We start from the raw sequence: 54,950 nt of genomic DNA on the forward strand, positions 1-54,950 counted from the left end.
GCGGCAGTCCGACGACAGAACTTGTCGCGCCCGTGACCCCTTCCCAGTTGGAATAGACAGTGTTGACGATGGCCAGGAAGGCGAAGGTCGCGATCGAGGCGGCAATGCCCGACAGCCGCAGGATCGCGGCGCCTGACAGAAGTGCGATGAATGCCGCCAAAAGCCCGCCCGCGATGGCCGCCGGCAAGACGTGCCATTGTGCCTGCATCAGCCATTCGGGCAGATCGGGAAGAAACAGCGCCTTGGATTGCGGCTTCAGTGTCAGCCAGGCCGAACAATAGGCACCGATTGCCATATACCCGGCATGGCCAAAGCTGATCACGCCGGAGTTGCCGACGAAGATCCACAGCGAAACAACCAGCGTCACCCGAACCAGCGTTTCGGCAGCGGTTCGCGCCAGCGATCGGTCTCCGAAGACCGCGACCAGAACGACAAGCCCCACAAGCAGCACGGCAAGGATGAGCGGCGTGGAATAGGACGCCAGGCGGTTGGTTGCGTGTTGCGATCGCATGTCAGACCCTCGGTTTTGCAGATGCGGGAACGAACAGTCCCTGCGGGCGTACCAGCAGGCAGACGATCACCAGCGTGTAGAGAAAGGCGTCGCGGAAGGGCCGCGCTTCAAGCGGCAGCCAGGCCTGCAGCACCACCGAAACGATGCCCACCAGGAACCCCGCCGCCACCGCCCCCGGAAGCGAGCCAAGCCCGCCAAGGACCGTGGCGATGAAGGCCACCAGCATGATCTGGCCGCCCATCCGCACATCGGCCACGCCGGTCTGCGTCACCATGATCAGGGCCACGGCTGCGGCCAGTGCGCCGGACAGGGCAAAGGCACCGGTGATCACCCGGTTGGCCCGCACGCCCAGAAGCCGCGCCATGGTGAAATTCTCTGCCGCGGCGCGCATTTCCAGCCCGATCCGGGACTTCTTGAGCAACAGCGCCAAGCCGGTCACCACCAGCAGCGTCGACAGGATGACGATCAGTTGCAGCAGCGGTACGCTGGCCCCGGCGATATCGACCGGAGTATTCAGTCCCGGCCAGAGGCTGACCGCCTTGGGGCGTCCGCCGTAGGTGGCAAGCAGCGCGTTGCGGATCACGAACCCCAGCGCAAACGAGGCGATCATCATCGCCACCGGATCGGCCTTCCGCAAATGCCGGAAGACGACATATTCGCTGGCCACCGCAATGGCCGCGCCCAGGCCAAGGATCACCGGGATCAGGATCAGGGCCGGGGCCTTGCCCAGGAACATCACCGCCACCGCATCGGTCGATGGCACGATCAGCGCGAAAACGCAGAAGGCGATGTATTCGCCGTGGGCGAAGTTCACCAGTTTCATCACGCCGAAGATCAGCGCGATCCCCAGTGCGGCCATGGCGTACAAGCCGCCAAGCGAGGCGGCATCGAAGAAAAGCTGAGCCAGGTTGCTCATGTCGCGGTCTCCGTCTTTTCCGGGGATTGGCCGAAATAGGCTGCGGCCAGCGCGTCGCGATCGACCATGTCGGCGGCATTGCCTTCGCCCACGATCCGCCCGCCGCGCATCAGCACCATGCGTCCGCCCACCCGCGCGGCGCGCAGCGAGCTTTGCTCGACAATCAACAGCGTCAGACCGCGGTCCTCTTGCAGGGTGCAGAGCGTGTCATAGACCTGGTCCACGATCTTCGGCGCCAGCCCAAGGGACGGTTCGTCCACCATGATCAGCTTGGGGTTGGTCATCAGGGCGCGCCCGATGGCCAGCATCTGTTGCTGCCCGCCCGAAAGCGCCCCTGCCGCTGCGGCGCGCCGTTCGCCCAGGATCGGGAAGTTCGCATAGATTTCGGCGATGTCCTCTTCCACCGCCTCTGCATCGCGGCGCAGACCGGTCCCGACCCGCAGGTTTTCCTCGACGGTCAGGCTGCCGAAGATGTCGCGCCCCTCGGGCACCATGGATATTCCCAGCCGGGCGATGGCCTCGGGGGGGCGTCCGGTTAGCAGATCGCCGTCCAGTTCAATCCGGCCATGGCTTGTTGCCGCCGCGCCGCTGATGGCCTTGAGGAGAGACGACTTGCCAGCCCCGTTGGGGCCCGAGACAAAGACGCGCTCGCCTTCGTCCACATGCAGTGTCAGATCGTTGACCGCCGGCACCTTGCCATAGCGGACGGCGATATCGAAAACACCCAGCTTCGACATCACGCGGCCTCCTGATCGGCGCCGAAATACGCATCGCGCACTTTTTGGCTGGCGGTGATCACGTCGCGGTCACCCGTCTCGATCACCTGCCCGGCGTCGAGCACGTAGATATGTGAACTCACCGACAGGACCAGCCCGACATTGTGTTCGATCAGCAAGACCCCGGTGCCCAACTCGCCGGCCACCCGTGCGATCAGCGCGGCCAGATCCTCGGCTTCGGCCTCGGACATGCCCGCGGCAGGCTCGTCAAGCAGCAGAAAGGCCGGGCCGAACATCAGCGAGCGTGCGATGCCCACCCTGCGTTCATCGGTATAGGGCAGCCCGGCGGCGGGCTTCTCGGCCAGATCGGCCACGCCCATCCAGTTCAGCACCCGCATCGCCTCGACCTCCGAGGCGTGCCGGCTGTGCCCCAGCCCCACCCCGGTCACCGCAAGGTTGTCGAGCACGTCGAGGCCGGTGAACAGACGCCCGGCCTGGAAGGTCCGCGCCACTCCTTCGCGGCGCAGCTCATGTGCGGGATGCGCGGTAACATCCCGGTCCTCCAGCAGGATGCGCCCCTCGGTTGGCGGCTGGAACCCGGTCAGCACATTGACCAGCGTTGTCTTGCCGGCGCCGTTCGGGCCGATCAGCCCATGAACCGCGCCCGGGGTTACGGAAAGCGTCACATCGGTGAGGGCTTTGAACCCGCCGAATGCCACCGTCACCCCGGTCGCCGCCAGGGAGGAACCGTTGTTGCCGCCCGTCCGCACCGCTTACGCCTCGGCCATTTCTTCGGCGGAAGCCGCACGGGTTGCCGGCGCATCTGCCGTCAGGACATAGGTGCCGGTCTCGTGCAGGTTCACCGTCCAGCCCGGCTCAACGACAATCGTGGTGGTCACTTCCTCGATCACCGCAGGGCCTTGCAGCACATCCCCGGCGCCCAGTGCCGAGCCGTCGTAGACCGGCGTCTTGCGGGCCACGCCATCGGCGCTGAACACCATTTCGCGATGGGATTTTACGGCCGAGTCCGATCCGTTTCCTGCGCCGATGTGCATCCGCTCGGGCTTGTCGACCTTGCCGGTGATGGCGCTTTCGACGTTCACCACCTCGACCGCGTTGTGCGGCTCGTCATAGGTGTAAAGCTCCCGGTGACGCGCATGGAACGCGGTCTTGATGTCTTCCAGGGTGGCTTCGGTCACCGCGAAGGGGCCGATTTCCACCGTGCATTCATGCACCTGACCGACGTAACGCATGTCGAGCGTGCGGTGGATCGTGATGTCGCTTTCGCCGAACCCGTCACCGGCAAGATCCTCCCGTCCGCGCGTCTCAAGCCCGTTGAAGAGCCCGTCCAGCGTCTTCGCCGCCTCTGCACCCTGAAGCCGCAGGGGCGCAGGGGCCATGTAGTTGTACTTCACGTCCGAAATGATCTGCCCGTAGGCGCAAAGCCCCGAGGCGAGTTTGGAGATCAGCACCTTGGAAATGCCCATCTCGCGCGCCAGCGCCGTGATATGTGCGCCGGTTGCGCCGCCCGCCCCCATGAGCACGAAATCGCGCGGGTCATAGCCGCGTTCGACCGATACCCGCCGGATCGCGTTCACCATGTTGTTGTTGACGATGGTGAACATGCCGTAAGCGGCCGTTTCCACGCTGATCCCCAGCGGATCGGCCAGATGCGCCTTGATGGCCCCGCGCGCCTTTTCAAGATCAAGCGGCAACCGCCCGCCGACTAGGCCGTCGGCGTTCAGATAGCCCAACACAAGGTTGGCATCGGTCGTCGTCGGCCGGTCGCCCCCCTGGCCATAGCAGGCCGGGCCGGGTTCGGAACCGGCGGATTGCGGCCCCATCTGCATCAGACCCATCTCGTCGATCCACCCGATCGAGCCACCACCCGCGCCCAGGGTTTCCACCTGGATCATCGGAATGCCGATGCGGTAGCGCAGGAAGTCGATGTTCTTGTTGACGTTGGCCTTGCCGTCCTTGGTCAGCGTGATGTCAAACGACGTGCCGCCCATGTCGCAGGTGATGATGTTCTCATCGCCCCAGGGTTTCGCAACATCCAGCGCCGCCTGCGGTGCCGAAGCCGGGCCGGAGTTGATTGCGTATACCGACTGATCGGTCACCACCCTGCCAAGCGCCAGGCCGCCGTTAGACTGGAAATAGCGGACCGGGTGCTTCGATCCGAGTTCCTGGAAATAGGCGTCGATCGCTTCGACATAGCGTTGCAGGATCGGTGCCAGGTAGGCGTTCACGATGGCGGTCGAGGTGCGGGTGTATTCCCGCACCTGCGGATAAAGCTGGCTGCCCACGGTCAGACGCACATCCGGCATCATCTCGCGCACGATTTCGGCGGCACGCATTTCGTGCTCGGGGTGCAGCACCGACCAGACGAAACTGATCGCCACCGATTCCACGCCTTCGGCCAGGAAATAGCGGCAGGCATCACGCACATCGTCTTCGTTCATCGGTGTGCGCACCGATCCGTCCGAGATCACCCGCTCGCGGATTCCCTTCCGCAGGTGGCGCGGCACCAGCATTGTGGCGGGCGGATACTCGGGGTCGTAACGATACCCGTCTTCCTTGTGCCCCAGCCGGATTTCAATCGAATCCGCGTGACCCTGGGTGGCGATCAGGCCGGTCTTGGCCCCGGTATGGGTGATCAGCGCATTGAGACCCACGGTGGTCCCGTTGATGCAGAGATCCGAGTTCGACACGATCTCTTCGGCGCTCAGACCGGTTTCTTCCGCGATCAGGGCCAGCCCGTTGCGGATGGCCTTGGTGGGTTCGGTAGGGGTCGAGAGCACCTTGAAGATCTGCACCGCGCCACCCGACTCCGCGAGGATGAAATCGGTGAAAGTGCCGCCGGCGTCGATGCCCAGACGATATTTGCTACGCATGAGGATAATCCTTTTGTGTCAGAAGCTTCAGGCCGCCGAGCGGGCCTTGGCCGTGGCGGCTTCGTCCACGGTCAGCGTTTCGGGGTCGGCGATGACCACGCCGTAGTCGAGCCTTGCGCCCTCGATCGAGACGAGCCCGTTGCGGATATCGGACACCACCTTCTGCACCTCGCGTTCGAACGGGTTGCCATAGCCCCCGCCGCCGGGGTTGAGGTTGGCGGCCCGTTCGCCGGGGCGGATGGTTTCGATGACGTTGTCGGTGATGATCCGGGTCTCGCCCTCGCGGGTCAGTTCCAGACGGCCGACCTTCTTTTCGACCATCGCGGATTTCGCCCCGGCAGCGCCCATCGCCGGAATGCGGCGGCCTTCGCCGAATGTGATCAGCGTCATGTCGCGGTCGAGCGGTTCCACTTCCCAACGGGTGCCGGATCCTCCGCGGAACTTTCCCGCGCCGCCGCTGTCGGTCATCAGGCCGTATTCATGGATGATGATAGGGTAGGAATGCTCCAGCATCTCGATATCGCCCGAGGTCAGGGCCCCGAAGCAGCACTCCGGTCCGCAGGCGTGCCAGCCGTCCTGGCTTGCCGTGGCGCCGGCGCCCGAGATGATCGAGGCCAGAACCATGGTCACGTATTCCTCGTCGTGGCGGGTGTCCCAACCGGCGATGTTGCAACCGTTCGCATGGCCCCAGGATGCCGACACCTTGTCCGGCGCGGCCTGTTCGAAGGCCAGCCGCACCGCGTCGGTCAGTGTTTCCATCGGTGTGGTGGTACAGTTCATGTGCGGCGCGGGGGGCTTGGCGTTGCACAGCGTGCCCCTTGGCCCCATGTCCACCGTCACGTTGCGGTAAAGCCCTTCGTTGTAGGGCGGCGGCAACTGCGCGAACATCATCAGCCCGAGGTAGACGCCAGAGTAGGAATTGCCCTCGTAGGAGTTGATGAAATAGGGGATCTGCGGCGGGCTTTCGATCTCGATATGGCAGGTCTCGCCCTTGATCGTGACCGTTGCGGTGATGTCGAAGTCGCCAAAGCCGTGGCCCGCGTCTTCCAGCACGGCCGTGCCCGAATAGGTCCCGTCCGGCACCTTGGCGATCAGGCCCGACATGTGACGGTTGGCCATCGACAGAAGCTCTTCGATGCAGTCCTGAACGACCTCCTTGCCGTATTTGTCCAGAAGGGCAATCAGGTTGCGCGCGCCGACCTGGCAGGCGCCGATCAGGGCGTTGAAATCGCCCTCCTGGTCGCGGCGCGCCCGCATGTTGGTAAGCAACAGGTTCAGAACGTCGTTGCGCGGCGCGCCCTTGTCCCAGATCTTCACCGGGGGAATGCGCAGGCCTTCGGCGAAAATTTCCTTGGCCTCGGGGTTGTAGCCCGCGGGAACCGGTCCCCCGATGTCGGTCAGGTGGCCCTTGCAGACGGTCCAGAACACCAGTTCGCCGTGATAGAACACCGGGTAGTACATGCAGGTGTCGATGATGTGCGACCCGGCATAGTCGGGGTCGTTGTGCAGGATCAGGTCGCCTTCGTTGATGTCGCCTTCAAAGAACTTGTCGACCGCCTTCATCGCCGGAATGAGCGATCCCAGGTGGATCGGAATGTCCTGACCCTGCAGGATCATTTCGGGCGTGTGGTTGAACAGCGCCGTGGAATAATCGTGCGCCAGGTTGAAGACCGAGCTGCGCGCGGTCTTTTCAAGCGCCATCGTCATCTCGCGCTGGGTGGTTTCAAGAACGCCTCTCACCACTGAAAGCGTGATCGGGTCGACTTGTCGTTCTGCCATGATTTCCGGTCCTCTGCTTGGGTGCAGATCGGCGCCATACGGGGGGGCAAACAGACCCTTCCGATCCGGCGCGCTCCTCCTGCACGTCGATCTGCCAAACAGGTTTGCCGGGATCGCGATTCCGGTCTTGACGATCCGCGCACAACGACTTGGCGCACGGCGCAGGAAAATTTGTCAGCCCGTGCAGGATGAGTTGACGCAGAGCGCACAACGCCTGTTTTTCTTTTGGTGAACCGGGTTCCGTGACGTAAGAAGTCGAAGGGGGGAGATTTTCATGACAGCTGCGTTCCGCTTTTCAACCGGTGCGACAGAGCCGCAGCATCGTTCCAGCAAATGGAACCAGGTGGTGTCGGAAGCCTATTTTCCGCTGGAACTGCAGTTCCGCGATCCGGTGCGATTCAACGGCGAACTGGCCCGGGCCAGACTTGGCCATGTGGGCCTGTCCCGGCTGACCTCGGACCCGGCGAATTACGAGCGTCGCCGTTCGCACATTCGTGACGCACAGGATGAGGAATACCTCATCACCATGCCACGCGCCACGTCGGTCGAATTTCGGCAGTTGGGCCGTGACGTGCGCTGCGATCCCGGCGGCTTCATCATCGAACGCGGCGACGAACCCTATCGCTTTCTCTATGAACGGCCCAACGATCTTTATGTCCTGAAGGTCAGCCGCAAGGCGCTGGCCGAACGGGTGCGGCAGCCGGATCGATTCTGTGCCCGCGTGATCGACGCCACCACCGGAACGGCGGGTCTGTTTGCGACCATGGTCAGCCAGGCACAGAGCCAGATCGACGATCTGACACCGGATGCGCGCGAAACCATCGGCCGCCAGTTGCTGGAACTGCTGGGTCTTGCGCTCAACGACGCGTCGAACGCCTGTGAAAGCGGCTATTCCTCGGTGCGCGCCGCGCATATCGCGCGGGTCGAGAAATTCATCCGGGCCAACCTGAAAGACCCCAATCTTTCCCCGGATCGCATCGCCGATGCCTGCGGCATCTCAAAGCGCTACCTGCATGACCTGTTCAAGGATGTGAACGGCACGGTCAGCCAGCAGATCCGCGATCAGCGGCTGGTGGTGGCGCGTGACCGGCTTCAGGCGTCACGCGATCTGTCGATTTCCGAAGTTGCCTACCGGTTCGGTTTCGCCGACCAGGCGCAGTTCTCGCGGCTGTTCAAGGCCAAGTTCAAGACCACGCCGTCGGAGTTCCAGCGCAACGCCTTCCAGCATCCCGGTTGATCTCGCAGCCACGCGACCCATCCTTGCGCTGCAACGGCTTGTGACAAGCGGTTGCCGGGCCATGCGTTCGGAACGGATGTCGCGCTGCGAAGGCCGTCAGACCCCTTTGACGATCACCCGGCTGTTCGGGCGCAGGCGGGGCAACAGCCAGCGCAGATCATCGCGGGCAAAGGCCACGCAGCCCTCGGTCGGATGCCGGGGCTTGCGCCACTGGTGCAGGAAGATCGCCGAACCGTGCCCCGGCGTCGCCTCGGGCCAGTTCCAGTCGGTCAGCAGCACCGCATCATACAAGGGATCGGTGCGGCGCAGGCATTCATGGCTGGCGGCGTAGGGTGCGCGCACCAGCGTGTTGTAGGCCGCGTCGTGCAGGTCGTCCGACCACAGGTCGCCGGGCCGGATCGGGACGGCCCAGGCGGCGGGCCGGATCATCCGGTCCGGCCGGTAGAGCAGCCCGACAATGCGGTGTGTCCCGCGCGGCGTGGCGCCGTCGCCTTCGCGCTTGGCCGCGCTCAGCCCGCCCTTGCCGATGGCACAGGGCAGGCGGCGCCCGGCAAGTCGCGCGCCCCAGCGGGTAACGACCAGATCGTCAGGGTTCACAGAAGATGTCCGGATTTCGCGGCCTTGGTGTCCAGATAGGCGGCGTTATGGGCACCGCGTCCAACCTGCAACGGCACCCGCTCCACCACCGCGATGCCGCAGTTTTCCAGCATGGCAACCTTGCGCGGGTTGTTGGTCAGCAGCCGGGCCTGTTTGAACCCCAGACGTTTCAGCAGGGCGGCACCGATGCGGAAATCACGCTCGTCATCCTCGAACCCCAGCCGGTGATTGGCCTGCACCGTGTCGAACCCCTGGTCCTGAAGCGAATAGGCGCGCATCTTGTTGGCCAGCCCGATGCCGCGACCCTCCTGGTTCAGGTAGAGCAGCACGCCCGCGCCCTCGACCCCCATCTGCGCCAGCGCGCCGCGCAACTGCGGCCCGCAATCGCATTTCAGCGAGCCCAGAACATCGCCGGTGAAGCAGGCCGAATGCAGCCGCGCCAGCACCGGCTTGTCGCGGTCGGGCTTGCCGATCTCGATGGCGTAATGCTCCTCGCCGCCATCCTCGGGGCGGAAGATGTGCAACCGGCCAGCCTCGGCTGCCGCCATCGGCAGGCGGGCATGAACCACCGGATGCTGCGGGCTGCTTTCCAGCGCGGCTTGCGAAACCGCCGCCACCGGCAGGGCGGTCAGCCCGGCATTGGCGGCCAGCACGGCGGCGTGCTCCAGTTCCACCACCACGGCGGCGGGCAGAAGCTGAGCCTCCTTGCACAGGCGCAAGGCAGCGCGGGCGAAGGCGGCGTCCCCTTCGCGGCGGCTTTTCAGCGGGCCTTTCATCGGCATCGCCAGATCGTCGGCGGGATCGGCCAGCGCCTGGATCCAGTCCAGCCCCAGCGTTTCGGGCAACTCCACCCGCGCCAGATCGCCGTCATAGGCGCGGGCTTTCAGGGTCTCGGCCCGCCGCGCGGTCAGCGCCACGACCGGTGTTCCCAGCTTGCGCGCCGCTGAAAGCCGCGCGCCATTCAGGGTTTCGGCTGAAAGAACCAGCGCGCCAAGCCCATCGGGCTGTAACAATACGACCCCGACGCCCATGCGCAGATCAGCCCGCGCACGGGCCATCAATTCCCGGCTATCTGGTGCCAGTGTCACGATAATTGTCCTTTGCCGCCGCTTCGGGGATCGGTTGAAACATGGCTCGCGGGGCGACACGTCCCTGTGAGACCAGTGTTGCATATCTTGTCGCAGAGGGGGCGGAGGCGCAACATGAGACCAAGACGAAGGAGGGCGACGCAATGGGCGTTTTGAAAAAGATCCTGCTGGTGGACGACGATGATGACCTGCGTGAGGCACTGTCCGAACAGCTTGTGATGACTGAAGAATTCGACGTGTTCGAAGCTGCCAACGGGCAGGAAGGCCTGAGCCGCGCCAAGGAAGCACCCTACGATCTTGTGATCCTGGACGTGGGTCTGCCGGACACCGACGGGCGCGAATTGTGCCGGGTGATGCGCAAGCAGGGGGTGAAATGCCCGGTGCTGATGCTCACCGGCCATGACAGCGATGCCGACACCATCCTGGGGCTGGATGCCGGGGCCAACGACTATGTGACCAAGCCGTTCAAGTTTCCGGTCCTTCTGGCCCGTATCCGCGCCCAGCTGCGTCAGCACGAGCAAAGCGAAGACGCGGTGTTCCAGTTGGGGCCGTACACCTTCAAGCCGTCGATGAAGATGCTGATCGACGAGACCGATCGCAAGATCCGTCTGACCGAGAAGGAAACCAACATTCTGAAATTCCTGTATCGCGCCACCGACGGCGTGGTCGCCCGTGATGTGCTGCTGCACGAGGTCTGGGGCTACAATGCCGGGGTGACGACGCATACGCTGGAAACCCACATCTACCGCCTGCGGCAGAAGATCGAACCCGACCCCTCGAACGCGCGGCTGCTGGTGACCGAAAGCGGTGGCTACCGGTTGGTGGCCTGATCCATCCCCGCGCCGGGGTTGCGGCGCACCTCCCTGAAAGACTGGCCCGGGGTGTTCCCGGGCCTTTTTTCGGGGCGGAAACAGTAACACCTAGGCGAAACCTGCGCCGGAGACGTCATGAACATCCTTGTCACGGGCGCCTCGGGCAATGTCGGGCGCGAGGTGGTTTGCCAATTGCAAGCGGCGGGCCATCAGGTGTTTGCCGGACAGCGGCAGCTCGCAAGGACGCGCCAAGATGGTGTCACGCCGGTTCAGGTCGATTTCGAAGCAGGCATCGGACCCGCCCCCGGATTTGACGCCATCTTCCTGATGCGGCCGCCGCATCTGACCGATCCGGATCTGTTCGAGACCTTCCTGCAACCGCACGACCGCAAGACCCGGGTCGTGTTCCTGTCGGTGCAGGGCGCGGGCGAGAAATCCTATCTGCCCCATGCCAAGATCGAAAAGCGTATTGCCGGGATGGGGTTCGACCATGTTTTCCTGCGCCCCAGCTATTTCATGGACAACCTGCTCACGACCCTTTGGCCAGAGCTGGAGAAGAACCGCCGCATCTATCTGCCCGCGGGCAGGCTGGAACTGGACTGGATCTCGGTCCGCGACGTCGCCACGGTGGCTGGTGCGGTGCTGACTGGGGCTGTTTCTGAACCCGCGATCACCATCTGTACTGGTCGAGCCACCGGGTTTGACGCGGTCTGCCAGACCCTCAATCGCGTTGCCGGGGCGCAGGTGTCCTATCAACCGGCCAGCTTGCCTGGCTTCGTGCGCTACAGCCGCAAGACCGGGATGCGTTGGCCCTTCATCGGGGTGATGCTGCTGCTGCATTTCCTGCCGCGTTTCGGCCGGCAGAGGCTGGACGATCCCGGACCGACGCAAGCTGTTCTGGGCCGCCCGCCGGAAACGCTGGAAGCGTTCGTGGCACGTCACGAAAACCGGTTCGCCACCTTGCGCCAGGACTGACTGTCATCTGTGCTGGCGGGGCTTTTCCGACAGGCGCTGCGCGGCCCGTTCGCCAAGATCGGCGATCAGCGATGTCAGCCGCGCCTGCGCGTCGGCCATCTCTTCTTCACTCATCCGCTTGGGCGGGGTGAAACCGTCACCCACCGCCAGCACACCGCGCCCGAAGGGCAGGGGCACGACAAAGCGGTCCCATGTGCCCAGCCGAAACTTGCGCGTGACCTCATAAGTGCAGGGCGCGGCCTGTACCCCGGCCAGCCCGGCAATGACCAGCGCGCCGGGCTTGGCCTCTTCCGGCGGGCCGAAGGGGCCATCGACGGTGATGCCCAGCGACCGGCCCTTGCGCAGGCATTTGACCGCGTGCTTGATCGCGCCGGTGTTGTCGCCCGAGGTGGCCAGTTCGATCACCTCGACCCCGCGCTGGCGCAGGTTCTCGCTGGCAATCTGGGCATCGGCATGGCCCGAGGCCATCACCGTCAACGGATGATCGGACCAGTCGCGCAGGTAGGGGGTGAACACCAGCCGCGAGTGCCAGCAGCACAGCACACGAGGCACGCCGCGGGCGATGTCGGCCTCGTAGGATTCGAACCCCAGCTTCTGCCACCGCGTGGTGCGGAAGACGAAATTCACATAGGCCGAGAACAGCGATTGCAGCGCGCCCTGCACCCGGCGGCTTTTCTGAAAGCGGACTTCGAACCGCCGCCATTGCTTTTTCAGGTTGTTCACGGGGTCACCTCTGCGCTCCGCCTAGCCCATTGCGCGATTTCGTTCCAGTCCGGCGCGCCTGACGCGCTGCACCGCCGGGCCTGTGTGCGGGGCCGTGATGCAGGGTTGCAACAGGTGGCCGCGCTTTGTGGGGTTCCGCCCCGGCGATCAGGGCGTTATCTCTGCCCGGGTCTGAGCAACGGAGCGCTTCCCATGACCCTCACGCTGGCCACCTGGAACATCAACTCGGTGCGGCTGCGGGCCGGGCTGGTCGAGCGGCTGCTGACCGAGGAAGCCCCCGACGTGCTGTGCCTGCAGGAATGCAAGAGCCCGGTGGACAAGATCCCCGCCGAACGGTTCGCGGCACTGGGCTATGGCCACATGGTGGCGCGCGGGCAGAAGGGCTACAACGGCGTGGCGATCCTGTCGCGGCACCCGCTGGAGGACGCCGGTCACCGCGATTTCGTCGGCAAGGGTGATGCCCGCCACGTGGCCGCGCGGCTGGCCGATGGCACCGTGATCCACAACTTCTATGTGCCTGCGGGCGGCGATGTGGCGAACCGCGAGGTCAACGAGAAATTCGGTCACAAGCTGGATTTCCTGACCGAGATGCGCGACTGGTTCCACGCCGAAGCGCCGGCGCGGGCGATCCTCGTGGGCGATCTGAACATCGCCCCGCGCGAAGATGACGTCTGGTCCCACAAGAAGCTGCTGAAGGTGGTCAGCCACACGCCTGTCGAGGTCGACCAACTGGCCGAAACGCAGGACGCCGGCGCCTGGGTGGACATCACCCGCAAGGACATTCCAGACGGGCAGCTTTATTCGTGGTGGTCCTATCGCGCCAAGGATTGGGACGCGGCCGACAAGGGCCGGCGGCTGGATCACATCTGGGCCACCCCCGATTTGGCCAGCGCCGCCGGAAACTCCCGCATCCTGCGCCCGGTGCGCGGCTGGGAGCAGCCCAGCGACCACGCGCCGGTGCTGGCCAGCTTCGATCTTTGACGCTGCCGGGGGCTTGGTTGTGAAGTCGTGGCTGCGCATATATGCACGGAACAAATGATGACGGGGAAGAACGATGATTGAACTTGGAGGCGCGGCTGCACCGGCCGCAGAGGATCTGATCAAGGACAGCTCGGAAGCTACCTTCATGGCCGATGTTGTCGAGGCCAGCCAGAAGGTGCCGGTGATCGTCGACTTCTGGGCGCCGTGGTGCGGACCCTGCAAGACGCTGGGGCCGGCGCTGGAGGCCGAGGTCTCCGCTGCCAAGGGCGCGGTGAAGATGGTCAAGGTCAATGTCGACGAGAACCAGATGATCGCGGGGCAGTTGCGGGTGCAGTCGATCCCCACGGTCTACGCCTTCTGGCAGGGGCAGCCGGTCGACGGGTTCCAGGGCGCGGTGCCGCCCTCCGAGATCAAGGAATTCGTCAAGCGCGTCGCCGCCCATGGCAACGGCCCGGAAGAAGACGGCGGGCTGGCCGAAGCGGTCGAGGCTGCCGAGGAAATGCTGACGCAGGGTGCGGCGGTGGATGCGGCGCAGACCTTTGCCGCCATTCTGGGCGAAGACCCGGCCAATGCTGCCGCGCTTGGCGGGCTGGCCCGCGCCCATCTGGCCATGGGCGAGCTGGACCAGGCCGAGGCGCTGCTGAACAACGCCGCCGCCGAGATCGCCAACGCGCCCGAGGTCGAAGCCGCGCGGGCGCAACTGGACCTGGCGCGTCAGGCCGAGGATGCCGGCCCCGTGGCCGAGTTGCGGGCGCAGGTCGAGGCCAACCCCGACGACCATCAGGCGCGTTTCGATCTGGCCACGGCACTGCATGCCAATGGCGAGGTCGAGGAGGCCGTGACCGAACTGCTGGACCTGTTCCGCCGTGACCGCGAATGGAACGACGGTGCGGCCCGTGCGCAGTTGTTCACCATCTTCGACGCGTTGAAGCCCAATGATCCGGTCGTGCTGAATGGCCGCCGCAAGCTGTCGTCGATGATATTTGCCTGAGGCGCGTGCCGGGCTAAGATCACAGGCATGACATCGGTTGCAGACCTTCCGGGGACGATCCCGGTCTTTCCCTTGCCGGGGGCGTTGCTGTTGCCGCGCGCCCGGTTGCCTCTGCACATTTTCGAGCCGCGTTATCTGGCGATGCTGGACGATGCGTTGAAAACCGAGCATCGGCTGATCGGCATGGTGCAGCCGCGCGAGGGGCCGGGCAGCAACAGCCGGCATCTGCAATCCATCGGCTGTGCCGGGCGCGTGACCGGGTTTTCCGAAACCGAGGACGGGCGCTACATGATCACGCTCAGCGGCACCTGCCGGTTCCGCATCACGCGCGAGGTCAGCGGCTTCACCCCGTACCTGAAGGCCGATGTGTCGTGGGACGGGTTCGACCGCGACCTCGGCCCGGAAGAGGAAGATCCGGGCTTTCACCGCCCGCCGTTCCTGACCCTGCTGGGGCGGTTCTTCGAGGCGCGCGGCCTGTCCACCGACTGGGACAGCCTGAAGGACGCCGACGATGAACTGCTGATCAACTCGCTGTCGATGCTGTGTCCATTCGAGCCCGAGGACAAGCAGGCGCTGCTGGAAGCGCCGTCGCTGACCACCCGCCGTGAAACCCTTGTGACCCTGATCGAGTTCGCCTTGCTGGGCGGCACCCATGACGAGACAATGCAATGACCCCACCCGAATTCGACCGCCGGATGCTGGAAAGCCTCGTGTGCCCGGTGACCAATGCGCAACTGCAGTATGATGCCGAGCGGCAGGAGCTGGTTTCGCGCAGCGCCAACCTGGCCTATCCGATCCGCGGCGGCATCCCGGTGATGTTGCCCGACGAGGCGCGGGTTCTGGATTAGGCGCCTGCGGCGCCGGATTTCATGCCTCCGGCGGGAGTATTTTTGCCAAGAAGAATGAGCGCCGTCTTGATAACGCTCCTGCGGGCCCGCAGGCGAGGCAGTTCTTTGGGGCGTCAGACCGGCTCGCCGCGCAGCAGGCGGGGGAGATTGCCGGTCAGCCCGGCGGCCTCGCGCATGAAGGCGCGGCGCAACGGCGGCGTGGCGCCCACCAACCCCAGCCCCAGATCGCGGCCAAGTCGCAGCAGCGGGTTGTCGTTGGAAAACAGCCGGTTGAGCGTGTCGGTCGTGAAGGCCAACGCGGCGGTGTCGAAGCGGCGCCACTGGGCGTAGCGGTCCAGCACATCGGCGCGGCCAATGTCTTCGCCACGGCGGCGGGCATCGGCCAGAACCTCGGCCAACGCCGCCACATCGCGCAGCCCGGCGTTGAAGCCCTGTCCGGCGATCGGATGCATGCCATGGGCGCTGTCGCCCACCAGAGCCAGACGGTGCGCGGTGAAATGGTCGGCCAGAACCAGGGTCAGCGGATAGGTGTAGCGGCGGCCCTCCAGCGCGATCTCGCCCAGGAAATCGCCGAATCTGGGCCGCAGCACCGACAGGTAGTCGGCATCGTTCAGCGCGTGAATGGCGGCGGCCTGTTCGGCGCTCTCGCTCCACACGATGGAAGACCGGTTCCCCTTCAGCGGCAGGATTGCCAGCGGGCCGGGTGGCATGAAGAACTGATGCGCGGTGCCGTTGTGGGGCTTTTCGTGGGAAATGGCGCAGACCAGCGCGGTCTGGCGGTAATCGGTGACCTTGCGCGCGATCCCGGCGCGGGCCGCGACCGGACCGGTGCGCCCGTCGGCGCCCACCAGCAGATGCGCCTGCAATGTCTTGCCGCTGTCCAGCGTCACCTGCGCCAGCGAGCCATCGGTGGCCTGTTCGGTGACGCGGGTGGCGGGCAGATGGGTGATGCCGGGGGTGGTTTCCAGTGCCGCCAGAAGGGCGCGGCGCAGGTGGCGGTCTTCGACCATATGGCCCATGGGGCCTTCTTCCAGCTCACCGCAGTCGAAATGCAGTCCAAAGCGGGACGGGCCTTCCCCGGCGCGGCCATCGGTGACCTTGATGTGCAGCATCGGTTGCGCGTCACCGGCCAGCGGCGCCCAGAGATCGAGCGCCTTGAGCATCCGCACCGAGGCCAGCGCCAGCGCGTAGCTGCGGCCATCGAAATCCCGCTCGGTCTGGGTGTCCTTCGGCAGCGCGTCGATCACCGCCACGGTCAGGCCGGCGCGGGCCAGCGCCAGCGCAAGGGAGGCTCCGGTCAGGCTGCCGCCCACAATCACCGCATCGTAGATCCTGTTCATGGGCGAAATATGCGCTTTGTGGCGCGATTGTCCACGCCCGACCGGCCCTGCGTCCGGGCTGCGACACTGCGTCGGCCACCTGCGGCCTTTGACTGGACCCGAAAGCTGCTTCGCGGTAGGCTGATCGCAACGGGACGCCATGATCCCGGCTGAAATTCGAGGCTCCATGCAGTATCCAGACCGGTTTTCCGATCTGCCGCCATACGCGTTTCCGCGTTTGCGCGCGCTTCTCGACGCTCACGAACCGGGCGGCGATGTCCTGCACATGACCATCGGAGAGCCGAAACATCCGTTTCCGGCCTGGGTCAGTGACGTGATCGCCGAACACGCGGGCGACTTCGGGCGCTATCCGGTCAACGAAGGCATGCCCGAGCTGCTGACGGCGATAACCGATTGGCTGCAGCGCCGCTATGGGGTGGCCCGCGATCCCGAGGCGCATGTCATGGCCCTGAACGGCACGCGCGAGGGGCTGTACAACGCCGCGATGGCACTGTGCCCCGAGACAAAGAACGGCGCCCGTCCCGTGGTGCTGCTGCCCAATCCCTTCTACCAGGTCTATGCCGTGGCGGCCCTGTCGGTGGGCGCCGAACCGGTTCTGGTGCCCGCGCTGGCCGACACCGGCTTTCTGCCCGATTATTCTGCCCTGCCGGCGGAGGTCCTGGACCGCACCGCCATCGCCTATGTCTGCTCGCCGTCGAACCCACAGGGTGCGGTGGCCGACCGGGACTATTGGCGCAGCCTGCTGGCGCTGGCCGAAAAGCACGATTTCCGGGTCTTCGCCGACGAATGCTATTCCGAGATCTATACCGGCGCGCCGCCGCCCGGCGCGATGGAGGTGGCGGAAGCCGAAGGCACCGACCCCGAGCGTCTGGTGATCTTCCATTCCCTGTCCAAGCGGTCGAACCTGCCCGGTCTGCGGTCGGGCTTCGTTGCTTCCGGGCCCAAGAACATTGCCCGTATCCGCCAGTTGCGCGCCTATTCCGGGGCACCGCTGCCGCTGCCGCTGCAGCACGTCGCCGCGCGGGTCTGGGCGGATGAGGCGCATGTGGTGGAAAACCGCGCGCTTTATGCCGAGAAGTTCGCGCTGGCCGAAGACATCTTCCGCGATACGCCCGGCGTGACCATCCCCAAGGCCGGGTTCTTCCTGTGGCTGCCGGTCGAGGATGGCGAGGCCGCCGCCCTGAAGCTGTGGCGAGACACCGGCGTGCGCGTCCTGCCCGGTGCCTATCTTGGCCGCGACACCGGCGACGGCAATCCGGGCACCCCGTTCATTCGCGTGGCGCTGGTGGCGCCGAAAGACCAGACCGAAACTGGCCTGATCCGGCTGCGCAACTGCTTGTATTCTCAGGATAACTGACCATGGCATTTCAGACCCGTTCCCGCGACCCGCTGTTCGACCAGGCCACGCAAGCCGCCCTGGAACGCCGCGCGACCGAGCTTCTGGGCCTTGTCCTGCTGGCCGGGGCGGTGGTTCTGGCGCTGGCGCTTGGGTCATATGCACCGACCGATCCCAGTTTCCTGGGCACATCGGACGCGCCGCCGCAGAACTGGCTGGGGCTGTTCGGGGCCTATCTGGCGTCGCCGCTGAACGTGGTGCTGGGCAAAGGATCCTGGTCGATCCCGCTGGTGCTGGGCTTGTGGGGCGGGCGGTTCCTGCTGCATCAGGGCGAGGATCGGGCGCTGAGCCGGACGATCTTCGTGCCGATCCTCGTCGCTGCGGCCTCGGTCTATGCGGCGACCATGCCGCCGGGGGCGGGCTGGGTGCACAGCTTCGGGTTGGGCGGTCTGTTCGGCGATACGGTGCTGGGTGTGCTGATGGGGCTGTGGCCGGCATCGCTGTCCAGCGGGCTGATGACCTTTTCGGCCGCCCTGGGGCTGCTGCTGGTGGGGCTGGGCCTGTTCGCCTGCGGTTTCACCCGGACCGAACTGAAATCGCTGGGTCGCTTCATGTGGTTCGGGCTGCTCTATTCCTTCGACCGTCTGGTCAACGGGCTGGGTCGCGGGGCCGAGCGGACGCGGGACGGGGTTGTCAGCCGCCGCGCCCGCCGTGCCGAGGCGCGCGCTGCCCGAAAAGCCGCCGTCGAGGATGACGAGGATTTCGACCTTCTGGACGAGGATGACGAGGACCAGGCCCCGTCGCCGTCGATCCTGCCCAATGTGCCGTCGCTGGGCCTGCTGGCCCGCACCATCGGGCGTGACCAGCCGCGCCTGTGCACCGAACCGGTGGACGATCTGATCGAGGATCCCGACGCCGCCGAGTTGTTCGACGACGAGGACGACGAGGACGCGCCGGTCGATCATGCCCGCGTGCAGGCCAAGATCACCGATGCCATCCGCACCCGCCTGCGCAGCGATCGCGCCCGCGTGGCCGCCGAGAGCCGGACCCGGCAGGAGCCGATCCTGACCCGGCCCGAGCCCGAGGACCAGGTCGGCTCTCTGCCAAGCGAGGCCGAAGACGAAGACTATGGCTTTGACGCCGACATCGAGGCCTTCGAGGATCTGCCGGACATCGCGCCTGCGCCGATGCCCGGTCCGGCCCCGATCCCCAGGGTCGAAGCGCCCAAGGCCGTCGTGCAACATGCCGACGTCAGGCGCCCCGCCCTGTCGACCCGTGCCAAGGCCGAGGCCGAACCGCCGCTGCAATTCGACGAGGCCCCCGCCGCCGACTATGCGCCGCCGCCGCTGTCCCTGCTGCGCGATCCCGGCACCGTGGAGCGTCACTATCTCAGCGACGAGGCGCTGGAGGAAAACGCCCGGATGCTGGAAAACGTTCTGGAGGACTATGGTGTCAAGGGTGACATCGTCAGCGTCCGCCCCGGCCCGGTTGTCACCATGTACGAGTTGGAACCAGCGCCGGGCCTGAAGGCCAGCCGCGTCATCGGCCTGTCGGATGATATCGCGCGCTCCATGTCGGCGCTGTCGGCGCGGGTGTCCACGGTGCCCGGCCGTACCGTCATCGGCATCGAACTGCCCAACGACAAGCGCGAGATGGTGCTGCTGCGCGAGATCCTCTCGGCACGCGATTTCGGCGACAGCAAGCTGCGTCTGCCGCTGGCACTCGGCAAGGATATCGGCGGCGAAAGCGTGGTGGCCAACCTCTCGAAGATGCCGCACCTGCTGATTGCGGGCACCACCGGTTCGGGCAAATCGGTGGCCATCAATACCATGATCCTGTCACTGCTTTACAAGCTGACCCCGGACGAATGCCGTTTGATCATGATCGACCCGAAGATGCTGGAACTCAGCGTCTACGACGGCATTCCGCATCTGCTCTCGCCGGTGGTCACCGACCCCAAGAAGGCCGTTGTCGCCCTGAAATGGGTGGTGGCCGAGATGGAAGATCGCTACCGCAAGATGTCCAAGATGGGCGTGCGCAACATCGAAGGCTACAACGGCAAGGTCCGCGCGACGCTGGCCAAGAACGAAATGTTCACCCGCACCGTGCAGACCGGGTTCGATGACGAAACCGGCGATCCCGTCTTCGAGACCGAGGAATTCGAACCCAAGACCCTGCCCTATATCGTCGTCATCGTCGACGAGATGGCCGACCTGATGATGGTCGCGGGCAAGGAGATCGAGGCCTGCATCCAGCGTCTGGCACAGATGGCGCGGGCCTCGGGCATCCATCTGATCATGGCCACGCAGCGGCCCTCGGTCGATGTCATCACCGGCACCATCAAGGCCAACTTCCCGACCCGCATTTCCTTCCAGGTCACCTCGAAGGTCGACAGCCGCACCATTCTGGGGGAGCAGGGGGCCGAGCAACTGCTGGGCATGGGCGACATGCTGTACATGGCGGGCGGCGCCAAGATCACCCGCGCCCATGGTCCCTTCGTGTCGGACGAAGAGGTCGAGGACGTGGTGAACCACCTCAAGACCTTCGGCCCGCCCGACTATGTGGGCGGCGTGGCGGATGGTCCGGATGACGAGCGTGCCGAGGACATCGACGCGGTGCTGGGCCTGAACACCGGCGGCAACACCGGCGGCGAGGATGCGCTTTATGACCAGGCAGTGCAGATCGTGATCCAGGATCGCAAGTGCTCCACCTCCTACATCCAGCGCAAACTGTCGATCGGCTACAACAAGGCCGCGCGCCTGGTGGAGCAGATGGAAGACAACGGCCTCGTCAGCCCGGCCAATCACGTGGGCAAGCGCGACGTGCTGGTGCCGGAGCAGAACTGACCGGACAGGCAGCGGCGCGGTGTGTGCCGCTGCCTGTCGGCGGATACCGTTTGCCCCTGAAGCACCCCTTTCGGAGCGTTTCCCAGACGACGCTCACTTTTTCTTGTCGAAAATACTCCCGCCGGAGGCAAGACTCCGTGAACACCCCCGCCCTTGCGCGCGGCGTCATCGGCACATAGCTGTTTCTCACCACAGGCCCGGAGATGCCCATGCCCCAGACCCGCCGCGGCTTTCTTGCCGCCACCACCGCCACGGCCCTGCTGGCCGCGCTGCCGGCCTGGGCCGAGAAAGCCTCGCTGACCGAGCTTTCGGCCTATCTCAACACCATCGGCACGGTGGAGACCCGGTTCACCCAGATCAACTCGGACGGCTCGCAAAGCACCGGGCGGCTGTTCATCAAGCGGCCGGGCCGGGCCCGGTTCGAATACGATCCGCCGCTGGACGATACGCTGGTGGTGGCGGGCGGCGGCTCCATCGGGATATTTGACGGGCGCGGCAGTGCCGAGGTCTACCCGCTGGCCACCACGCCGCTGAAGCTGATCCTCGATCGCAACATCGACCTGACACGCATCCACATGGTCACCGGCCATGGCGAACAGAACGGCCGCACCGTGGTCCAGGCGCAGGATCCCGAGCATCCGGAATACGGCCGCATCTACCTGTTCTTCGACCGCAACCCGATGCGCCTGTCGGAATGGCTGATCGTCTCGCAATCCGGCGAACAGACACGCCTGAAGCTGCGGCCCTTCGTAGAGCACGATCGCCTGTCGGATCGCATGTTCTCGGTGCGTCTGGAAAAGGAAAAGCGGGGCTGAGCGCCCCGCTTTGGTCAGAGTTTGCCGCAGGCCTGAAGCTGCCGCTTGTAAGTCTCGGACCGCGTCTGCAGCCCGTTGGCCACATTGATCAGCCAGCTTTTGCTGCGGTATGAGCCGCGCGCATAGCCACCGTGACCTTCGTGGTAGGCCAGATAGTTGTCACGCACGTTGGTCTTGGAAATGCCCAGCTTCTGCTCGGTCCGGGTCATGTACCAGCCCATGAAGTCGGTGGCATCCTTGATGTTCTTGCGGCTGGCGCCGGGGCGTCCGGCGGCGCGCTTGTAATCGTCCCAGGTGCCGTCCAGCGCCTGCGCATAGCCATAGGCCGACGACTGGCGCCCCATGGGAATGACCCCAAGGGCATAGCGGTGCGGCGTCCGGGCATCGCTGTCAAACTTGCTTTCCTGGTAGATCACGGCCATCTGAACGTAGACCGGCACACCCCATTTTTTTTCGGTGGCCTTGAAGGCTTTCAGATACTTGGGGCGCTGATCCACGATGCTGCAAGCATTGTTCAGGTTCTTGGGCGGGGATTTCCCCCCGCACGCCGCCAGAAAGCACAGCAGGATAAGCGCGGCAATTCGACTGCTCATGGTCGCCTCACGCGTTATGTTTTCTTACGTCTTAGCTCAAAACCTGCGCTGAGGAAATCACAATCCCACGATGCGTTCACGCGGCGGGTGCGCAGCCTTGCCTCGGTGCGGTAAACCGGGTATCAGCGCCTGTCCCGGACGAGGGGTCCCGACGGAGCGGATGGCAACATCGCGGTTCCGTGTTCACCTAATCCAGAAATCCAGACCCGCAGCCGATGGACTCACCCCCCCGGCAAAGGGTAAAAATGTCCGTGAAAGGTCGGAACCAGATGTTGAGAACGCAAGCGAAATACCGGCTCGGCCAAGTTGTCCGGCATCGCAAGCACCCGTTTCGCGGGGTCGTTTTCGATGTGGACGCGGTGTTTTCGAACACCGAGGAATGGTACGATTCGATTCCCGAAGACAACCGTCCCAACAAGGACCAGCCGTTCTATCACCTGCTGGCCGAGAACGATCACAGCTATTACGTGGCCTATGTGTCCGAGCAGAACCTGCTGCCCGACATGACCGGCGAACCGGTGGAGCATCCTGACATCCCCGACATGTTCGGAGAGTTGCAGGACGGCGTCTATCCGCTTCAGACCAACCTGAACTGATCGCCCCCACAGTCGGCTTGCGCGCGGGTCAGTACCCCAGCGCGCAGCCATCCTTGCGCGGGTCCGACGCGCCTTCCAGCACCCCGGTTTCGGGATCGATGCGAATGGCCTGTGCGCCGCCGATGGCCACCTCGGGGATCACGACATTGTGGCCGCGGGCGGCCAGATCGGCGCGCACAGCGTCGGAATAGCCGCGTTCGACCTTGAAGGTGCCCGCGTCCCAGAAGCTGCGCGGCGCGTCGATGGCGGTTTGCGGCTCCATGCCGAAATCAACCATGTTGCTGACCATCCGCACATGCCCGTTGGGCTGATAGGCCCCACCCATGACGCCGAAGGGCATCAGCACCCGGCCCTGCTGGCACAGCATCGCCGGGATGATGGTGTGCATCGGGCGCTTGCCGCCGGCGGCCTCGTTCGGGTGGCCGAGGGTCAGGGTGAACCCGGCGCCGCGATTGTGAAACAGGATGCCATGCTCGGGCGTGGCGATGCCCGCGCCGAAGTCGCTGTAGATCGAATAGATCAGCGACACCGCCATGCGATTCCCGTCCACGACGGTCAGATAGACGGTGTCGCGGTGCACCGCCTCGGCGGCCAGCGCCGGATCGGGCAGGGTGCGCTTGGGGTCGATCAGGGCCGCCAGCGCCGCTGCCGTGTCGGGCGACATCAGATGCGCCATGCGGGTCATGTGATCGGCATCGGCGACAAAGCGGTTGCGGGCGTCATAGGCCAGTTTCACCGCCTCGGCCTCAAGATGCGCACGGTCGGCGCCGAACGGGTCCAGCGCGGTCAGATCGAAATGTGACAGGATATTGGCCAGCAGCAGGGCGGTGATGCCGTGGCCGTTGGGCGGATGTTCCAACAGCTCCACGCCCTTGTAGGACCCGGCCAGCGGCGCGTGCCAGCTTGGTTCCGTGGCCGCGAAATCGTCCAGCGTGTGACAGCCGCCGGCGGCTTGCAGGGCGCGCACCATTTCTTCGGCGGTGGCGCCGGTGTAGAACCCGTCGTGGCCTTCGCGGGCGATGCGGCGCAGGATCTCGGCCTGTCCGGGGGCGCGGAACATCTGGCCCCGGCGCGGCGCGTCCCCGTTCAGCGTATAGTGTTGGCGCGCCGCCGCATCCAGATGCGGAATCCCGCGCGCCCAGTCGAAGGCCACGCGCGGGGCCACCGGGATGCCGGTCTCGGCGTAGTGAATGGCGGGGGCAAGCACCGCGTCCAGCGGGCGGGCGCCGAACCGCTCGGACAAGGCGCAAAGGGCAGCAACGGCCCCGGGGATGGTCACCGCCTGCGCCGAGCGGGGCGGCACGACAGTCGCACCGCTGTCGCGCAGCGCCTGGGCGTTCAACCCGGCAGGCGCACGGCCCGAGCCGTTGAGGGCGATCACGTCTTCCTGCCCGGCGGGCTTGACCAACGCGAACAGGTCGCCACCGATCCCGGTCATCTGCGGTTCAGCCAGCCCCAGAATGCCCGCCGCTGCGATGCTGGCGTCCACGGCATTGCCGCCTGCTTTCAGAACGTCGATGGCGACGGCCGCGGCCAGCGGGTGAGACGTGGCACAGATCCCGTTGTCGGCGAAGACCGATGACCGTCCCGGCATTTGGAAATCACGCATGAATGCTCCCTCGTTGTCGGAAGCTTAGGCCCTGTGGTGGGAGGGGCAAGGGGGGCCGGGTGGTGGCGTCGTGGCATCCACGGGAATGGTGCAGGTCAGGCGGTTCTGGCCGTCGCGGCTTTCATAGCACAGATCGCGGGTCAGCATCCGGATCAGCGACCAGCCAAAGCCGCCTTCGGGAAGATCCTCGACCGCGGCACCGGCCTGCAGCGGATTGCGGCCTTCCGGCAGCGCCCCGAGGATCGGGTGGCCACGGTCGCGAATGTCGATGCACAGGCCGCCTGTGGTCAGGGTCAGGCGCAGGTCGATGTGCCCGCCGGGCACGCCGCGATAGGCATGCTCCACCACATTGTTCAGCGCCTCGCCCAGGACCAGCAGCAAGCTGCCCATGGTGTCGGGCGCGGGCAAGGCCGTCAGAAGCTGGCATTCCAGATCGGTCAGTGCGGCGCTGACGCTTTCAAAGCTGGCCTCAAGCCGCTGTTCGACCAGTACCACGGGCATCCCCGCATCCGGTGGGTCATTCGGCGGGGCTGGCATCGCCAAGGCCCGTGGCGGTGGTGTCGTGGATGACAAAGACCGAATCCATGCGGGTCAGGCGGAACACCTTGTCCACCAGCGGCGACAGTGCCGCCAGTTCCAGCCGTTTGCCGCTGCCAAGCTGCTTCATCGCGGCGACGATGGCGCCAAGGCCGCTGCTGTCGATGAAGTTCACCTGTTCCAGATCCAGGATCACCCGCCCGTCCGCGTCCGCCGTCAGATCCCGCATCCTGTCCTTGAATTCGATGGCCACGGCCGCGTCGATCCGCGGATCGGCCGCGGTGATGACCACCACGTCCCCGTGGGTTTGCTTCGAAAGATCCATGTGCCACCTGCGATACTTGACGTTTTGACAGGCTAGGCAGCAGGTCTTACCAATCGGTTTCCGGGAGTCTTCACGGCCCCGGTCATCTGGGGAGGACAGCAAATGACCCACACATTGATCTGCGGTGCCCGGCGCACGGCGATGGGAGGCCTTCAGGGCGCCTTTGCCTCGGTCACGGCGGCAGAACTGGGCGGGGTGGCGATTCGCGCAGCACTGGACGACGCGGGCGCAAGCGCCGATTTGGTGGACGAACTGCTGATGGGCTGCGTGCTGCCCGCAGGGCAGGGCCAGGCCCCGGCGCGGCAGGCCGGGTTTCTGGGCGGTCTGGGCAAGGGCGTGCCCGCCACCACCCTGAACAAGATGTGTGGCTCGGGGATGAAAACGGTGATGATGGCGCATGACCAGATCGCCGGTGGCAGCGCCGGGATCGTTGTTGCGGGCGGCATGGAGAGCATGACGCAGGCGCCCTACCTTCTGGAAAAGATGCGTGGCGGGGCGCGGCTGGGGCACGGGCAGGTCATGGACAGCATGTTCCTTGACGGGCTGGAAGATGCCTATGACAAGGGCCGCCTGATGGGCACCTTTGCCGAGGATTGCGCAGAAGCCTTCCAGTTCACCCGCGAAAGCCAGGATGCCTATGCGTTGCGCTCGCTGGAACGCGCGGTGAAGGCCCAGTCCGATGGCACTTTCGAGGCCGAGATCGCGCCTGTAGAGGTCGCCGCGCGCAAGGGTGCCGTGGTGGTCGCGCAGGACGAACAGCCGGGCAACGCGCGGCCCGACAAGATCCCGCATCTGAAGCCTGCCTTTCGCGAGGGCGGCACGGTGACGGCGGCCAATTCCTCGTCGATCTCGGACGGGGCGGCGGCGCTGGTGCTGGCCTCGCAATCGCAGGCCGACCGGCATGCATTGAAGGTCCGGGCCGCGATCCGCGGCCATGCCAGCCACGCGCATGAGCCGGGACTGTTTCCCACCGCCCCGGTGCCTGCCGCGCGCAAGCTGCTGAAAAAGCTGGAATGGGAAGTCGATGATGTGGATCTGTGGGAGGTCAACGAGGCTTTCGCGGTTGTCCCCATGGCCTTCATGCGGGAAATGAACCTGTCGCCCGAAAAGGTCAACGTGCATGGCGGGGCCTGTGCGCTGGGGCACCCTATCGGTGCCTCGGGCGCGCGCATCCTGGTCACCCTGCTGAACGCGCTGGAACGGCGCGGGCTGCGGCGCGGGGTGGCGGCCATCTGTATCGGCGGCGGCGAAGGCACTGCCATCGCGATCGAGAGGGTCTGACCGGTGGCGCGCGTGGACTATGATACGCTGGCGAAGACCCTGGCGAGCCTGACCGGGGGCGAAACCGACGACGTGGCCCTGATGGCCACCTGCGCCTGCGAAATCCACTGGTCCGACAATCGCTTCGACTGGACCGGCTTCTATCGCGTGGTCGGCAAGAAGACCCTGAAGATCGGCCCCTATCAGGGCGGCCACGGTTGCCTTGAGATCCCGTTTTCGCGTGGGGTCTGCGGGGCTGCGGCGCGCACCGGCAAGGTGCAGATGGTGGACGATGTGGATGCCATTCCCGACCACATCGCCTGCGCGGCCTCAACCCGGTCCGAACTGGTGCTGCCGGTCTGGCGCAAGGGCAAGCTGCTGGGGGTGCTGGACATCGACAGCGATCAGCCCGCGGCCTTCACCGCCGAGGACTCCGAACGTCTGGCCGCCATCCTGACCGATGTCTTCGACCGGTGATTGACGCCAGCTACACCCCGCCCGACGGTCCCTTGCAGATCCTCCACGAAGATCACGAGGTGCTGCTCGTCGACAAGCCCTCGGGGCTGTTGTCGGTGCCGGGACGGGGCGAGCATCTGGCCGATTGCCTGCTGCGCCGGGTGCAGGCCGTGTTTCCCCAGGCGCTGCTGGTGCATCGGCTGGATCGGGACACCTCGGGGGTGATGGTCTTTGCCCTGACCCCGCACGCGCAGCGCCACCTTGGCCTGCAATTCGAGAAACGCCAGACCCGCAAGACCTATGTGGCCGAGGTCTGGGGCCGCCTGGCCGAGAAATCCGGCACGGTCGATCTGCCGCTGATCGTCGATTGGCCGAACCGGCCGCGGCAGATGGTGGATCACGACACCGGCAAACCGGCGCTGACCGAGTGGAAGGTGCTGAAGCTGCGCGAGAACGGCACGCGGGTTCGACTGATGCCAAAGACCGGGCGCAGCCACCAGTTGCGGGTACACATGCTGGCGCTTGGCCATCCGATCCTGGGTGATCCCTTCTATGCGGAAGGACCGGCGCGTGATGCGCCGCGCCTGATGCTGCATTCGGAAAGCCTGCGGTTTCGCCACCCCGACGGCGGCCGCGGCGTGGCCATTCGCGCCCCGGCACCGTTCTGAGCCAAAGCCGTCATGCGGTGGACGCAGGTCGGCAATGCGCCAACTGACCGTGTAGACCTCGGCGGCCATGACTACTTGTCGCATCAGGGTGGAGGCCCGACGACTGCCTGACAGGAGTTTCCAAATGGCAACGACAACAGCGAACGGCATCGGCCACGTGCGAGCCCGTTCAACCCCGTCCCTCTGGACGCGTCTGGTTCATGGTCTGCTGACCATTGCCGACAACAACGAATACCTGGGACAGGTGCGCCGCCTGCAAGCCATGTCCGACAACCAGTTGGCCAAGCGCGGTCTGACCCGTGACAAGATCGTGGATCACGTGTTCCGCTACGGCTACTTCAACTGACGCCTTTTCCGTCTACCGTCCGGGGGCAGAGCCGCAAACACGGCTCGGCCCCCCGCCGCGTTTCAGGGGTGTTCAGCCCGGAAACTTGATGCGGCGCAGGTACGGGAAGATCTCTTCCACATCCCCGTATTTCGCTTTTGCGTCCTCGGTCGTGACCGAGGTCGGTACGATGACGTCCTGGCCCAGTTCCCAGTTGGCAGGCGTGGCCACGCCCAGCCCGGCAGACGCCTGCAGCGCATCCAGCGCACGCAGCACCTCGGCGAAGTTGCGGCCGACGGTCATCGGATAGGTCATCGACAGCTTGAGTTGCTTGTCCGGCCCGATGATGAATACCGAGCGTACGGTCTGGCTGTCCGCCGGCGTGCGGCCATCGGGCAGATAGGCGTCGGCGGGCAGCATGTCGAAGGCTTTCGACACCGCCAGCCCTTCGTCGGCGATGATCGGGAAGCCCACATCGGTGCCGGCATAGCTGGCAATATCGCCGATCCACTTCTTGTGATCCTCGACCCCATCCACCGACACGCCGATGACCTTGGTGCCGCGCTTGGCCCATTCGTCGCCCAGTTGCGCCACGGCGCCGAACTCGGTGGTGCAGACCGGGGTGAAATCCTTGGGGTGGCTGAACAGGATGGCCCAGCTGTCGCCGATCCAATCGTGGAAATTGATTTCGCCCTGGCTGGTCTGGGCGGTGAAATCGGGCACGGTGTCGTTGATGCGTAGGGACATGGGATTCTCCGGGGCTCGGTTCATGTACGTGTAGGTGACATGTAATTGCAGATGATCTGGATTTGTACCATTGGCCGTGGCTCTGGCCAGAGACATTTTTAGCGCAAGACGGGCGAAGCCCGTATGGGAATACGTCAGTTGTCTTTCGCAGCCCTGGCGATCTTCGCCAATCGCCGTTCCCCAAGCCCACGTCGCCACCTTGATCTTTGTCGAGATCGATAGCCGTACCATCCCTTGCGCGGACCCACGCCAACCTTCTGGATGTCAGCGGCCCCGATTTCGGTGTTGATCACGCTGGTGCCGACCGGGTGGACAAGTGGCGGGTCCGCAAACAGTCCACCTCCATGAACCGCCATGTCGGACCGCAGCCAATTGTCGACAGTTCCGGTGACAAGGCGGGCCTTGTTCAAGAACCGTTCGGCCCCTTCCCGCGACCACAGCAGGGCAAGGGTGGTCAGAGGAAAATCCGCACCAAGGAACAGACTTTGGCCATGAGGCAGGGTCAGAACCTGTCGCCGGGGCTGGTTCGCCTTCAGGGCATGACCCATATTGACAAGCCGCCAACCGGGGGCTGCGCCATTGCGCAACCCATCAACCGTTGCGGCAAGATCCTCGGCAAAGCTGTCGCCAAGCTGCAAGTCGTCTTCAAGGACCAGCCCGGCAAAAGCATTGCTATCAAGAAAACGCTCGGCACAGGTGCGATGTGACAGAAAGCATCCCACTTCGCCGCCGGTCAGGGTCCGTCCGAACCACAGGCGCGCCCGCAACGGGGAATAGCGGGGCAGTTCAGAGGCGGACTTGCCCCGGCCGTCAAAGGCCGGCGTGCGGCTGAATGGCAGACCTTGAGCGGCAAGCTGGCTGCGAGCGGTCGCCAGGCGATCTACGCTGCTGTCCAAATTGATGACTTGCGTGAAAACGTGTTTCATCGTGATCCAGTTCAAGAAAACTGGACCCAGTATCCCGGCGCTGCCATTTTCGTGCAACGCGGAATTGACACAAAAAAGCCCCGCGCGCCAAGGCGTGCGGGGCTTGATGTTTGTTTGACCGACCAGGATTATTCGGCGTCTTCCTTGGTGGCTTCCTCGCCGGTTTCCTGATCGACGACCTTCATCGACAGGCGAACCTTGCCGCGATCGTCAAAGCCCAGCAGCTTGACCCAGACTTCCTGGCCTTCCTTCAGCACATCCGACGGATGGTTCAGGCGGCGGTTCTCGATCTGGCTGACGTGCACCAGGCCGTCGCGCTTGCCGAAGAAGTTCACGAAGGCGCCGAAATCAACGATCTTCACGACCTTGCCCTTGTAGACCTTGCCTTCTTCCGGCTCTGCCACGATCGAATAGATCATGTCATAGGCCTTCTGGATGCTGTCGGCATTGGCCGAGGCGATCTTGATGACACCGTCGTCGTTGATGTCGACCTTGGCGCCGGACACTTCCACGATCTCGCGGATGACCTTGCCGCCCGAGCCGATCACTTCACGGATCTTGTCGGTGGGCACGGTCATGGTCTCGATGCGCGGGGCGTGCGCCGAGAATTCCTGACGGCCCGAGCTGAGCGCCTTGTTCATCTCGCCCAGGATGTGCAGACGGCCGTCCTTGGCTTGCGACAGGGCCTGCTCCATGATCTCGGGGGTGATGCCCGCGACCTTGATGTCCATCTGCAACGAGGTGATGCCGTTCTCGGTGCCTGCGACCTTGAAGTCCATGTCGCCGAGGTGATCCTCGTCGCCCAGAATGTCGGTCAGAACCGCGAACTGGCCATCGTCTTCCAGGATCAGGCCCATGGCGACACCGGCGACCGGTGCTTTCAGGGGCACGCCCGCATCCATCATCGACAACGAGCCACCGCAGACCGACGCCATCGACGAGGAGCCGTTCGATTCGGTGATCTCGGAGACCAGGCGGATGGTGTAGGGGAAGTCGGTGGCCGCCGGCAGAACCGCCTGCAGCGCCCGCCACGCCAGCTTGCCATGGCCGATTTCACGACGGCCCGGGCCGCTGACACGGCCAACTTCACCGACCGAATACGGCGGGAAGTTGTAGTGCAGCAGGAAGTTGGATTTGAAGTTGCCGTGCAGGGCGTCGATGAACTGTTCGTCATCGCCGGTGCCCAGCGTGGTCACCACCAGACCCTGGGTTTCGCCGCGGGTAAACAGGGCCGACCCGTGGGTGCGGGGCAGGATGCCAACTTCCGACACGATCGGGCGCACCTGATCGCGGGCACGACCGTCGATCCGGGCACCGCCCGAGATGATGTCGCCGCGCAGGATGCTGCTTTCCAGCTTCTTGAAGGCCGAGCCGAGGTTGCTGTCGTCCAGCTGTTCCTGGGTCAGCTTGCCGCGAATGGTCTCGCGCGCGGCGGAAATGGCGGCGGTCCGCTCCTGCTTGTCGGTCAGGGCGAAGGCGGCACGCATCTCGGTCTCGCCCGCGGCCTTCACGGCTGCGTAGAGATCGGAGTAGTCCGGCGGCGTGTAGTCGAAGGGATCCTTGGCGGCTTCCTCGGCCAGCGCGATGATCAGGTCGACCACCGGCTTGAGCGCCTCATGGCCGAACTTCACGGCGCCCAGCATTTCGGCTTCCGACAGTTCGTAGGCTTCCGATTCCACCATCATCACGGCGTCGCGGGTGCCGGCGACAACCAGGTCGAGCCGCTGCTCGGGGGTGTTGCGCAACTGGTCCATGTCGTCGATGGTCGGGTTCAGGATGTATTCGCCGTCCTCATAGCCGACGCGCGCCGCACCCACGGGGCCCATGAAGGGCACGCCCGAGATGGTCAGCGCGGCCGAGGCGGCGATCAGCGCCACGATGTCGGGATCATTGACCAGGTCGTGGCTGAGCACCGTGCACATGACCAGGACTTCGTGCTTGAAGCCGGGCACGAACAGCGGCCGCATCGGGCGGTCGATCAGGCGGGCCGTCAGGGTTTCTTTTTCGGTCGGGCGCGCTTCACGCTTGAAAAAGCCGCCGGGGATCTTGCCCGCGGCATAGTATTTTTCCTGGTAATGCACGGTCAGCGGGAAGAAACCCTGTCCGGGCTTTTCTTCCTTGGCGAAGGTCACGTTGGCCATGACGCTGGTTTCGCCCAGGGTGGCAATCACGCTGCCATCGGCCTGGCGGGCAACCTTGCCCGTTTCGAGCGTCAGGGTTTCTTCACCCCACTGCATGGATTTGGTTTTTACGTCGAACATTGTCGTTCCTAATGCTGACCGAGGGACCCTCCCCCGGCCTGGTTGCGTACGGACTTGTGCCCGTGGCCCCGTCGTCGTTCTGGCATCCTGTCCCGTGGGGCCCGGCAGGAGAGTGCGTCTGGACACGGCGCAATGCCGTGATGAACAAAAGAAAACGCGCCGAAGGCGCGTTTCCCGAAAAGCTTAGCGGCGCAGGCCGAGGCGCTTGATCAGCTCCTGGTAGCGGGCGGCGTCTTTTTCATTCAGATAGTCCAGCAGCTTGCGGCGCTGTGCTACCAGTTTCAGAAGGCCACGACGCGAGTGGTTGTCCTTCTTGTGGGTCTTGAAGTGCTCGGTGAGCGTGGTGATCCGCGAGGTGAGGATGGCAACCTGAACTTCGGGCGAACCGGTGTCGCCTTCCTTGGTTGCGAAGTCCTTCATGACGCGGGCTTTTTCTTCAACAGTAATCGACATCGGGGTCTCCTTGAACAAGAGGGTGAAGGCACAAGCCGGGATGTCGTCCAGCAGAGCCCATGGAGAGAGCACCCACCCGAACACCGGGCGGATGCGCGCGTATAGGGGAAAAGCCGGGCGTTGAAAAGGGGCAGCGTTGCCGGGCGGCGCCGCGCGCGGGCGCGCGGCACAACATGTGCCCCGCCCCCGGCTTGCGCCGCGAGCGGGGCGCCGCCCGTGGCCGCCGGACACCCCTGATCCGCGGCGGGCTTGTGGCAAGGGCGAGGGGCATTTGGCTGAGAGATCCGCAGCAGGTCTGCGGATCAAGGCAAGCCTTGGGCAAGTCGGCCCCCGCCTCAAGGGCAAGCGGGCTGTGCCCGCGCGTGCCGCGCCCTTGACCCGGCGACCGACTCACCCCGGGGCGGGCCAGGGGATCAACGGCTGGGCGTAGGAGATGTAGAGCGGGTGTTTCGGGTGGCCCGCCTTGCTGAGGCCGAGGTGATGGGGCGCGACGCCGGTGGCGCGGATCAGCGATTCGACCGCCGGGCCGCGATCCAGATGCGCGCCGTGGGTGCCCCAGGCGCAGATCACCTTGTCTGCCCAGGTGCAGCCTTCGGCAATGGCGGTGTCATTGGACGGGCCCACCGGGTCGGCCTGCGCGCGCATCGCGCGCGGATCGGTGGCACGCCAGGCGAAGATATTGGTGACCTGGAAGGCGCCAAAGCCCAGGGCACGGGCGCGGCGCTCGCAGCGTTCGACAGTGGGGTCGTTCTGCACCTCGGTGGCGGTCGAAGGGTTCAGCATCACGAAAAGCGCCCGCGCGCCCTGTGGATCCCAGGTGCGGGTCAGGCTGTAGCGGTAGTGTTCGCAGTCGGAATAGACGGCGGTAGAGGCGGCATCGCCTTTCAGGTGGCTGCGTTCGATCATGGGCCCGTCTTGCGCGATTGCCGGACGGGCCGCAAGACGGTCTAGCGCGGCGCGACGGCGCGACGATACAGGTGCCAGCTGGCATGACCCAGCACCGGCATCACCACGATCAGCCCCAGAAACAGCGGCAGCGAGCCGATGACGAGGAGCCCTGCCACGATGGCGCCCCAGGCCAGCACCGGCCCCGGATTGGTGCGGGTGACGCGCCACGAGGTGACCAACGCCATCGGCAGGCCGGTGTTGCGATCTACCAGCAGCGGGACCGAGACCACCGCCAGCGCCAGCACCAGTGCCGCGAAGACCGCACCTATGGGGATGCCCAGAAGGATCATGCCCCAGCCGGCATTGGTGCCCAGAACCTGCGCCAGGAATCCGGCCTCGGACGGGGGTTGTGCGCCCAGCGTGACCTGCCAGATCATCCCGGCTACCAGCATCCAGATGACGAAGATCGCCATCAACAGCCCGCCAAGCGCCAGGATCGGCGCCATCGAGGGCGAGCGCAGGGGGGTGAGCGCATCGCTCCACCGCGTCGGTTCGCCGGCCTCGCGGCGGCGGCTGAGTTCATAGAGACCCGTGGCGGCCACCGGTCCGATCAGGGCAAAGCCCGAGGCCATGGGGAACAGGTAGGGCAGCAGTTCGGTGTTGACCGCGATCAGCACCAGCGCCACGCCGATCAGCGGATAGATCACCACCAGCGCCAGCACATCGCTGCGCAGGGCCATGAAATCCTCGAAGCCCGCGGCCAGCGCCGCCAGCAGATCGTCGAAGGTGATCTGGCGCACCTGTGGCGCCTCGGTTTCGCGTCCGCCCATGCGGCGGGTGGCTTCGGCCACGTGACTGCCGGCCGCGCTGGCGGCCTCGGCGGTCCATGTCAGAGGGTTTCCGATTGTCTTGACCATGTGCGTTCCTCCCGTGCGGGCCTGTGGGAACGTCGTCAGGTATAGGCCTGCGGCGGAGCGCGGCGAGACCCGGGCAGCCGCGTACTCTGCCCTCAGTCTAGCGCAATTGGCGGGACGCGGCGCTCACAGTGGCGCGAGCGGCGGGCAGGGTCACGTCAGGTTGAAGACCCGTGTGGGATGCAATTCCCCGGCGCGGTAGATGCCCACCGCCACGGGCTGACCGTTGCAGGACGCCCAGGCTTCCTCGCCATACTCTGCCCCCTGGTTGACGCGGCCGGGATTGCCATGGCGCAGGCGGGTGGCGGCTTCGGGGGGGCAGGGCAGTTCGGGCAGGTCGGCAAGGCCGGTTTCCAGCGGCAGCAGGAAGCGGTCAAGCGCGGGATCCTTTGCCTCGGCCTCGATCTGCGTCATCGACAGGCCGTCCTCGGCGTCGAAGGGGCCGGACCAGACCCGGCGCAGTTCGCGCACATGGCCCAGGCATCCCAATGCCTCGCCCAGGTCGCGGGCGATGGCGCGCACGTAGCCGCCCTTGCCGCAGACCATTTCCAGGGTGACGTGATCGGCATCCTCGCGGGCGACGCGGGTCAGGCTTTCGACGTAGAGCGGGCGCGCGGCCAGTTCCGGCGTGTCGCCGTCGCGGGCAAGTTTATAGGCGCGCTGGCCGTCGATCTTGACGGCGGAATAAAGCGGCGGCACCTGCTGGATGTCGCCCACGAATTGCGCCAGCGCAGCGTCGATCTGGTCGTCATCGGGGCGCAGGTCCGAGGTCGCCAGCACCCGGCCTTCGGCATCGTCAGTGTCGGTGGATACCCCCAGCCGCACGGTGAAGCGATAGGCCTTCAGTGCATCGGTGATATAAGGCACGGTCTTGGTGGCCTCGCCCAGGGCCACGGCCAGAACGCCTGTGGCTTCGGGATCCAGCGTGCCCGCGTGCCCGGCCTTCTTGGCATCGAAGGCCCAGCGGACCTTGTTGACAACGGCATTGGAGGTGATCCCGGCGGGCTTGTCGATGACCAGCCAGCCCGAGACATCGCGTCCCTTCTTTCGGCGTGCCATGGTCTCAGTCGTCCGGCTTTTGCAGGTCGCGCTGGACCGTCTCGCTCGAAAACAGGCGGCGGGTATCGTCCATCCGGTCGAAGGTGTCATCCAGCCGGAACCGCAACTCGGGCGCGTATTTCAGGGTCAGACCCTTGGAGACCTGACGGCGCAGTTCATGCGTGTTGCGGCGCAGGGCCAGAAGCGCTTCTTCGGCATTCTCGCCACCCAGGGGCAGGACGAAGGCCGTGGCGATCTTCAGATCCGGCGAGGTGCGCACCTCGCCCACGGTGATCGACATGCGGTTCAGGTCGGGATCATGCACGTCGCCGCGCGCCAGCACATCCGACAGGGTGCGCCGGATCAGTTCGCCCACGCGCAATTGCCGCTGCGAGGGGCCGGCGCCATCATGATGCTTGTTTCGTGCCATCGGCGCTATCTAGGGGATCGGATCGGCTGCTGCAACAGGCTTTGCCAAGGGCGTCGGGGAAAGATAGGAGGGGCGGGACCATGAAAAGAAGGATGATGCGAGATGTCGGAAAGCTGCGCGATCGTGGTGATGGGCGTGTCGGGCCGGATGGGCCGGATGCTGGTGCAAACCGTGCAGGACAACCCAAAAACGCATCTGTCCGGCGCGGTGGAACGACCGGGCCATGACTGGATCGGCCGCGACCTGGGCGAAGCCATGGGCGGCGCGGCAACCGGCGTCGTAGTAACCGGCGATGCAGCGGCGGCGCTGGACAGAGCCGACGCGGTGATCGATTTCACCGCACCCGCGGCCACCGTTGCGCTGGCGCAATTGGCGGCTGACAAGGGTGTCGTTCATGTGATCGGCACCACCGGCATGACCGAGGCCGATATCGCCGCCGTGGACGCGGTGACCGACCGCGGTGTCGTGGTGCGCGCCGGCAACATGAGCCTGGGCGTGAACCTACTGGTTCAGCTGACCAGGCAGGTCGCCGCAGCACTGGACGAAGACTACGACATCGAGGTGGTCGAGGGCCACCACCGGCACAAGGTCGATGCGCCTTCGGGTACGGCCCTGATGCTGGGACAGGCGGCCGCCGACGGGCGCGGCGTCGATCTGGAACAGGCCAGCGATCGCGGCAGGGACGGCATCACCGGCCCGCGCGAACGCGGCAAGATCGGCTTCCATGCCATTCGCGGCGGCGACATCATCGGTGAGCATGACGTGCTGTTCGCTGCCGATGGCGAGCGCATCACCCTGCGCCACGTAGCCTCGGACCGGTCGGTCTTTGCGCGCGGGGCCGTGAAGGCGGCGCTGTGGGGGCAGGGCAAGGTGCCGGGCCACTATTCCATGCTGGATGTGCTCGGGCTGGGGTGATCCAGACAGGGCTTTGGCGCGTATCCCTTCAAAAGCAGGGAGCGTGCCATGCCATATCGTGTCTTCGCCTGGATCGCCGGGGTGAGTGTCAGCCTTGTCGCCACCGCCGCCGTGGCGGATTATTCCCGGATCACCGACAAGCGCACCTTTGCCGAGATGGTCGCGGGCCGGCAATTGACCCGCCTGGGCATCGAATTGACCGTGACGCCGGGTGGCGACATCCGCGGCTCGGCCTTCGGCAAGCAGGTGTCGGGGGCCTGGGAGTGGCAGAACGGCTATTTCTGCCGCGATCTGGTCTGGGGCGAGCGCGATCTCGGGTTCAACTGTCAGGAGGTCGCCTTGAACGGACGGGCCTTGAAGTTCACTTCGGACCGGGGCGCGGGGCCTTCGGCGAGCCTGACGTTGCGCTAGGACCTTCATGCCTCCGGCGGGAGTATTTTGGACAAGAAAAAGTGAGGGCCGTCTGGGACATGATCCGAGGGGGCGTGACAGGCGCGGATGAGTGGCGCCCCGGCTGACCAGGGCGCAAGACGATCTGGGCATCGACAAACGCCCGATGCAGCCCACCGTCAGAAATCGATGGCGATGCCCTTTTTCTCCCAGTCGCCGTAGCGCACCGGTTCCGGGCCGTCGCGCCCGCCCAGTTCCGTGGGCAATTCGGCCTGTTGCGCCTGTTTGCGGCGCTCTTCGGCTTCCTGCAGGGCGCGTTTTGCGGCCTCGGGCAGGGTGTCTGGATCGGGATGGCTCATGGGGCGTCCTTGTGGCTGACCTGTGCCTGATATACGCCAGACGTCGCAACGCTCAAGGGGGCCGGAGGGCGCAGGGGATGGCACAGGAAGATCGAAAGAGTGCCGCGCCGGGCGGTCAGGCGGCACGCAAGGCCGCCGTTGGCTTGCTGGTGGCGGTTCTGGAAGAAGGCCAGTTGCTGGCCGCGGCGGTGGATGCCGCAGACGGACCGCTGGCCGGGCTGGCGCCCGACGACAGGGCGCGTGCGCAACGTCTGGCGAGTGAGACCCTGCGGCATCTGGGACCGGCGGATGCGGTTCTGAAACCCTTCGTGCGCAAACCCCCGCCCCCTGCGGCGCGGCACCTGTTGCGGTTGTCGGTGGTCGAATTGTGCCACATGGGCGCGGCGGCGCATGGGGTTGTGGATTCGGCGGTCAGTCTGGCGGGCAGCGATCCGGCGACGGCGCGCGTCAAAGGGCTGGTCAACGCGGTGTTGCGCCGGGTGGCTGAGGACGGGCCGGAGATCTGGGCGCGGCAGCAGGCGCAACGGTTGCCGAACTGGCTGCGCGGACGGCTGCAATCGGCCTATGGCGGCAAAGTGACCGCTGCGATCGAGACCGCGCATGCCGTAGGGGCACCGCTGGACCTGACAGCGCGTGATGCCGCGGCGCTGGCCGAGACGCTTGGCGGCGACCTTCTGCCCACCGGATCGGTGCGCTTGTCAGGCTCGCGACAGGTTTCGGGCCTGCCGGGATATGATACGGGTGCCTTCTGGGTGCAGGATGCGGCGGCGGCGCTGCCGGCGCGGGTGCTGGCCGCGACGCCGGGTGAAACAGTGCTGGATCTGTGCGCGGCACCGGGCGGGAAGACCCTGCAACTGGCTGCCGCCGGGGCGTCGGTCACGGCGCTGGATGCCTCGGAAGCGCGGTTGCGTCGCTTGCATGACAACCTGCGCCGCACCGGGCTTGAAGCCAAGGTCGTGGTGGCCGATGCGCTGACCTGGAAGGGTGGGGCTTTTGACGCCGTGCTTCTGGATGCGCCCTGTTCGGCCACCGGCACCATCCGCCGCCATCCCGATCTGCCCTTCGTCAAGCAATCGTCGGACATCCGGGCGCTGGCGGCGTTGCAGCAGCAGATGCTGGATCGGGCGCTGGGCTGGGTGAAACCCGGCGGGCGGCTGGTCTATTGCACCTGTTCGCTGCTGCCCGAGGAGGGAGAGGATCAGATCGCCGGCCTGCTGGAGCGCACACCCGGCCTGTGGGTCGATCAGGACGCTTTGGCGGCCCTGCCCGGTATCGATCCGGCCTGGCTGGGGCCACTGGGATTGCGCCTGCGGCCGGATTTCTGGGCCGAACGCGGCGGCATGGACGGGTTCTTCATCACGCTGTTGCGTCGGGAGGCGTGAGGCCAATTGGGCGATGACAGGGCGCGCGCGCCTGCCTATGGTCCGGCTGATGCAGTGAAACGAACGGGGTTTTCATGGCGGGACTGGCCGGGGGCAAAGCCTATCGCGTGACCGGGATTGACCGGCTGCACGCCCGGCTGAGCGGGCCGATGCATCGCCGTCTGGCGCTGCGTGCCGATCCGGCCTGGGCGGTCTTTGGCCATGCCGCGCGGGGCGAGGCCCTGCTGGCCGGGCATTTCGGCCTTGGCGAACCCACCCCCCGACCGGGCGAACCCATCTGGGACATCCACTGCGACGACCCGCTGCGCGAACAGGGGCGGCAGGCGTTCCGCTGGCTGGACGATCTGGCGGCGCTGTCGGATCCGCAGGCGCAGCGTGTGGCCTGCCATTGGGTGCAGATCTGGCTGAACCGCTTCGGCAAGGGGCATGGACCCGGCTGGCACGTGGTGATCGCGGCGGAGCGGTTGAACCGGCTGCTGCGCTACATGACCTGGCTGGCCACCGGGATGGAGGCCGTTTCGCTGGCCATTCTGGAGCGGACGGTCGCGCGCCACCAGCGGTTCGTGCAGCGGCGGTTGCGGCAGGTGCCGGGCGGCTTCGACGGGCTGCTGACATGGACCCATCTGCTGACCTCAGGCGCCTGCCTGACGCAGTCCGAGGCGTTGCAGGCCAAGGCCAGCGCGGCGTTGGAGCCGTTGTGTGCCAAGCTGATCGATCCGGCAGGCGGCATTCCAACCCGCAACCCCGAGGTGCTGGCGGAGCTGTTCGTGGCGCTGGCCATGGCGGCGCGGGCGCTGGACCTGGCGGAATTGTCGCCGGGGCCGGAACATAGCGGCGCGTTGGCGCGGCTTGCGCCTGTGGTGCGCGGCTTGCGGCTGGGCACCGGCGGTCTGGCGCGGTTTCAGGGCGGCAGTGCGGGATGCGCGGTGACGCTGGATGCGGCGCTGTCGGTGATGCCGGGCGCGCGTGGTGCAGGTCCGGCGATGCCAATGGGGTATGCGCGAATGGCGCGCGGGCGCAGCATTGTCCTGGTCGATGTGGCGCCGCCGCCGCTGACAGTGCCCGGCGCCGATCCTCATGCCGGGGCGCTGGGGTTCGAGATGACCTCGGGCCGGCGTCGCCTGATCGTCAATTGCGGTTCGGGTGCCGGGTTCGGGGCGGATTGGCACAGCGCGGCACGGCAAACCGCCTCGCACAGCACGCTGATCCTGGACGGCCAGTCCTCCTGTCCGCTGGAGCCCGTTGGGCGTGCGGCGCGGCGCAGCGCGGAACCGCCGGAAGATGTGGAAGTCGAATTGCATGGCGAGACGCCCGATGCGCACGTCGTGGCCGCGCACAACGGCTATGCACCAGGGTATGGGCTGATCCATGTGCGGCGGCTGGATCTGGACCTGTCGGGCGGCGTGCTGCGCGGCGAGGATCTGCTGAGCGCGGTCACCGAGACCGAGAAGCGGCGGTTTTCCGGGGCCCATGACGGGCGTGGCGTGCCCTACGCCTTGCGCTTTCACCTGCATCCAGAGGTCACCGCTCAGCAGGAGGACGGCGCCGGGCCGGTACATCTGGCGCTGCCGTCGGGGGAACGCTGGTGTTTCCGCGTCGAAGGCGCGCTGTCCTTGCGTCTTGACGCCAGCGTGTATCTGGACAACACCCGCGCCGAACCGCGTGCGAGCCGACAGATCGTTCTTGAGGGGCGGGCACGCGACTTTGCCACGACGATCCGATGGCGGCTTGAGAAAGAGGGCGACATGCCCGATTTTCTGCGCGAAAACCCGCGCGACGGGCTGCTGGACGACCCCGCACCGGGCCGAGCCTGAAAGGACCAAGACAATGACCGACCGCGCGCCGCTGCGCTCTGCGCTTCTTTCCGTTTCCGACAAGACAGGTCTGGTGGAGTTCGCCACCGCCCTGAATGCGCGAGGGGTCATGCTGCTGTCCACCGGCGGCACCGCCAAGGCCCTGCGAGCCGCCGGGCTGGAGGTCACCGATGTGGCCGAGGTCACCGGCTTTCCCGAGATGATGGACGGGCGCGTCAAGACCCTGCATCCGCGTGTGCATGGCGGCCTGCTGGCCCTGCGCGACAATGATGAACATCTGGAAGCGATGGAAAGCCACGGCATCGGCGCCATCGATCTGCTGGTGGTGAACCTCTATCCGTTCGAGGCCACGGTGGCCGCCGGGGCGGATTATGACACCTGCATCGAGAACATCGACATCGGCGGCCCGGCGATGATCCGCGCGGCGGCCAAGAACCACGCCTTCGTGTCGGTGGTGGTCGATCCGCAGGATTACGACGCCCTGCTGGCCGAAATGGAAGCCCATGATGGCGAGACCACCTATGGGTTCCGCCAGAAGCTGGCCCAGACCGCCTATGCCCGCACCGCCGCCTATGATGCGACCGTGTCAAGCTGGATGGCCGATGCCCTGGGCGAGCCCGCGCCGCGCCGCCGGGCCTTTGCCGGGACGCTGGCACAAACCCTGCGCTATGGCGAGAACCCGCATCAGGCGGCGGCCTTCTACACCGATGGCTCCAGCCGGCCCGGCGTGGCGACGGCGCGCCAGCATCAGGGCAAGGAACTGTCCTACAACAACATCAACGACACCGATGCGGCCTTCGAACTTGTGGCGGAATTCGATCCCGCCGAGGGGCCGGCCTGCGCCATCATCAAGCACGCCAACCCCTGCGGCGTGGCCCGTGGTGCGACGCTGGCCGAAGCCTATGGGCGGGCTTTCGATTGCGACCGGACCTCGGCCTTCGGCGGCATCATCGCGCTGAACCAGCCGATCGACGGGCCGACGGCCGAAGCCATTACCGAGATCTTCACGGAAGTGGTGATCGCGCCGGCGGCGGATGACGCGGCCATGAGTATTTTTGCCAAGAAGAAGAACCTGCGGCTGCTCACCACTGGCGGACTGCCGGACCTGACGGCGGCGGCGCAGACCTATCGGCAGGTCGCCGGCGGGATGCTGGTGCAGGACAAGGACATCGGGCGAATTTCGCGCGACGATCTGAAGATCGTCACCAAGCGGACACCTTCAGAGGCCGAACTGGCGGATCTGCTGTTTGCCTGGAAAGTGGCCAAGCACGTGAAGTCCAATGCCATCATCTATGTCAGGGATGGTGCCACGGTGGGCGTCGGTGCGGGCCAGATGAGCCGCGTGGACAGCACCCGGATCGCCGCGCGCAAGGCGCAGGACATGGCCGAGGCGATGGGGCTGGCCGCACCGCTGACGCAAGGCTCCGTGGTGGCCTCGGATGCGTTCTTCCCCTTTGCCGACGGGCTGATCACCGCCGCCGAGGCCGGTGCCACGGCGATCATCCAGCCCGGCGGCTCGATGCGCGACGACGAGGTCATCGCGGCGGCGGATGAGGCCGGGCTGGCGATGATCTTCACCGGCATGCGCCATTTTCGGCACTGAGCCGATGCGGGGACTGTGGAGCGCCGCGCTGCTGGTACTGATCCTGGACCAGGCGTCGAAATGGGCGGTGGTCTGGGGTCTGAACCTGAAGGATCGGCTGGTGATCGACGTGGCGCCGCCGTACCTGCGCTTTGTCATGGGCTGGAACGAGGGCATCAACTTTGGCCTGTTTTCCGGAGCCCCCGGTGCGGCGCGCTGGGTCCTGATCGCGCTGGCGCTGGCGATCTGCGCCTGGGTCATCCGTTTTGCCCGCGCCGACGGGCAGCGCCGGGTGCTTTGGGCCGCCGGTGCACTGGTGGGCGGGGCGCTTGGCAATGTGGTCGACCGGTTGCGTTTTGGCGCGGTGGCCGACTTTCTGAACATGTCGTGCTGCGGGATCAACAACCCTTTTGCCTTCAATCTGGCCGATGTGGCGGTTTTCGCGGGCGCCGCGGGGCTGGTTCTGTGGGCCCGTCCGGCAAACACCCCGTGACGCGGCTTCAAAGCTGCGCTAGAGAAGGGGCCGACCCGAGATCGGAGAGTTTGTCCAAGTGACGCCCCTGCGCCTGAGCCTGCTTGCCCTTGTCGTTCTGACCGCCTGCGGCAGCGACAACCCGGACCTGATGAATTTCGCCGCCAGCCGCACCGGCCCGGACGAATTTCTTGTGGCGCCGGCACGGCCGCTGGAAACACCGCCGGACCCGAAAGCCCTGCCCGCCCCGATTCTGGGCGCGCAGAACCGGGCCGATCCCACGCCCTTCGAGGATGCGGTGGTGGCGCTTGGCGGGTCCGCCAGTGCGTTGAAACGCGACAGCATTCCCGCCTCGGACGGCGGGCTGGTGCGCTATGCCGGGCGCTATGGCACCGATCCCTCCATCCGCAAGACCCTGGCCGACGAGGACCTGAAGTTCCGCCGGGACAACGATGGCCGCTTGCTGGAACGCTGGTTCAACGTGAATGTCTATTACGACGCCTACAGCAGCATGTCGCTGGATCAGCAGGCCGAGATCGCGCGCTTCCGCCGGATGGGGGTCGAAACCCCGTCGGCGCCGCCGGCCGCCCTGAAACCGCGCTGATCCCGCTCACATCCTCGCGTGGTGGCTTGTACCGCGCGCGGCATGGCGTATCTGTTTGGAAACCCTGACAGGAGGCGTCATGATTTCTACCCTACGCAACATGTCGATCGCATTGGCCTGTGCCGTGGCCCTGCCCGTGGCGGCGGCCGAGGATGTGACCAGTTTCACGCTGGACAACGGCATGGAAGTGGTTGTCGTCGAGGATCACCGCTCTCCGGCCGTGGTGCACATGATCTGGTACAAGGTGGGCGCGGCGGATGAGACGCCCGGCATTTCCGGTGTCGCGCATCTGCTGGAACACCTGATGTTCAAGGGCACCGAGACCCGCGATCCGGGCGAGTTCTCGGGCATCGTGCAGGCCAACGGCGGGTCCGAGAACGCGTTCACCTCGTGGGATTACACCGCCTATTTTCAGCGCGTGGCCGCAGACCTGCTGCCGCAGATGATGGAAATGGAAGCCGACCGCATGTCGAACCTGCGCCTGACCGAGGAACAGACCGCGCCCGAGGTCAGCGTGGTGCTGGAGGAGCGCAACCAGCGCACCGATTCCAATCCGGCCGCGCTGTACCGTGAACAGGCGCGGGCGGCGCTGTACCTTAACCACCCCTACGGGCGGCCGATCATCGGCTGGCGGCACGAGGTGGCGGCCCTGGGGGCCGAGGCGGCGCTGGAGTTCTATGGCAAGCACTATGTGCCGAACAACGCGGTTCTGGTGGTGGCCGGGGATGTCACGCCCGAGCGTGTGCGTGACCTGGCCGAAGAATACTACGGCCCGATCCCGCCCAACCCGGATCTGGCTCCGCGCGACCGCGTGACCGAGCCGCCGCATCTGGCCGCCCGGCGCCTGGTGTTCGAGGATCCGCGCATCGCCCAGCCCTATCTGAGCCGCACCTACCTGGCGCCCGAGCGCAACAGCGGCGTTCAGGAGACGGCGGCGGCGTTGATGTTGCTGGCGGATCTGCTTGGCGGCGCCCCGGCGACCTCGCATCTGGGGCAGGCGCTGCAATTCGGCAGCCAGAAGGCGGTCTACACGGCGGCCTACTACCAGCCGACCTCGCTGGATGCGTCGTCCTTTTCCATCACCCTTGTCCCGGCGGACGGCGTGACGCTGGAAGAGGCCGAAGCGGCGCTGGATGCCGAGATCGCGAATTTTCTGGACGGTGGCGTCGATGGCGCGCAACTGGCGCGTCTGAAACGGCAGTACGCGGCCAATGCGATCTATGCCAAGGACAACGCACAGGGCCGCGCACGAAAGATCGGCGCGGCGCTGACCTCGGGCCTGACGCTGGCCGATGTGGAGGCCTGGCCGGAGGTGATCCAATCGGTCACCGAAGAGGATATCCTGGCCGCTGGACGCGCGGTGCTGGTGCCCGAGGGATCCGTCACCGGCTGGCTGCGCGCTCCGAAGGATGCGGTGGACGTTGTGGAGGTGAGCCAATGAAACGCTTTGTAGCCGCTGTTGCCCTGTGGGTCGGGGCCGCGCTGCCCTTGCACGCCAGTGTCGAGATCACCGAGGTCACCACACCGGCAGGGTTCACCGCCTGGCTGGTCGAGGAACCGGCCATCCCGGCGGTGTCGCTGGAGATCCTGTTCAAGGGCGGCACTTCGCTGGATCAGCCGGGCAAGCGGGGCGCGACCTATCTGATGACCGCGATCCTTGAGGAAGGCGCGGGCGACCTGGATGCTTTGGGCTTCGCCCAGGCGCGCGACGATCTGGCGGCCAGTTTCGGCTTCGATGCCAGCGATGACTACGTGTCGGTCTCGGCCCGGTTCCTCAGCGACACCACCGATGAAGCCATGGCGCTGCTGTCCGACGCGCTGGCCGCTCCGCGGTTCGACGACGATGCGGTAGAACGCGTGCGGGCGCAGGTTCTGGTCGGGTTGCGTGGCGATGCCGAGGATCCCGACACCGTGGCCTCGACCGCCTTTTCCGAGATGACCTTCGGCGACCATCCCTATGGCACGCCGGGGGAGGGCACGATCGACACCGTCGCGGCCCTGACACGGGATGATCTGCTGGCCGCCCACAAGGGCGCGCTGGCGCAGGACCGGGTCTATATCAGTGCGGCCGGGGATATCTCGCCCGAGCGGCTGGCGCAGGTGGTCGATGACCTGATGGCACGGCTGCCGGAATCCGGAGCGGCCCTGCCGCCGCCGGTCACGCCAAACTTTCCCGGCGGCGTGCAGGTGGTGTCCTTCGACACCCCGCAATCGGTGATCACCTTCGCCCAGCCGGGTCTGGACCGCGACCATCCGGACTATTTCGCGGCCTATATCGCCAACCAGATCCTCGGCGGCAGCGGCTTCGAGGCCCGCCTGATGACCGAGGTGCGCGAGAAGCGCGGCCTGACCTATGGCATCTATTCCTATCTTCTGGGCAAGGATCAGGCTGACCTGCTGATCGGGCGCGCCTCAACCGCCAATGCGCGCGCCGCCGAAACCATCGAGGTGGTGCGGGCGGAATGGGAGCGCATGGCGACCGAAGGACCGACCGAGGCGGAAGTGGCAAAAGCCAAGACCTACCTGATCGGCGGCTACCCGCTGCGGTTCGACGGCAATGCCGCCATCGCGGGGATCATGGTGGGGATGCAGGCCGGTGGCTTGCCCATCGACTATATCGCCACCCGAAACGACCGGATGGCCGCCGTCACGGTGGAGGACGTGCGCCGCGTGGCTGGAGAATTGCTTGATCCCCAGGCGCTGACCTTCCTGGTTGTGGGCCAGCCCGAGGGGTTGGAAGCGGGCAACTGAGCGGCTGGCAGAATCGTCGGGCTCCATGCTACAGATTGTGGTATGGAGCTTGCATTGCCCAACATACCGCGTGAATCGCCCCGGATCGCTCCTCTGGACGAGGCCGCGATCAACCGCATTGCCGCTGGCGAGGTGGTGGAGCGTCCGGCCTCGGCCGCCAAGGAGTTGGTCGAGAACGCGCTGGATGCGGGCGCGCGGCGGATCGAGGTGGCCTATGCCGACGGCGGCAAGACCCTGCTGCGGGTCAGCGACGACGGGCACGGCATCCGGGCCGAGGATCTGCCGCTGGCGCTGAGCCGACATGCCACGTCGAAGATCGACGGTTCCGACCTTCTGAACATCCATTCCTTCGGGTTCCGGGGCGAGGCGTTGGCCTCGCTGGGGGCTGTGGCGCGGCTGACCGTCACCTCGCGTCACGGCACGGAAGACGCCGCCGAAATCTCGGTGCGCGGCGGGGCGCCGGGACAGGTGCGGCCTGCGGCCCTGCGCAGCGGCACGCGGGTCGAATTGCGCGATCTGTTCCATGCCACCCCGGCGCGGCTGAAATTTCTGCGCTCGGATCGGGCCGAAACCCAGGCGCTTCTGGACACGCTGCGGCGGCTGGCCATGGCCGCGCCGCAGGTGGGGTTCGTGGTGCGCGACCTGTCGGGCGGGGGTGACGGGCGCGTGGTGCTGCGTGCCGACCCGGAAGCGGGCGAGGGGGCCGAGTCGCTGCTGGGCCGGTTGTCGCGGCTGATCGGCAAGGAGTTTGCCGAAAACGCGGTGCCGATCGCGGCCGAACGGGAAGGCCACAACCTGTCGGGCTTCGCGGCGCTGCCCACCTATTCGCGCGGCGCGGCAGTGGCGCAATACCTGTTCGTCAATGGCCGCCCGGTGCGCGACAAGCTGCTGACCGGGGCGCTGCGGGCCGGGTATTCGGACCTGCTGAGCCGGGACCGGTTCCCGGCGGCGGCGCTGTTCGTGTCGTGCGATCCGATGCGGGTGGATGTGAACGTGCACCCGGCCAAGGCCGAGGTGCGGTTCCGCGATCTGGGACTGGTGCGCGGGCTGATCGTGTCGGGGCTGCGTCATTGTCTGGCCGAGGCCGGGCATCGGGCGTCGACCACCGTAGCGGGGGCGACGCTGGGGGCGTTCCGCCCCGAGACCGGGGCGGCGGGTCCGGCGCGGGTCTATCAGATGGACCGTTCCGCCCCCGCCGCGCGGCAGATGTCGTACCAGGCCCAGGCGCCGCAGGCCGCCGTGGACGGGTTCGGCTTTGCCGAGGCGCCCTCGGCACGGGTGGAAGCGGAGCCTACGCCCGACCACGCGGATGGCGGGGAGGCCCCCGCGGTCGGCTATCTGGGCGCGGCGCGGGCGCAATTGCACGAGACCTATATCGTGGCGCAGACCGCCACCGGCATGGTGCTGGTCGATCAGCACGCCGCCCATGAGCGGTTGGTCTACGAACGGCTGAAGACCCAGCGCGCGGACCGCGGCGTCGCTTCGCAGGCCTTGCTGATCCCCGAGATCGTGGATCTTGGCCCCGACGACGCCGCCACCCTGCTGGCCGAGGCCGAGGCGCTGGACAACCTGGGCCTGAGCCTTGAGCCCTTCGGCCCCGGTGCCGTCGCGGTGCGCGCCACCCCGGCGCTGCTGGGTCCGGTCAACGCCGAGGCGCTGCTGCGCGACCTGCTGGACGAATTGCACGAAGGCGGCGCGGTAGGGACCGGCAACATCACCGCCCGCATCGACGCGGTGCTGTCGCGGATGGCCTGTCATGGCTCGGTGCGGGCCGGGCGGCGGATGCAGGCCGACGAGATGAACGCCCTGCTGCGCGAGATGGAGGCGACGCCGCATTCGGGCCAGTGCAACCATGGCCGCCCGACCTATGTGGAACTCAAGCTGGCCGATCTGGAACGGCTGTTCGGGCGCAGCTGATGCTGGCCTTCGACCTGCCGCATTCCCTGCCGGAGCTTCTGGCGGATCCGATGGCGATGCTGGCGCTGGCCGGCGCGGCGGTGCTGGGGCTGTTCCTGCTGCTGATCCTTGCCGCCCTGCGCGCGGCGGGGCGCACGGCCCGGATGATGCCGGAAGCGCTGCGCGAGATTTCGACCATGGGGCGCCGGGTCGAAGGGATATCGCAGGCCCAGCAGCAGCTTTCGGGTGGTCTGAGCCATGTGGCCGAGGCGCAGGCGCGGGCGCAGGTGGTGACCCTTTCCACGGTCGAGCGGCGGCTGGAGGAAGTCACCAAGTCCATGGGCGACACGCTGCACGGCACCGCCACCCGCACCGCGCGGTCGCTGGGCGAATTGCAGCAGCGTCTGGAGACTATCGACAAGGCGCAAAGCAACATCGAAAAACTGTCGGGCGACGTGCTGGGCCTTCAGGATATCCTGTCCAACAAGCAGGCGCGCGGGGCATTCGGCGAAATCCAGCTTCATGACATCGTCACCAAGGCCCTGCCCGCCGACAGCCATGGCTTTCAGGTGACCCTGTCCAACGGCAAGCGCGCCGATTGCGTGATCCACCTGCCGAACCCGCCGGGGCCGCTGGTGATCGACAGCAAGTTTCCGCTGGGCGACTATGAAGATCTGGTCAACGCCGACAGCGACCATGCAAAAACCGCTGCCGCGCGCAAGTTCAAGACCGCCGTCCGGGGCCATATCAGGGCCATTGCCGAGCGGTATATCATCGAGGGCGAGACCGCCGAGGGTGCGCTGATGTTCGTGCCGTCGGAAGCGGTCTATTCGGAATTGCACGCGCGTTTTCCCGATGTCGTGCGCGAAGGCTTCGACGCGCGGGTCTGGCTGGTGTCGCCCACCACCTGCATGGCCACGCTGAACACCCTGCGCGCGGTGCTGAAGGACGTGCGGATGCGCGAACAGGCCGGGGTGATCCGCAAGGAACTGGCCCTGCTGCACAAGGATGTGGAGCGGTTGAGTGCCCGCGTCGGCAATCTGGATCGGCATTTCGGTCAGGCCGCCAAGGATGTTGCCGACATCAAGATCTCGGCGGAAAAGGCCAGCCGCCGGGCGCAGCGCATGGATGCCTTCGATTTCGAGGATGCGACCGCGCCCGAGACCGCGCCGAAACCGGATGCGGAACCCCTGGCGGTGATCCGCTCCTGACCCTCAACCGCCCAGCAATCGCGCCACAAGGCTGAGCGTCACCGGAATGGTGACAAAGGACATGGCCGTCTGCAGGCTCATGATCGCGGCCATGGCGGCACTGTCGCCGCCCATCTGCCGCGCCAGCGTGTAGGACGATGTGGCCGTGGGCACCGCCGCATAGATCAGCGCCACGGTCATCTGAGTCTGGGTCAGCCCCATCAACAGGGACAGGCTGACCACCACCGTGGGAAACAGAAGAAATTTTCCCACGGCCGACAACAGGGTCAGCGGCACGGCGGCGGTCAACTGGCGTGCCTTCAGGCTGGCCCCGACGCTGAGCAGCATGATCGGCAGCGCGGCCGATCCCAGGATGCGGGTGGTTTCGTGCAGCACCGGCACCGCGGTCTGCCCGGTGGCGTTGGCCAGAAGCCCCGCCAGCACCGATAGAATCAAAGGGTTGGTGGCAAGATCGCGCACAATGCGGCGCAACAGGCCCGACTCGGATCGGTCGGCGTGTAACCCCACCATGCAGGGCACGATCACGAAACTGGTCACCGGGATATACATGGCCGAGGCCAGGGCGGCCAGCGCCAGCCCCTCGGCCCCCAGCAACTGCTCGGACGCCGCCAACGCGATAAAGGTGTTGTGGCGCGATGCCCCTTGCAGCAGCGAACTGGCCACCGGACCGGGCAGCTTCGCGGCCCGTGCCGCCAGCAGCCCGTAGATCACCGCAACGACGAAACCACCAAGGATCACAACCGCATAGGGGCCGACCATGGCCGGATCCAGATGCGCGGTTGACGTCTGGTGAAACAGCAGCGCCGGCATCAGCACCCAGTAGACGAGCTTGTCGTTCAGGGTCCAGAATTCGAAGCTGGGAATGCCCTTGCGCCGCAATACATTGCCCAGCACCAGCAGGGCAAAGATCGGCGCGATGGCAATGGCAATCGTCAGCATATGCCCGAGCTACGCCCGAAGGCGCAGCCGTGCAAGAGGTGTTCAGATCCGCAGGAAGGGCTGCGCCAGACGTGGCAGCAGCGAGGTGAACCGCAGTTTGGCGTCGGTCACCGCAAGGCAGATGCAGTCCTGCGGCCCGAAGGCGATCGGCGTGTGTTCGTCGGATTCGTCGGCGACCTCGATGTCGCCGCGATGGAATTCGCCGCCCTCGTCGCGATAGGCGCCTTGCAGGACAAGGGTCAGTTCGATCCCGTTGTGGCCGTGATCCGGCACCGCCGTGCCCGAGGGAATGTACAGCAGCCGCGCGGAGGCCTCGTCCGAGGTATTCAGGATCGCCTGTTTGACGCCCATGCCGACGCCGCGCCATTTCACCGCCTCCAGATCGCCGCCGATATAGTCCCGCAGCGGCGTCGGAAACAGGCCGTCGGGCCGGGGGGCGGCGGGCCTTGCGTCGGGCATCTTCCCGCCGATCAGAGCCAGGGTGGCCGAAAGGCAGTCGTCCGAGACAGTGGCTGCGGGCGCGGTGTCCAGCACCGCACCGCCCACGGCATCGAATGTTTCAAGTCGCGCGCGGCTTTCGTCGTCCAGCGATACGTGACTGGCCACGGCAAGGCTGAAGGCTTCGGACAGGACACCTGCCGAATATGCCATCAGGAACTTGTCTGGGATATGGTGTTGAACCATGGGCCTGGGTTACCTCATCTCGTGGCGCAGCTTCTCCAACGCCAATCTAATGCGCGATTTGATCGTGCCCAGTGGCAAACCCGTTTCCGCAGCGATCTCGCTGTGGGACAGGTCGCCAAAATAGGCGCGTTCGACCAGAAGGCGCTGTTTCTCGGGCAGGTCGGCAAGGGCCGCGGTCAGGCGGGCGCTTTCCTGCTGGATGACAAGGACCTCGGACTGTTCCGGTTCCGGCTCGGGACCCCAGGGCATGTCTTCCGGCTCGGGCCGGTTGAGCTTGCGCAGCAGGTCGATTTTGCGGTTCCGCGCGATCGTGAAGATCCACGTGGCCACGCTGGCGCGGGTCTCGTCGTATTGATGCGCCTTCTGCCACACGGTTGCCATCACCTCTTGAGTCACTTCCTCGGCCAGACTGTCGCTGGCGCCGGACTTGATCAGGAACCCCTTCACGCGCGGGGCAAAATGTCGAAACAACGCGACAAAGGCCGTCTGGTCCTGCGCGCTTCGGATGCGCGCCATACAGTCGACCCATTGCGTGTCCGGTCGGTCGTCTTCGGTCAAGCTGCTCTCACGACAGGTGTGCCATGCCCCGTTCGATATGGTGATCATATCGTCTAGCGACATATTCGGCCCGCAAGCAAGAGCATCTGTTCGTTAGACGCGCCAGCCCACGGGTCGGATCACTTATTTTCCGTTTCAGCGCACGGTTTTTCATCCAGCGGGCGCTGGCGCGCGTACTAAGGGGCAAGTTCCTTCTGATTTCGGAGTTTCGCTAATGCCCTATGATCGTCTTCCCCATGCTGCCAAACGCATCGCTGTCATCGGGGGCGGCATCTCGGGGATGGGGGCGGCGCACGCCCTAGCGCGCGACCATCTGGTCACCCTGATCGAGGCCGAGCCCCGGCTGGGCGGCCACGCGCGCACGGTGCTGGCGGGCAAGCGTGGCGATCAGCCGGTGGACACCGGGTTCATCGTCTTCAACCACGCCACCTATCCCAACTTGCGGGCCTTGTTCGACGAACTGGATGTGCCCACCGCCGAGGCGCAGATGACCTTTGCCACCTCTGTGGATGGCGGCCGGTTCGAATATGCGCTGAACTCGCTCGACAGTGTCTTCGGGCAGCGCCGGAACATTGCCGATCCGCGGTACTGGGGCTTCCTGCGCGACATCGCCCGGTTCAATGCCAAGGCCGAGGCACTGGTCGAGGACGAAAAGATGACCATCGCCGGGCTGCTGGACAAGCTGGGCACCGGCGCGTGGTTCCGCGACTATTACATCCTGCCGTTCTCGGGGGCGATCTGGTCGACGCCGACCCATGGCATTCTGGAGTTTCCGGCGGCAGCCCTTGTGCGGTTCTTCCGCAATCACGCGCTGCTGTCCGCGACCGGGCAGCACCAGTGGTACACGGTGCGCGGCGGGTCTGTGGAATACGTTCGGCGGTTGCACGCCAGCATGACCGCGCGCGGCGTCGATATCCGCACCGGCACCAAGGTCACCGGCGTCACCCGCACCCCCTTTGGCGTGCAGGTCGCGACCGAGGGTCAGGGGTGGGAGGACTTCGACGAGGTTGTTCTGGCCACCCATTCCGACATCTCGCTGAAGCTTTTGCAGGATGCCGACCCGCAGGAACAGGCCGCGCTGTCGGCCATCCGTTACCAGCCCAACACGGCGGTGCTGCATTCCGATGCCAGCCTGATGCCGCGGCGCAAACGCTGCTGGGCGGCGTGGAACTATACCGAAGCCGCAGGCGCGCGCCCCGATCGCATTTCGCTCAGCTACTGGATGAACGCGCTGCAACCGATCCCGAAAGATGATCCGATGTTTGTCACCCTGAACCCCGTGCGCGACATTCGTGACGAGACCATCCACGACACCACCACTTTCCACCATCCGGTCTATGACGTGGGCGCGCTGGCCGCGCAGCAGGTGCTGAAGGCGCGCAACGGCCAGAACCGCACATGGTTCTGCGGCGCCTGGATGCGCAACGGCTTCCATGAAGACGGGCTGGCCTCGGCGCTGGACGTGGTCGCGGGGCTGCAGACGCCGCTGCAGATCGCGGCGGAATGAGGCATGTGGATCACATACCCGGGCTGACCTTCCATGGCCGCAAGGGAAAGGTGGAAAACGCCTTTCGCTACAGCGTGGACTATTGCCTTCTGGATCCCGCACAGGCGCAGGGCCCGGCGCTGTTTTCGCGCAATGGCCGCAACCTGACCGCGCTGCACGACCGTGATCATGGCGGCGCGCCGGGCGAAGGGCGTGGCGCGGACTGGGCGCGCGAGGTTCTGCAGGCCCATCAACTGGACAAGGCCGATGGCGACATCCTGCTGCTGGCCCAACCGCGCGTGCTGGGTCATGTGTTCAACCCGGTCAGCTTCTGGCTGTGTCACGGGCGCGACGGCAGCCTGCGCGCGGTGATCGCCGAGGTCACAAACACCTACGGCGACCGCCATTCCTATCTGTGTCACCACCCCGATCAGCGCCCAATTACCCGGCATGAACGACTGTCGGCGCAGAAGATCTTCCATGTCTCGCCGTTTCAGCCGGTCGCGGGCGACTACCGCTTCCGCTTCGACATTCGCGACGATCGATTGGGTATCTGGATCGATTACCGCCACGGCGACACCCAATTGATGGCCACGCTGACCGGACGGCGGAAGCGGCTGACCAATCGGGCGATCCTGTGGGCGGCGCTGCGGCGACCGCTGGGGTCGCGCCGGGTGCTGGGGCTGATCCACTGGCAGGCGCTGGTGCTGTGGTGGAAAGGCGCGCGTTGGCACGTGCGGCCCGAGCCGCCTGCGGACGAGGTCTCGCGATGAACACCGCCGTCGCAGCAACCCCGCGCCTGCTGCCCTGGGCGCTGTATGGTGCCATGCTGTCGGGGGCGGGGCTGCCGATCTATATCTATGCCCCCAAGTTCTTTGCCGACACCTATGGCTCCAGCCTGTCTGCGCTGGCGGTCGTGCTGTTCGGGCTGCGGCTGCTGGACGTGGTGCAGGATCCTGCGCTTGGCTGGGTGTCCGAACGTCTGGGCGCGCGGCGGGGCGTGGCGATGGCCGCAGGCGCAGGCCTGCTGGCGCTGTCGATGCTGGGGCTGTTCGCGGTGGTGCCGCCCTTGCCGCCGCTGGTGTGGTTCGCGCTGACCGTCACCGGGCTGTTCTCGGCCTTCAGTTTCCTGACCATCGGGTTCTACGCGCAGGGTGTGCGTCGGGCTGAAAGCCTGCCCGGTGGGCATGTGCAACTGGCCGCGTGGCGCGAAAGCGGCGCGCTGGCGGGGGTCTGCACCGCCGCGGTCGCGCCCAGCCTGCTGACCGGGATGGTTGCGGCACCCTATGCCGTCTTTGCCTGGGGGTTTGTCGCGGTGGTGGCGCTGTCGGCGCTGGCCATGGCCCCGATGTGGGAGCAACAGGCCAACAGCGACAGCCCCCCGGTACCGCTGCGCCGCATCCTTTCGGACCATCCCGCCCGCCGCCTGCTGCTGCTGGCGCTGGTCAACGCCGCGCCGCTGGCGGTCACCTCGACCCTGTTCCTGTTCTACGTCGAAAGCCGTCTCGGTGCGCCGGGGTGGGAGGGGCCGCTGCTGGTGCTGTTCTTTCTCTCTGCCGCTGCCTCGGCCCCCGGATGGGGCTGGCTGGCAGGCCTTTGGGGCGCGCGGCGCGCACTGCAGTTGGCCATGGGTCTGGCCATTGTCTCGTTCGCGGGAACCCTGACCCTTGGGGCGGGCGACGTGGCGCTGTTCGCCGTGATCTGCGTGGTGTCCGGGGCCAGTATCGGGGCCGACCTGACCCTGCTGCCCGCCCTGTTCGCGCGCCGGATGGCCACCGTCGCCCCCAACGGCGGGCAGGGCTTCGGCCTGTGGGCGCTGGTGACGAAACTCTGCCTGGCGCTGGCCGCGGTGGTGCTGCTGCCGCTGCTGGATGTGGTGGGCTTCCGGTCGGGGGCCGAAAACGACGCCTCCGCACTGTGGACGCTGACCCTTGCCTACGGGCTTCTGCCCTGTGTTCTGAAACTTGTCGCGCTGGCGCTGCTGGCCGCGACCCCAATCGACGAGGTCCGTTCATGACCGATCTGGTATTTCTTCTGGCGGGGCTGGTGCTGGCGCTGGCCGCCGGTTTTCTGGTGCAAAGCCTGTGGTCGTTCCGCGCCCAGGCCCCCAGGGACTACGCCGGCACCCAGCCCCAATTGGACATCCGGCAAGCGCTGCAGGGGCCGATCCTGTGCGAAGGCGTGATCTATGGCCCCACGGGGCGGGTCACGTCGCGATTTGTCGCCGACATGCAGGGCGACTGGACCGGTCGCAGCGGCGTGCTGCGGGAATCTTTTCGCTATGACAATGGCAACCGGCAGGAGCGGGAATGGCGCCTGACGCTGGGCAACGATGGCAGCATCTCCGGCACGGCCCCTGATATTCTGGGCGAGGCCACGGGCCGCCAGTCCGGTGCCACGGTCTGCCTGAAGTATCGCATCCGCCTGCCCGAGACCGCCGGCGGCCATGTGCTGGACGTCATCGACTGGATGTATC

The 54,950-nt window shown here is 66.0% G+C and carries 57 protein-coding genes (2 of these 57 only partly in view); 31 read left to right on the top strand and 26 right to left on the bottom strand.

Annotated elements, in window-relative coordinates; translation table 11 throughout:
* The 6 genes in view from H8B03_RS17255 to H8B03_RS17280 are tightly spaced (at most 48 nt apart) and all read right to left on the bottom strand, a layout consistent with a single transcriptional unit that may run on beyond the window.
* Positions 1-511 carry the beginning of a branched-chain amino acid ABC transporter permease gene (locus H8B03_RS17255; protein ID WP_193143143.1) on the bottom strand. It extends 554 nt beyond the left edge of the window, so only the first 511 of its 1,065 coding nucleotides appear in the window; the start codon lies at positions 509-511; its stop codon lies beyond the left edge, outside the window.
* Between the two features lies 1 nt (position 512).
* Positions 513-1,427 carry a branched-chain amino acid ABC transporter permease gene (locus tag H8B03_RS17260; RefSeq protein WP_193143144.1) on the bottom strand — a complete coding sequence of 305 codons (915 nt, stop codon included), beginning with the start codon at positions 1,425-1,427 and terminating at the stop codon, positions 513-515.
* Complete coding sequence (locus tag H8B03_RS17265) at positions 1,424-2,164, bottom strand: ABC transporter ATP-binding protein (protein ID WP_193143145.1); 741 nt, start codon at positions 2,162-2,164, stop codon at positions 1,424-1,426. Before H8B03_RS17265 ends, H8B03_RS17260 begins: the two co-directional genes overlap by 4 nt.
* On the bottom strand, positions 2,164-2,868 hold the full coding sequence (locus H8B03_RS17270; RefSeq protein ID WP_319022499.1) for an ABC transporter ATP-binding protein: 705 nt from the start codon (positions 2,866-2,868) through the stop codon (positions 2,164-2,166). The genes H8B03_RS17265 and H8B03_RS17270 overlap by 1 nt, the downstream gene beginning before the upstream one ends.
* Before the next feature lie 48 nt (positions 2,869-2,916).
* Positions 2,917-5,037: a hydantoinase/oxoprolinase family protein gene (locus H8B03_RS17275; protein WP_193143147.1), complete on the bottom strand. Its 2,121-nt coding sequence runs from the start codon at positions 5,035-5,037 to the stop codon at positions 2,917-2,919.
* Positions 5,038-5,064: 27 nt separating this feature from the next.
* Positions 5,065-6,816, bottom strand: a complete 1,752-nt coding sequence (locus H8B03_RS17280; protein WP_193143148.1) for a hydantoinase B/oxoprolinase family protein — start codon at positions 6,814-6,816, stop codon at positions 5,065-5,067.
* 274 nt (positions 6,817-7,090) lie between these two features.
* Between H8B03_RS17280 and H8B03_RS17285 the strand changes: the two genes are divergently transcribed.
* Positions 7,091-8,053, top strand: a complete 963-nt coding sequence (locus tag H8B03_RS17285; RefSeq protein ID WP_193143149.1) for a helix-turn-helix domain-containing protein — start codon at positions 7,091-7,093, stop codon at positions 8,051-8,053.
* Between the two features lie 96 nt (positions 8,054-8,149).
* Here H8B03_RS17285 and H8B03_RS17290 read toward each other — a convergent pair whose 3' ends face one another.
* Both H8B03_RS17290 and ribA read right to left on the bottom strand, forming a co-directional pair.
* Complete coding sequence (locus H8B03_RS17290; protein ID WP_193143150.1) at positions 8,150-8,650, bottom strand: L,D-transpeptidase; 501 nt, start codon at positions 8,648-8,650, stop codon at positions 8,150-8,152.
* On the bottom strand, positions 8,647-9,738 hold the full coding sequence (gene ribA, locus H8B03_RS17295) for a GTP cyclohydrolase II (protein ID WP_319022500.1): 1,092 nt from the start codon (positions 9,736-9,738) through the stop codon (positions 8,647-8,649). The genes H8B03_RS17290 and ribA overlap by 4 nt, the downstream gene beginning before the upstream one ends.
* A gap of 143 nt (positions 9,739-9,881) precedes the next feature.
* Between ribA and H8B03_RS17300 the strand changes: the two genes are divergently transcribed.
* Positions 9,882-10,568 (top strand): response regulator transcription factor, encoded by a 687-nt coding sequence (locus H8B03_RS17300; RefSeq protein WP_193143152.1) that lies wholly within the window; start codon positions 9,882-9,884, stop codon positions 10,566-10,568.
* A 117-nt stretch (positions 10,569-10,685) separates the two neighbouring features.
* The gene (locus H8B03_RS17305; protein WP_193143153.1) at positions 10,686-11,525 is read left to right on the top strand and encodes a hypothetical protein; all 840 of its coding nucleotides are present in this window, start codon (positions 10,686-10,688) and stop codon (positions 11,523-11,525) included.
* Between the two features lie 3 nt (positions 11,526-11,528).
* Here the strand turns inward: H8B03_RS17305 and H8B03_RS17310 are convergent, their stop codons facing one another.
* Positions 11,529-12,248 carry a lysophospholipid acyltransferase family protein gene (locus H8B03_RS17310; protein ID WP_193143154.1) on the bottom strand — a complete coding sequence of 240 codons (720 nt, stop codon included), beginning with the start codon at positions 12,246-12,248 and terminating at the stop codon, positions 11,529-11,531.
* 192 nt (positions 12,249-12,440) lie between these two features.
* Here H8B03_RS17310 and H8B03_RS17315 point away from each other — a divergent pair, with 192 nt between their 5' ends.
* The 4 genes from H8B03_RS17315 to H8B03_RS17330 all read left to right on the top strand — a co-directional run bounded on the left by H8B03_RS17315 (position 12,441) and on the right by H8B03_RS17330 (position 15,068).
* The gene (locus H8B03_RS17315) at positions 12,441-13,229 is read left to right on the top strand and encodes an exodeoxyribonuclease III (protein WP_193143155.1); all 789 of its coding nucleotides are present in this window, start codon (positions 12,441-12,443) and stop codon (positions 13,227-13,229) included.
* A gap of 73 nt (positions 13,230-13,302) precedes the next feature.
* Entirely contained in the window at positions 13,303-14,220 is a 918-nt protein-coding gene (locus H8B03_RS17320) for a co-chaperone YbbN (RefSeq protein WP_193143156.1), read from the top strand.
* 27 nt (positions 14,221-14,247) lie between these two features.
* Positions 14,248-14,892 (top strand): LON peptidase substrate-binding domain-containing protein, encoded by a 645-nt coding sequence (locus H8B03_RS17325; RefSeq protein WP_193143157.1) that lies wholly within the window; start codon positions 14,248-14,250, stop codon positions 14,890-14,892.
* Positions 14,889-15,068, top strand: coding sequence for a Trm112 family protein (locus H8B03_RS17330; protein WP_193143158.1), 180 nt, complete (start codon positions 14,889-14,891; stop codon positions 15,066-15,068). Before H8B03_RS17325 ends, H8B03_RS17330 begins: the two co-directional genes overlap by 4 nt.
* A gap of 113 nt (positions 15,069-15,181) precedes the next feature.
* Here the strand turns inward: H8B03_RS17330 and H8B03_RS17335 are convergent, their stop codons facing one another.
* Positions 15,182-16,408, bottom strand: coding sequence for an FAD-dependent monooxygenase (locus tag H8B03_RS17335; RefSeq protein ID WP_193143159.1), 1,227 nt, complete (start codon positions 16,406-16,408; stop codon positions 15,182-15,184).
* A gap of 166 nt (positions 16,409-16,574) precedes the next feature.
* Between H8B03_RS17335 and H8B03_RS17340 the strand changes: the two genes are divergently transcribed.
* The 3 genes from H8B03_RS17340 to H8B03_RS17350 all read left to right on the top strand — a co-directional run bounded on the left by H8B03_RS17340 (position 16,575) and on the right by H8B03_RS17350 (position 21,405).
* Positions 16,575-17,765, top strand: a complete 1,191-nt coding sequence (locus H8B03_RS17340) for an aminotransferase class I/II-fold pyridoxal phosphate-dependent enzyme (protein WP_193143160.1) — start codon at positions 16,575-16,577, stop codon at positions 17,763-17,765.
* A 2-nt stretch (positions 17,766-17,767) separates the two neighbouring features.
* Positions 17,768-20,590 carry a DNA translocase FtsK gene (locus tag H8B03_RS17345; protein WP_193143161.1) on the top strand — a complete coding sequence of 941 codons (2,823 nt, stop codon included), beginning with the start codon at positions 17,768-17,770 and terminating at the stop codon, positions 20,588-20,590.
* Positions 20,591-20,799: 209 nt separating this feature from the next.
* Positions 20,800-21,405: an outer membrane lipoprotein carrier protein LolA gene (locus H8B03_RS17350; RefSeq protein ID WP_193143162.1), complete on the top strand. Its 606-nt coding sequence runs from the start codon at positions 20,800-20,802 to the stop codon at positions 21,403-21,405.
* A gap of 14 nt (positions 21,406-21,419) precedes the next feature.
* Here the strand turns inward: H8B03_RS17350 and H8B03_RS17355 are convergent, their stop codons facing one another.
* Positions 21,420-21,998 carry a transglycosylase SLT domain-containing protein gene (locus H8B03_RS17355; RefSeq protein ID WP_193143163.1) on the bottom strand — a complete coding sequence of 193 codons (579 nt, stop codon included), beginning with the start codon at positions 21,996-21,998 and terminating at the stop codon, positions 21,420-21,422.
* A gap of 269 nt (positions 21,999-22,267) precedes the next feature.
* On the opposite strand from H8B03_RS17355, the gene hspQ reads away from it, so the two are divergent.
* Positions 22,268-22,594: a heat shock protein HspQ gene (gene hspQ, locus H8B03_RS17360; protein WP_193143164.1), complete on the top strand. Its 327-nt coding sequence runs from the start codon at positions 22,268-22,270 to the stop codon at positions 22,592-22,594.
* Between the two features lie 28 nt (positions 22,595-22,622).
* Here hspQ and H8B03_RS17365 read toward each other — a convergent pair whose 3' ends face one another.
* From H8B03_RS17365 to H8B03_RS17375, 3 genes are read right to left on the bottom strand one after another with little or no spacing between them, the layout of a single operon-like run.
* Positions 22,623-24,203: a gamma-glutamyltransferase family protein gene (locus H8B03_RS17365; protein WP_193143165.1), complete on the bottom strand. Its 1,581-nt coding sequence runs from the start codon at positions 24,201-24,203 to the stop codon at positions 22,623-22,625.
* Between the two features lie 24 nt (positions 24,204-24,227).
* Positions 24,228-24,704 carry an ATP-binding protein gene (locus H8B03_RS17370; protein WP_193143166.1) on the bottom strand — a complete coding sequence of 159 codons (477 nt, stop codon included), beginning with the start codon at positions 24,702-24,704 and terminating at the stop codon, positions 24,228-24,230.
* A 16-nt stretch (positions 24,705-24,720) separates the two neighbouring features.
* Positions 24,721-25,065: an STAS domain-containing protein gene (locus H8B03_RS17375; protein WP_193143167.1), complete on the bottom strand. Its 345-nt coding sequence runs from the start codon at positions 25,063-25,065 to the stop codon at positions 24,721-24,723.
* Positions 25,066-25,167: 102 nt separating this feature from the next.
* Between H8B03_RS17375 and H8B03_RS17380 the strand changes: the two genes are divergently transcribed.
* The 4 genes from H8B03_RS17380 (at position 25,168) to H8B03_RS17395 (ending at position 27,795) form a co-directional block, all read left to right on the top strand.
* Positions 25,168-26,346 (top strand): thiolase family protein, encoded by a 1,179-nt coding sequence (locus H8B03_RS17380; RefSeq protein ID WP_193143168.1) that lies wholly within the window; start codon positions 25,168-25,170, stop codon positions 26,344-26,346.
* A gap of 3 nt (positions 26,347-26,349) precedes the next feature.
* Complete coding sequence (locus H8B03_RS17385; RefSeq protein ID WP_193143169.1) at positions 26,350-26,802, top strand: GAF domain-containing protein; 453 nt, start codon at positions 26,350-26,352, stop codon at positions 26,800-26,802.
* Positions 26,802-27,449, top strand: coding sequence for an RluA family pseudouridine synthase (locus H8B03_RS17390; RefSeq protein WP_193143223.1), 648 nt, complete (start codon positions 26,802-26,804; stop codon positions 27,447-27,449). The genes H8B03_RS17385 and H8B03_RS17390 overlap by 1 nt, the downstream gene beginning before the upstream one ends.
* Positions 27,450-27,573: 124 nt before the next feature.
* The gene (locus H8B03_RS17395; protein ID WP_193143170.1) at positions 27,574-27,795 is read left to right on the top strand and encodes a DUF1127 domain-containing protein; all 222 of its coding nucleotides are present in this window, start codon (positions 27,574-27,576) and stop codon (positions 27,793-27,795) included.
* Positions 27,796-27,867: 72 nt separating this feature from the next.
* On the opposite strand, the gene H8B03_RS17400 is transcribed toward H8B03_RS17395, so the two are convergent.
* Entirely contained in the window at positions 27,868-28,521 is a 654-nt protein-coding gene (locus H8B03_RS17400) for a peroxiredoxin (protein ID WP_193143171.1), read from the bottom strand.
* A 134-nt stretch (positions 28,522-28,655) separates the two neighbouring features.
* Positions 28,656-29,447: a glycosyltransferase family 25 protein gene (locus H8B03_RS19225; protein WP_193143172.1), complete on the bottom strand. Its 792-nt coding sequence runs from the start codon at positions 29,445-29,447 to the stop codon at positions 28,656-28,658.
* Between H8B03_RS19225 and H8B03_RS17410 the strand changes: the two genes are divergently transcribed.
* On the top strand, positions 29,364-29,618 hold the full coding sequence (locus H8B03_RS17410) for a hypothetical protein (protein ID WP_193143227.1): 255 nt from the start codon (positions 29,364-29,366) through the stop codon (positions 29,616-29,618). The two genes, H8B03_RS19225 and H8B03_RS17410, sit on opposite strands and share 84 nt — an antisense overlap.
* Here H8B03_RS17410 and pnp read toward each other — a convergent pair.
* From pnp to rbfA, 6 genes are all read right to left on the bottom strand, one after another.
* Positions 29,576-31,708: a polyribonucleotide nucleotidyltransferase gene (gene pnp / locus H8B03_RS17415; RefSeq protein WP_193143173.1), complete on the bottom strand. Its 2,133-nt coding sequence runs from the start codon at positions 31,706-31,708 to the stop codon at positions 29,576-29,578. The genes H8B03_RS17410 and pnp overlap by 43 nt on opposite strands.
* 183 nt (positions 31,709-31,891) lie before the next feature.
* Positions 31,892-32,161 carry a 30S ribosomal protein S15 gene (gene rpsO, locus H8B03_RS17420; protein WP_193143174.1) on the bottom strand — a complete coding sequence of 90 codons (270 nt, stop codon included), beginning with the start codon at positions 32,159-32,161 and terminating at the stop codon, positions 31,892-31,894.
* Between the two features lie 390 nt (positions 32,162-32,551).
* A complete protein-coding gene (locus H8B03_RS17425; RefSeq protein WP_193143175.1) occupies positions 32,552-33,067 on the bottom strand; it encodes a DUF1643 domain-containing protein in 516 nt (171 codons plus the stop codon).
* 41 nt (positions 33,068-33,108) lie between these two features.
* Positions 33,109-33,966: a DUF2189 domain-containing protein gene (locus H8B03_RS17430; RefSeq protein ID WP_193143176.1), complete on the bottom strand. Its 858-nt coding sequence runs from the start codon at positions 33,964-33,966 to the stop codon at positions 33,109-33,111.
* Between the two features lie 150 nt (positions 33,967-34,116).
* A complete protein-coding gene (gene truB, locus H8B03_RS17435; RefSeq protein ID WP_193143177.1) occupies positions 34,117-35,022 on the bottom strand; it encodes a tRNA pseudouridine(55) synthase TruB in 906 nt (301 codons plus the stop codon).
* A 4-nt stretch (positions 35,023-35,026) separates the two neighbouring features.
* Positions 35,027-35,431, bottom strand: coding sequence for a 30S ribosome-binding factor RbfA (gene rbfA / locus H8B03_RS17440; protein WP_193143178.1), 405 nt, complete (start codon positions 35,429-35,431; stop codon positions 35,027-35,029).
* A gap of 102 nt (positions 35,432-35,533) precedes the next feature.
* On the opposite strand from rbfA, the gene dapB reads away from it, so the two are divergent.
* Both dapB and H8B03_RS17450 read left to right on the top strand, forming a co-directional pair.
* A complete protein-coding gene (gene dapB / locus H8B03_RS17445) occupies positions 35,534-36,346 on the top strand; it encodes a 4-hydroxy-tetrahydrodipicolinate reductase (protein ID WP_193143179.1) in 813 nt (270 codons plus the stop codon).
* Positions 36,347-36,394: 48 nt separating this feature from the next.
* Complete coding sequence (locus tag H8B03_RS17450; protein ID WP_193143180.1) at positions 36,395-36,757, top strand: dihydrodipicolinate reductase; 363 nt, start codon at positions 36,395-36,397, stop codon at positions 36,755-36,757.
* 158 nt (positions 36,758-36,915) lie between these two features.
* Here the strand turns inward: H8B03_RS17450 and H8B03_RS17455 are convergent, their stop codons facing one another.
* Positions 36,916-37,095, bottom strand: a complete 180-nt coding sequence (locus H8B03_RS17455; protein WP_193143181.1) for a DUF1674 domain-containing protein — start codon at positions 37,093-37,095, stop codon at positions 36,916-36,918.
* A gap of 77 nt (positions 37,096-37,172) precedes the next feature.
* Here H8B03_RS17455 and H8B03_RS17460 point away from each other — a divergent pair, with 77 nt between their 5' ends.
* From H8B03_RS17460 to H8B03_RS17500, 9 genes are all read left to right on the top strand, one after another.
* A complete protein-coding gene (locus H8B03_RS17460) occupies positions 37,173-38,477 on the top strand; it encodes an RsmB/NOP family class I SAM-dependent RNA methyltransferase (protein ID WP_193143182.1) in 1,305 nt (434 codons plus the stop codon).
* Between the two features lie 74 nt (positions 38,478-38,551).
* Entirely contained in the window at positions 38,552-40,291 is a 1,740-nt protein-coding gene (locus tag H8B03_RS17465; protein ID WP_193143183.1) for a heparinase II/III family protein, read from the top strand.
* A gap of 13 nt (positions 40,292-40,304) precedes the next feature.
* Complete coding sequence (gene purH, locus H8B03_RS17470) at positions 40,305-41,894, top strand: bifunctional phosphoribosylaminoimidazolecarboxamide formyltransferase/IMP cyclohydrolase (protein WP_193143184.1); 1,590 nt, start codon at positions 40,305-40,307, stop codon at positions 41,892-41,894.
* Positions 41,895-41,898: 4 nt separating this feature from the next.
* Complete coding sequence (lspA, locus tag H8B03_RS17475) at positions 41,899-42,366, top strand: signal peptidase II (protein ID WP_193143185.1); 468 nt, start codon at positions 41,899-41,901, stop codon at positions 42,364-42,366.
* Positions 42,367-42,424: 58 nt separating this feature from the next.
* On the top strand, positions 42,425-42,949 hold the full coding sequence (locus H8B03_RS17480) for a DUF3035 domain-containing protein (protein WP_319022501.1): 525 nt from the start codon (positions 42,425-42,427) through the stop codon (positions 42,947-42,949).
* Positions 42,950-43,028: 79 nt separating this feature from the next.
* A complete protein-coding gene (locus tag H8B03_RS17485) occupies positions 43,029-44,390 on the top strand; it encodes a pitrilysin family protein (RefSeq protein ID WP_193143186.1) in 1,362 nt (453 codons plus the stop codon).
* Complete coding sequence (locus H8B03_RS17490; protein ID WP_193143187.1) at positions 44,387-45,700, top strand: pitrilysin family protein; 1,314 nt, start codon at positions 44,387-44,389, stop codon at positions 45,698-45,700. Before H8B03_RS17485 ends, H8B03_RS17490 begins: the two co-directional genes overlap by 4 nt.
* A 42-nt stretch (positions 45,701-45,742) precedes the next feature.
* Positions 45,743-47,617, top strand: a complete 1,875-nt coding sequence (mutL, locus tag H8B03_RS17495) for a DNA mismatch repair endonuclease MutL (RefSeq protein ID WP_193143188.1) — start codon at positions 45,743-45,745, stop codon at positions 47,615-47,617.
* On the top strand, positions 47,617-48,807 hold the full coding sequence (locus H8B03_RS17500) for a DNA recombination protein RmuC (protein ID WP_193143189.1): 1,191 nt from the start codon (positions 47,617-47,619) through the stop codon (positions 48,805-48,807). The genes mutL and H8B03_RS17500 overlap by 1 nt, the downstream gene beginning before the upstream one ends.
* Before the next feature lie 3 nt (positions 48,808-48,810).
* Here the strand turns inward: H8B03_RS17500 and H8B03_RS17505 are convergent, their stop codons facing one another.
* The 3 genes from H8B03_RS17505 to H8B03_RS17515 are packed head-to-tail and all read right to left on the bottom strand — an operon-like array spanning position 48,811 to position 50,946.
* Positions 48,811-49,746: an AEC family transporter gene (locus tag H8B03_RS17505; RefSeq protein ID WP_193143190.1), complete on the bottom strand. Its 936-nt coding sequence runs from the start codon at positions 49,744-49,746 to the stop codon at positions 48,811-48,813.
* Positions 49,747-49,788: 42 nt separating this feature from the next.
* The gene (locus H8B03_RS17510; RefSeq protein WP_193143191.1) at positions 49,789-50,430 is read right to left on the bottom strand and encodes a ChrR family anti-sigma-E factor; all 642 of its coding nucleotides are present in this window, start codon (positions 50,428-50,430) and stop codon (positions 49,789-49,791) included.
* A gap of 9 nt (positions 50,431-50,439) precedes the next feature.
* A complete protein-coding gene (locus H8B03_RS17515; RefSeq protein WP_193143225.1) occupies positions 50,440-50,946 on the bottom strand; it encodes a sigma-70 family RNA polymerase sigma factor in 507 nt (168 codons plus the stop codon).
* Between the two features lie 256 nt (positions 50,947-51,202).
* On the opposite strand from H8B03_RS17515, the gene H8B03_RS17520 reads away from it, so the two are divergent.
* The 4 genes in view from H8B03_RS17520 to H8B03_RS17535 are tightly spaced (each overlapping or abutting the next) and all read left to right on the top strand, a layout consistent with a single transcriptional unit that may run on beyond the window.
* A complete protein-coding gene (locus tag H8B03_RS17520; RefSeq protein ID WP_193143192.1) occupies positions 51,203-52,495 on the top strand; it encodes an NAD(P)/FAD-dependent oxidoreductase in 1,293 nt (430 codons plus the stop codon).
* A complete protein-coding gene (locus H8B03_RS17525) occupies positions 52,492-53,247 on the top strand; it encodes a DUF1365 domain-containing protein (protein ID WP_193143193.1) in 756 nt (251 codons plus the stop codon). The genes H8B03_RS17520 and H8B03_RS17525 overlap by 4 nt, the downstream gene beginning before the upstream one ends.
* Positions 53,244-54,491: an MFS transporter gene (locus H8B03_RS17530; RefSeq protein WP_193143194.1), complete on the top strand. Its 1,248-nt coding sequence runs from the start codon at positions 53,244-53,246 to the stop codon at positions 54,489-54,491. Before H8B03_RS17525 ends, H8B03_RS17530 begins: the two co-directional genes overlap by 4 nt.
* Positions 54,488-54,950, top strand: the 5' portion of a protein-coding gene (locus tag H8B03_RS17535; RefSeq protein ID WP_193143195.1) for a DUF3833 domain-containing protein. 119 nt of this gene lie beyond the right edge of the window; the window shows 463 of its 582 coding nt (coding positions 1-463); it begins with the start codon at positions 54,488-54,490; its stop codon lies off the right edge, out of view. Before H8B03_RS17530 ends, H8B03_RS17535 begins: the two co-directional genes overlap by 4 nt.

The sequence above is a fragment of the Meridianimarinicoccus sp. MJW13 genome, assembly GCF_014901205.1.
Taxonomy (GTDB): domain Bacteria; phylum Pseudomonadota; class Alphaproteobacteria; order Rhodobacterales; family Rhodobacteraceae; genus Meridianimarinicoccus.

What these genes read in the sequence shown, in the direction of transcription:
- H8B03_RS17260 (WP_193143144.1), bottom strand. Translation starts at nt 1,427, where the DNA reads ATGAGCAACCTGGCTCAGCTTTTCTTCGATGCCGCCTCGCTTGGCGGC.
- H8B03_RS17265 (WP_193143145.1), bottom strand. Translation starts at nt 2,164, where the DNA reads ATGTCGAAGCTGGGTGTTTTCGATATCGCCGTCCGCTATGGCAAGGTG.
- H8B03_RS17275 (WP_193143147.1), bottom strand. Translation starts at nt 5,037, where the DNA reads ATGCGTAGCAAATATCGTCTGGGCATCGACGCCGGCGGCACTTTCACC.
- H8B03_RS17280 (WP_193143148.1), bottom strand. Translation starts at nt 6,816, where the DNA reads ATGGCAGAACGACAAGTCGACCCGATCACGCTTTCAGTGGTGAGAGGC.
- H8B03_RS17285 (WP_193143149.1), top strand. Translation starts at nt 7,091, where the DNA reads ATGACAGCTGCGTTCCGCTTTTCAACCGGTGCGACAGAGCCGCAGCAT.
- H8B03_RS17300 (WP_193143152.1), top strand. Translation starts at nt 9,882, where the DNA reads ATGGGCGTTTTGAAAAAGATCCTGCTGGTGGACGACGATGATGACCTG.
- H8B03_RS17305 (WP_193143153.1), top strand. Translation starts at nt 10,686, where the DNA reads ATGAACATCCTTGTCACGGGCGCCTCGGGCAATGTCGGGCGCGAGGTG.
- H8B03_RS17315 (WP_193143155.1), top strand. Translation starts at nt 12,441, where the DNA reads ATGACCCTCACGCTGGCCACCTGGAACATCAACTCGGTGCGGCTGCGG.
- H8B03_RS17320 (WP_193143156.1), top strand. Translation starts at nt 13,303, where the DNA reads ATGATTGAACTTGGAGGCGCGGCTGCACCGGCCGCAGAGGATCTGATC.
- H8B03_RS17325 (WP_193143157.1), top strand. Translation starts at nt 14,248, where the DNA reads ATGACATCGGTTGCAGACCTTCCGGGGACGATCCCGGTCTTTCCCTTG.
- H8B03_RS17330 (WP_193143158.1), top strand. Translation starts at nt 14,889, where the DNA reads ATGACCCCACCCGAATTCGACCGCCGGATGCTGGAAAGCCTCGTGTGC.
- H8B03_RS17335 (WP_193143159.1), bottom strand. Translation starts at nt 16,408, where the DNA reads ATGAACAGGATCTACGATGCGGTGATTGTGGGCGGCAGCCTGACCGGA.
- H8B03_RS17340 (WP_193143160.1), top strand. Translation starts at nt 16,575, where the DNA reads ATGCAGTATCCAGACCGGTTTTCCGATCTGCCGCCATACGCGTTTCCG.
- H8B03_RS17345 (WP_193143161.1), top strand. Translation starts at nt 17,768, where the DNA reads ATGGCATTTCAGACCCGTTCCCGCGACCCGCTGTTCGACCAGGCCACG.
- H8B03_RS17350 (WP_193143162.1), top strand. Translation starts at nt 20,800, where the DNA reads ATGCCCCAGACCCGCCGCGGCTTTCTTGCCGCCACCACCGCCACGGCC.
- H8B03_RS17355 (WP_193143163.1), bottom strand. Translation starts at nt 21,998, where the DNA reads ATGAGCAGTCGAATTGCCGCGCTTATCCTGCTGTGCTTTCTGGCGGCG.
- hspQ (WP_193143164.1), top strand. Translation starts at nt 22,268, where the DNA reads ATGTTGAGAACGCAAGCGAAATACCGGCTCGGCCAAGTTGTCCGGCAT.
- H8B03_RS17365 (WP_193143165.1), bottom strand. Translation starts at nt 24,203, where the DNA reads ATGCGTGATTTCCAAATGCCGGGACGGTCATCGGTCTTCGCCGACAAC.
- H8B03_RS17370 (WP_193143166.1), bottom strand. Translation starts at nt 24,704, where the DNA reads ATGCCCGTGGTACTGGTCGAACAGCGGCTTGAGGCCAGCTTTGAAAGC.
- H8B03_RS17375 (WP_193143167.1), bottom strand. Translation starts at nt 25,065, where the DNA reads ATGGATCTTTCGAAGCAAACCCACGGGGACGTGGTGGTCATCACCGCG.
- H8B03_RS17380 (WP_193143168.1), top strand. Translation starts at nt 25,168, where the DNA reads ATGACCCACACATTGATCTGCGGTGCCCGGCGCACGGCGATGGGAGGC.
- H8B03_RS17395 (WP_193143170.1), top strand. Translation starts at nt 27,574, where the DNA reads ATGGCAACGACAACAGCGAACGGCATCGGCCACGTGCGAGCCCGTTCA.
- H8B03_RS17400 (WP_193143171.1), bottom strand. Translation starts at nt 28,521, where the DNA reads ATGTCCCTACGCATCAACGACACCGTGCCCGATTTCACCGCCCAGACC.
- H8B03_RS19225 (WP_193143172.1), bottom strand. Translation starts at nt 29,447, where the DNA reads ATGAAACACGTTTTCACGCAAGTCATCAATTTGGACAGCAGCGTAGAT.
- pnp (WP_193143173.1), bottom strand. Translation starts at nt 31,708, where the DNA reads ATGTTCGACGTAAAAACCAAATCCATGCAGTGGGGTGAAGAAACCCTG.
- rpsO (WP_193143174.1), bottom strand. Translation starts at nt 32,161, where the DNA reads ATGTCGATTACTGTTGAAGAAAAAGCCCGCGTCATGAAGGACTTCGCA.
- H8B03_RS17425 (WP_193143175.1), bottom strand. Translation starts at nt 33,067, where the DNA reads ATGATCGAACGCAGCCACCTGAAAGGCGATGCCGCCTCTACCGCCGTC.
- H8B03_RS17430 (WP_193143176.1), bottom strand. Translation starts at nt 33,966, where the DNA reads ATGGTCAAGACAATCGGAAACCCTCTGACATGGACCGCCGAGGCCGCC.
- truB (WP_193143177.1), bottom strand. Translation starts at nt 35,022, where the DNA reads ATGGCACGCCGAAAGAAGGGACGCGATGTCTCGGGCTGGCTGGTCATC.
- rbfA (WP_193143178.1), bottom strand. Translation starts at nt 35,431, where the DNA reads ATGGCACGAAACAAGCATCATGATGGCGCCGGCCCCTCGCAGCGGCAA.
- dapB (WP_193143179.1), top strand. Translation starts at nt 35,534, where the DNA reads ATGTCGGAAAGCTGCGCGATCGTGGTGATGGGCGTGTCGGGCCGGATG.
- H8B03_RS17450 (WP_193143180.1), top strand. Translation starts at nt 36,395, where the DNA reads ATGCCATATCGTGTCTTCGCCTGGATCGCCGGGGTGAGTGTCAGCCTT.
- H8B03_RS17455 (WP_193143181.1), bottom strand. Translation starts at nt 37,095, where the DNA reads ATGAGCCATCCCGATCCAGACACCCTGCCCGAGGCCGCAAAACGCGCC.
- H8B03_RS17460 (WP_193143182.1), top strand. Translation starts at nt 37,173, where the DNA reads ATGGCACAGGAAGATCGAAAGAGTGCCGCGCCGGGCGGTCAGGCGGCA.
- H8B03_RS17465 (WP_193143183.1), top strand. Translation starts at nt 38,552, where the DNA reads ATGGCGGGACTGGCCGGGGGCAAAGCCTATCGCGTGACCGGGATTGAC.
- purH (WP_193143184.1), top strand. Translation starts at nt 40,305, where the DNA reads ATGACCGACCGCGCGCCGCTGCGCTCTGCGCTTCTTTCCGTTTCCGAC.
- lspA (WP_193143185.1), top strand. Translation starts at nt 41,899, where the DNA reads ATGCGGGGACTGTGGAGCGCCGCGCTGCTGGTACTGATCCTGGACCAG.
- H8B03_RS17485 (WP_193143186.1), top strand. Translation starts at nt 43,029, where the DNA reads ATGATTTCTACCCTACGCAACATGTCGATCGCATTGGCCTGTGCCGTG.
- H8B03_RS17490 (WP_193143187.1), top strand. Translation starts at nt 44,387, where the DNA reads ATGAAACGCTTTGTAGCCGCTGTTGCCCTGTGGGTCGGGGCCGCGCTG.
- mutL (WP_193143188.1), top strand. Translation starts at nt 45,743, where the DNA reads ATGGAGCTTGCATTGCCCAACATACCGCGTGAATCGCCCCGGATCGCT.
- H8B03_RS17500 (WP_193143189.1), top strand. Translation starts at nt 47,617, where the DNA reads ATGCTGGCCTTCGACCTGCCGCATTCCCTGCCGGAGCTTCTGGCGGAT.
- H8B03_RS17505 (WP_193143190.1), bottom strand. Translation starts at nt 49,746, where the DNA reads ATGCTGACGATTGCCATTGCCATCGCGCCGATCTTTGCCCTGCTGGTG.
- H8B03_RS17510 (WP_193143191.1), bottom strand. Translation starts at nt 50,430, where the DNA reads ATGGTTCAACACCATATCCCAGACAAGTTCCTGATGGCATATTCGGCA.
- H8B03_RS17515 (WP_193143225.1), bottom strand. Translation starts at nt 50,946, where the DNA reads ATGGCGCGCATCCGAAGCGCGCAGGACCAGACGGCCTTTGTCGCGTTG.
- H8B03_RS17520 (WP_193143192.1), top strand. Translation starts at nt 51,203, where the DNA reads ATGCCCTATGATCGTCTTCCCCATGCTGCCAAACGCATCGCTGTCATC.
- H8B03_RS17525 (WP_193143193.1), top strand. Translation starts at nt 52,492, where the DNA reads ATGAGGCATGTGGATCACATACCCGGGCTGACCTTCCATGGCCGCAAG.
- H8B03_RS17530 (WP_193143194.1), top strand. Translation starts at nt 53,244, where the DNA reads ATGAACACCGCCGTCGCAGCAACCCCGCGCCTGCTGCCCTGGGCGCTG.